The organism is Sphingobacterium sp. Lzh-3 (assembly GCF_046764375.1).
Lineage (GTDB): Bacteria > Bacteroidota > Bacteroidia > Sphingobacteriales > Sphingobacteriaceae > Sphingobacterium.
Window position 1 is genome coordinate 2,536,376 of the sequence record NZ_CP177226.1, and the last position, 57,671, is coordinate 2,594,046.

The window sequence follows — 57,671 nt, forward strand, 5'->3', positions numbered from 1 at the left end:
TGAAGCGCCGTTTCAAACGCCTTTTGATAAATTATTTGACATTTTCAAAGAACTGATTACCCATACCTCAGGTGATTTTGATGAAGCCATTGACTGGCTTAGGCAATTGGATAAAGAGTTCAAACTGACGACTCCAGCCTATACGATAGATGATTTTATTGCGGATCTGAAGGATAAAGGTTATATCCGAGAAAAAGTGGAGTTTGGTGGTGAAGGTGGAGTAGATATTACCTCAAAGCTGGAGAAAGCCTTGCGTCAGCATGCCTTGGACCAAATTTTTGGGAAAATGAGGAAAGGGAAATCAGGCAATCATAAAACCAATCACCAGGGACGGAGTGACGAAAATATGGGCGATTTCAGAAATTATCATTACGGAGATGGCCTGGAGAAAATAGTTTTGACAGAGAGCTTGAAAAACGCACAGATCAATCATGGGATAGGCGAGTTTGCCTTATCAGAAAATGATCTCGTCGTAGAAGATACACAGTTTAAATCGCAGATGAGTACAGTGTTGATGATCGATATCAGCCATAGTATGATTTTATACGGGGAGGATCGGATCACTCCTGCAAAAAAAGTAGCGATGGCTTTATCGGAACTTATTTTGACCCGATATCCGAAAGATTCACTTGACGTTATTGTCTTCGGAAACGATGCATGGCCTATTGCGATAAAAGACCTGCCTTATTTGCAAGTTGGACCATTTCATACCAATACGGTCGCAGGCTTAAAGCTAGCGATGGACTTACTAAGGCGAAAACGGCATGCGAATAAGCAAATATTTATGATAACCGATGGGAAACCGAGCTGTTTAAATATGCCGGACGGTACTTATTATAAAAATCCTATGGGCTTGGATCCTTTTATCACTAGCAAGTGCTATAGTATGGCGGCGCAAGCCCGAAAGCTGGGAATACCAATTACAACCTTTATGATTGCTTCGGATCCTTATCTACAGCAATTTGTCGACGAGTTTACAGCTTCAAATCAAGGGAAGGCTTATTACACGGGACTTGGGGATCTAGGCGAAATGATTTTTGAGGATTACGAAGAAAATCGAAAAAAAAGAATACGATAAGAATATATGGATTACACGAAGATTACAACATTTGGTGCATTAAAAACTTCGGGTTATAAACCTAAAACAATAAAAGAAGAATTGCGTCAGAATCTGATTACAAAAATAAAGGCGGGCGAAACCGTGTTCAATGGAGTACATGGTTATGAAGATACCGTTATTCCAGAACTTGAAAGAGCAATTCTCTCCAAACACAACATTAATTTCTTGGGCCTTCGCGGTCAGGCGAAAACACGTTTGGCTAGGCTCATGGTCAACTTATTGGATGAATATGTGCCTGTGGTTCAGGGCTCAGAGATTAATGATGATCCGTTTAACCCCATATCGCGTTATGCGCTAGAACTTCTGAAGGAGAAAGGCGACGATACACCGATAAGCTGGCTTGGTCGAGGTGATCGTTTTGCAGAGAAGCTGGCCACACCAGATGTGACGGTCGCTGATTTGATCGGTGATGTAGATCCCATCAAAGCCGCAAATTTAAAACTGAGCTATGCAGACGATCGTGTGATTCATTTTGGTATGATTCCAAGGGCAAACCGTTCCATATTTGTCATTAACGAGCTGCCTGATCTTCAAGCTAGAATCCAAGTAGCTCTCTTCAATATATTGCAAGAGGGCGATATTCAGATCCGTGGTTTTAAGTTACGCTTACCGTTAGATGTACAATTTATATTTACTGCGAATCCGGAGGATTATACCAATAGAGGAAGTATTGTGACGCCGCTGAAAGATCGCATTGGATCGCAGATACTCACACATTACCCTGCATCGGTTGAGATAGCAAAGGCGATTACTGCGCAGGAGGCGAACTTAGAAGCGGCCCAAAAAGAGCAGATATACGTCCCTGAGCTGGCTAGGGAATTGATTGAGCAGATAAGTTTTGAAGCACGAAATAGTGAATATGTTGATGAAAAGAGTGGCGTGAGTGCGCGTATGAGTATTACCGCATTTCAGAACTTATTAAGTACCGCTGAATTGCGCATGCTCAGAAGTGGTGCGCAAGCAACAGCAGTGCGGCTGAGTGATTTTATGGGTATTGTGCCCGCGATAACAGGTAAAGTTGAGCTCGTTTATGAAGGCGAACAGGAAGGAGCGGATATCGTCGCAGTGCAGCTGATAGAAAACGCGATTAAAAACCTTTTTCCGATTTTATTCCCAAAAATTGAGAAACTGGAAAGAGAAAACGAGCGTTATCCCTACCATGATATTGTTCGTTGGTTTTCAGAATCAGAGGGGATCGAATTATCTGATGAACTCGACGATTTAGCGTATGAGCAGGTTTTGGATCAAGTGACGCCTATTCATGCGTTAATTCAGCAATACCAACCGGAAACGAAGTCTGAAGATCTCCACTTTCTGACCGAATTCGTATTATGGGGGCTCACCCTCAATAATAAATTAAGTAAATATAAACTGGGGACCGGCCTTCAGTTTCAAGACAACTTTCAGGGATATCTGAGAAATAATCTCTAACAGGAACTAGCAGCATAATGGGTAAGTTTATCGTGTAAACTTACCCATCTGCTTTTTAACAAGGTTTAATAAGGAAGGAAATTGAGTGCATAAACTATCTTTTCATTAAAATTAAGTCAATTGATAGACCGATAATAAAGATTGCTACGGTAAATGATACATATCCTAAAATATAAATTGCGAGTGCCTTTAAATAACTCGGTATTTTGTAGGGATCGAAAAATTGCCCAATAGCCCATACGCTATATAACATAGCGACAATGCTCGCCTGTACCATAACGCTCATATGGGTTACACCCTCAATTATTGCAAAAACGGTGTAGATCAACATCGTCATTCCCAAAATAAAACACAATAGGATAACAATTTCAAAAAGATTAAAACCATATTTTTTAAAAAATAGCTTCGCCCAGAAAGCGATAAACAATCCTATGATGATATTGACATATCCATAATGGCTTTGGATCCAGAGATATATCGAACCCGTTGTTGAATGTTGGGATTCGTAATAACTTACATATTTATCTTCAACATGGAAAATATGACTTACAATAGAATATATCAATGAAGTGATGATGATAAAAATAATGGGTTTTACTAATCGGCTTCGATTTTCAGCAATATACTTTCGTACATTTTTTCCAGGAGTGGTGATCAATTCACGAATCGTGTACAATATTCCGCGCTCGAAATGAAGGACATGTTCTATTTCGTGAACGATATAATGTGCATCAATTCTTTTAAGGACCGCTGGCTGTCCACATTTTGGACAGAAATTCAATGTTATATCAGTCCCACAGTTTTTGCAATTTGTCATGTTTATACTATGCTATAGGTAATAAATTTGTTAATATTTTAGGATTCTATCTTTGTCCTGTTATGTAGATCGTTGGCTTTTGCTTTTTATTGATTAGAATTTGTCCAAAAATATTATAGATTATGTCAATCAGTGCTACACCCAGGTGTAGTTTTCTAGTAATTCCCTTTTTCTAATGGAGGAAATGGAAACAGTAGGAGAGTTTTGTATCTTTATTTTGGCGCCTTTATTAGGATATAATCATTGAATCGACTGAATATTTTGGTTCTCTATAAATTGTTTATAGGAAATTATTATATTTGCAAAATGCTTGAATAGTCAAGTATTTTGCAAATATAATAATATGGCCGCAATTAGTACGATGCTAAACATTATAAAAGTTCAATCTATCATCACCAAAAAGTTTGATGGATTGAGCTTACATGGACTGAACCTTGCAGACTTTATGATCCTACAGTACATATTTTAAGTCAGACTCCCAGTAATTGGCTATGGTGAATTGATCCAGCAGAGCCTACGGGGCTAAAGGCCTCAGGGATTACATGAATGATTTCTCCTATGAAAAAGATTGAGCTTCTTGTAAAAGGGTAATAAAGAGATGCTGGAGGTAGCGTGAGGAAATTTATAATTTTAAAACACATGAACAAAATAGACAAAAAACAATTGAAAGCAGAATTCCTGGAGAGTAAACCATTAATGGGAGTTTTAACAATTTACAATAAGGCTGAAAATAAAATATATATCGCCGATAGCATGAATTTAACGGCTCTTTCCAATAGAATCAGATTTATGTTAAATATGGGGCAATTTGACAAAAAAAGTTTACAGGCAGATTGGAACCGATTGGGTGAAGGAAATTTCCTGTTTGAAAATGCAGTTATTATTCCATTTGAAAATGACAAAATCATTGATTATAAAAAAGTCGTACTTCACGCCGCAACGGAGTTGAAGAATAAAGTGAGTGAAACAACAAGTACTTATTGATATGACAAGAAAGACATATTTGTATCCCAGTTATGAAGCCGGAAGGAACCTGGCATTGAAAAATATCCAAGGTCCCATTGTAAATCTCAATTTAATTCGGCTAAGGAAAATCGCGGACTATACTAATTTTCCGGAGATTGCACCGATCAAAGAAATCTCGGGATACGAAGCTTTTATGAATTATATACAGCTAGCAAAGCCTTATGTGGAAGAAAGCGGCGGTGAGCTACTTTTTGTTGGGCAAGGTGAACGGTTTCTGATCGGCCCCGATCAGGAACAGTGGGATATCTGTATGCTGATTAAACAGAAAAGTGTGTCCGATTTTTTTTCGTTTGAACAAAACCCAGCGTATATGAAGATTATTGGGCATCGGATTGCCGGTATCTCGGATTCAAGACTTCTACCTTTGGCAGTTGTCCCATTTTAAATTATTTATTAGTGGAAGCTTAAACAGCCTATTCTTTTCACTGATAGAGAAATGATATTTATCTGATGACGAGGATATTTGAATAATCCCTATCAATTCCTTTGTTCGAGCTAATCTCTATTGAAACAAATAGCAGATGTGATCATTTTAGTCTCAGGAATTGATGGAGGTTGTGGTGATGTAAATGTTTTTTTAACGGGGAGATAAAGAAGCCACAGTGGAAATTGGGGCAAACGTTGGGAAATAACCGGTTAGTCAAAAAAATGTGGAACGACTTGGTCGTTCCACAAAATGTTTTTCATTGTAGTATTGTAGGATTTTTTACAGTATTCTTATTGAATCAATTAGGAAGTTTAAAATGATGAGATAGGCATCTCCATTCATTTTAGCAATTACTTCTCTTGAGTCAAGTTTACTTATAGGGCAAATTTAGCCTAGAATAGCAGTAGAAAAAATATGAAAAACATACTTTTTTATGTGAAAATGGGAAATTATCCATTTTCAGGATCTTCTGGGCAATATTAGGTTGTGGTTTATTAAAATGAGTTATTGGAAATGATGCTATCGGAAAACCAGTTCACTAAGATTCCGATTCATCGTCGACAGAGGAATATAGGCCAAAATAGGTTTATATATGATACATTGTATCAATTTTATACGGATTTGTTTTACAATGTTGAATTTTCATAAATATTCTGTTGATTAGCCGTTATTTGTTATAGTCGTTATCGGATCATGTGTTTAACTTTTCCAAAAATTGCTTAGGCTATTTTAGAGAATTACCGTAATGGAAGCCGATGAGCTTCGTATTGATTCTTTGGTATTTACGTTAAAGCGTATTCTTTAAGCTATAGCAAATGAATTATGAAATATTTCTATCTAATATTAGCACATGAAAAGACAACATCGTTCCGTTTTTCTAAAGTCTATTGTTTTAAGCTGCACAGCATTTTTGTTTCTATGTGTTCTTTTTTCGTGTTCGATTAATCGAGGACTTGAGAGTAATCAGGAATTGATATATCTTCACGAGCTTAATCGTTTAAAAGAAGCTGCTAAAAATAATTTGGTGGACAATATAGAAGAATTTAATTCTTACAAGGAACGGCCAAAATCGGATGGTCCATTTAACGAATCCAACAATCAGGAATTTTTAGTCAACAACATACCCTATTTTGAGAGTTCCAACGACACTTTAAGTCGTGTGTATAATTACCGCTGGTGGATGATAAGCAAGCATCTTCGAGATTACTACGATCCACATGATTTAAAGAATTATTGGGTTATTACGGAGTTTTTTGGCTATCCGGCCTGGGGATCTTTGAGTGGGGCTATTACTTGTCCAACCGCGCATCAGTTTTATGATGTACGCTGGCTTCGCGATCCCAAATATCTTCAATCTTATGCCGAATATTTTATGCTTGGATCAGCTTCCAAATTAAATCAGCGAGAAAATGGTAATTTTTTAACCCATCTGAGCAGGCCAGAAAGTGTTCATTTTTCGAGTTGGATGGTCGATGGTATTGAGTCATTTTTAAAAATCCATCCAGATAAGACCTGGACGCAAAAGATGCTTCCGGCGATGGAGACCCATCAGCACCTTTTGGATAGTCTCTTCACTGTAAAAAATGCCAAAGCGAAGACAGACGGTATGTATAAAGTTCTGGATCTGTACGATGGCATGGAGTTTAGTCTTTCGGCGGTACTTGGCTTAATAGAAAGTAATGGGCCTTATGATATTTATACCGATAGCACATGGAGAGATCTTTACTTAGGCTGGGAAACAACAGACGAGGCCGCGAAAACGAAGGCGGCGAAAAACTTTCCATTGGCATTTACCAAAGGCTACCCCGATTTTTATTTGGTTCGCCCTTCCGTTGGAAGTTATTCGTTTGGAAATACTAACGCTTTGTATAACCTCTATCGATTGGAAGAACAACAAAATCCAACAAGTGAGAATAAGAGGAAAGAGGCCCATTATAAGGCGAGGGCACAGGAAATACAGCAAAAATTTCTCCGGACGCTTTGGAACTCAGAAGACGGTTTTTTCAATACCTTTACAGCCGGTGATAATGCTTATGGTGTTCGGGATTACGAAGCTCGGGTGGGGGAATCCGTGGGGTATACCCCCTGGTATTTCAATATGATACCGGCTGAGGACAATAAAAAGTATGAAGTAGCCTGGGCGATGTTTACTTCTGAAAAAGGTTTCAATAACCATAAAGGAATGACCACGGCAGAAAGACAACATCCCTATTATAATGAGAAGGCTTATGCCTGGAACGGCAGAGGATGGCCTTTTCAAAACTCGGTTGTCTATAAGGCATACAGTAACTATTTAAGAAATTATAAGAATCAAATCACTGCACAGGACAAAGAGACCCTCTATGAACAAATTATGAAGCTTACACGACTGCACGATTATGCGCACCCAAATATTGGTGAATGGTATATACCAAGTGAAGGTGGGCAATTTGGTGGACAGCAAGATTATTTTCATTCAACCTATCCAGACATGATCATAGCAGATCTCATTGGGTTTAAAGGGATGCACAGCAACGGCTTCCAAATTCAGCCGTTAATACCTGCGGGCAAGATGGATTATTTTTACCTCGGCAATTTAACTTATCATGGGAAAACGATCGACATTGTTTGGAAAGAAGACTGGGATGAAAACAAATTTGGAAAACAGCCTATGTTATGTATTTGGGTTGATCATGTTCTAAAGGCGACCAGTAAGGAGCTTGATGTCAAAATAGACGTAAATTTAGATTAAGCGAGACATTCTATCTTGCAAAAAGAGAAGTCATTGGGCTATTCACTATTTTTTTGGGGATCGGAAATATTATCCCAGACTAAAAGGGAAATACAGGGGATAGGTATTGTGTATTCGAAAGGACCAGGATGGGCTGCTTCGAGCCGAAATTGATGCTATCCAAAAACCTTAAACTTCTTCGTGGTCGCTTTTGAATCGGCGGGTAATGACATAATCATTTAAAAGATATGCTTAATCAAATTGTCCCATATACAAACGATAGTATTTTCCTTGTTGTTTTAGAAGTTCTGCATGTGAACCGAATTCTGCAATTGCTCCCTTTTCGATCAGACAGATGACGTCGGCGTTCCTAATGGTGGAGAGTCTGTGTGCTATGACGAAGCTGGTTTTGTTTTGCATCAATCGGTCAATTCCTTCCTGAATAGCGATTTCAGTTCGTGTATCGATCGAGCTGGTCGCTTCATCCAATATTAAAATTGGCGTATTGGCCACTGTTGCCCGGGCGATGTTAATTAGCTGTCGCTGTCCCTGACTCAGATTAGCCCCGTCATTGGTCAATTGGGTTTTATACCCTTGAGGCAATTGCATGATAAAGCTATCTGCGGCAGCAAGCTTTGCTGCCGCTATCACTTCATAATCCGTTGCGGTTAACCTGCCATAACGGATGTTTTCCATAACCGTATCGGTAAACAAATGGGTGTCCTGAAATACAATAGACAATTTTTTACGTAGTTCATTACGATCCAACTTAAAAATCGATGTCTTGTCTAAAAGAATATTCCCGGATAGCAAAGGGTAGAAGCGAGGTAGCAAATTGATAATTGTCGACTTGCCGGCACCGGTCTCACCCACGAAAGCGATCTTTTGTCCTGGTTTTACGTCAAGGTCGATATCAAATAAAACCTGTTTTTCGGGTACATATCCAAAATTTACATGCGATAGTGTTACTTGACCATGAATTGGGGCCGGCATTGGTAGCGGATCTATCGTTTCACTTTCGGGAGCAGCGTCAATAACGGCGAAAATACGTTCTGCGCCCGCAAGAGCTGCCTGTAAGCTGTTGTACTGGCTGGAAATCTCATTTACAGGCCGGCCAAATTGCCGTGCATACTGTAAAAATGCAGTTAACCCCCCTAAATCGAATCCACGTGTGATCACTAGAATACCACCTGCGATGGTAGTCAGCGCGTAGTTAATGGTGCTCATATTCGCCATCAAAGGCATCATCATTCCAGAATAAAACTGAGCCTTTGTTGCTTTTTCCCGCAGTACTTGATTAAGCTGCTCAAACTGTTCGATGGCGGCGTTTTCGTGGCCAAAAACCTTCACTACCTTTTGTCCGCTGATCATTTCCTCCACATAGCCATTCGCATTGCCAAGTGCAGCTTGGTTGGCGGCAAAAAAACGCTTGCTTTTGTTGATGATCAATTTCGCCAGATATAACATCAGCGGAATCATGATCAATGCAATAATCGATAGGATAGGGCTAATATACACCATGAGGGCAAGTGTCCCCACCAACGTAATTGAGCTGATTAAAAGCTGTGTAATACTATTATTTAGGGCGTCGCTTACTGTATCCATGTCATTGGTGAAACGACTCATCAGATCGCCATGCTGATGGGTATCGTAAAATTGCAAAGGGAGGTATTGCATGCGGTCGAACAGATCATTTCGGATGTTAGAAATCGTTTTCTGTGCAACTTTTATGGTTAGGCGGTATTGCAACATGTTGAAAATTCCTGTAGCGATATAAATTCCGATCATGACTAGAGCAATATGTCCTAGACCAACAAGATCTTTTTTGAGGACATAATTGTTGATCGCAGGCCGTAAAAGGTAGTTGCCTGCCAGTATTCCTGCAGTTCCCAATAAGAGTGAAATTAAAATTAGCAGGAGCATCAGCCGTTGTGAAGAAAGGTAGCGCATCAATCGCAATAAAGCCTTAAATCCTTGCTGGGGCTTCTCATTTTTAATGCGTCTAGAATTACCGGGGCCTGGTAAACTCACGGGGATGGATTTGTTTGAGGTACTCATTAGGCTTCTTCTTTTTGCAGGTGTTGGGATTGATAAATTTCCTGATAGCTGGTATTTGTTTGCAGAAGTACATCGTGTGATCCGGCACCGACAATGCGGCCTTCTTCCATGACCAATATTTGGTCGGCATGCATGACGCTCGAAATACGCTGTGCGATAATCAATAGTGTGGTGTTCTGCAGATAATTTTTTAAACCTTCACGTATTTTTCGATCGGTATCGATATCCACAGCACTTGTACTGTCGTCCATAATCAAGATTTTAGGTTTCTTCAATAAAGCCCTGGCAATACATATGCGTTGTTTTTGTCCTCCTGAAACATTGACGCCTCCTTGTCCCAGAAGTGTCTGATAGCCGCTGGGAAAGGAGCGTATAAAATCGTCTGCACAAGCAATCTCGGCAGCGGCATAAATATCCTCTTCTGTTGCCTGCTCATTTCCCCATTTGAGATTTTCTAAAATAGTTCCTGAAAAAAGTTGGTTCTGCTGCAACACAATAGCAATCTGGCTGCGAAGTTCCTGTAGTTGATAATTTCTGACATCGATGCCATCTACTAAAACGGCACCTTCAGACACATCATATAGTCGTGGAATTAATTGTACCAAAGTGCTCTTTCCCGAACCTGTGCCACCTATGATTGCTAAAGTAGTCGCAGGCTTTACTTCGAAACTAATATTGTCAAGGTTGGGTTTTTCACTTTGTAAGTTATAACGGAAAGTGACTTGCTTAAATGCGATCCGTCCCGCGGTGATGGCGTTTCTATTTTGGAGGCCTTCCGCAGTATCCGTTAAGGAGGGTTGTTTCTCTAAAACTTCTTCAATTCTATCGCCAGAAGCGATTGCCCTTGAAATCATCATGAATGTCAATGAAAGGAGCATCAGAGATATTAGGATCTGCGTGATATAACTTAGAAATGACATCAGTCCACCCAGCGCGAGCGTTCCAGTCATTACTTTCTGGCCACCAAACCAGGTTACGGCAACAAGCGACAAGCCCATCACCAATTGCATGACGGGCATGATAAGGACAACGATGCTGGAAGCTTTGGTGGCAACATTCATCAGATCGAAATTTACTTTGTCAAATTTCTTTTTCTCAAAATCCTGTCGTACAAAAGCTTTTACCACCCGCACATTGAGCAGATTTTCCTGCACAACACTATTGACACGATCAACCGCCTGCTGCATCTTGATAAAAAAGGGGAGCCCTTTACGTAATAAAATGAAAATACTTAAGGCCAATACAGGCAATGCAATGGCCATCACAATGGACAGATCCTTATTAATAGAAATCGCAAAAATAATGGCAAAAACCATCATCAGGGGTGCCCTTAGGAGCATACGTAGGCACATCATCATGACTTGCTGCATTATATTGGTGTCGTTGGTGAGCCGTGTTGTAAGCGACGCTGAAGTGAAGTAATCGGTATCCGCAAAAGCAAAAGATTGTATTTTTCGAAATAGGGCAGTCCGGAGATTCGTGGCAAAACCCACAGACGCATGTGCAGAGTAATAGATGTTGCACAAATTGGCAACGATAGCAACGATGGCTAATCCGATCATGGCCAATCCAATTTTCAAAATGTAGTTGATATCTTTATGCAAGATTCCGTCGTCGACTATGATAGACATCAGACGAGGTTGTACAATTTCGCAAAATACATCAATCACAACGAAAAAAGGAATAATCAAAAAAGCCTTTCTAAATGACTTGGTATAAGGTGTAAACGTGGAAAGCTTCATCTGCTTATGGGGCCATTAATTTATGTTTTAAATTAACTAAATCTGGGCTTTTATTCAAAAAATACCACCAGAAGTTTTCTTGTTTCGTTAATTTTTAACGCTCATAATTATCACTTAGTCCAGTTTGTAAGCCTGCACGCTGTTACTCCTGACGGTAGGCACATAAAGCATACCTGAAGATTTGTCGTAGCCGATATCGGCAGCGTTTATTTTTTTGTCCCGTGTGTCAAGTAATACTGAATTAGAACCGTCAGTTTTAACATGATAAATAAGTCCTTGCCAACCGGAAACTATAAATTCATTGGGTTTAATCTGCACGATGCCATCTAGACCGCCTTCCATACCTTTTGAAATTACGGTAGTTTTCTTATCTTGATCTATCTTAACAAGTGCGCCATCCGATAGCACATACAAGTCTTTTCCGACTGCCAGTAACCCGTTTGCACCTTTGAGATTTTCTGCATACAGCATAGGAGAGTCGTTTTCAATGCGATAGACTTTTCCAAGTCGCGTATCACTTACATAAACGATACCCTTTGAGTCAACGGTAATGTCGTTGAGTAGCTCAGTGCCATCAATGGTAATTCTTTTGATGATACTTGCTTTATCCGTATCGATGACGGCAATTGATTTAGAGAATGCTTCAGCCGCATAGAGCCGGTTTTTGTGGATTCCTATGCCCAAGACGGCATTGAGTCCTGTAACCCAATCTCGTTTGATAAATTTTCCGTCCATATTCAGTTTACTGATGAATGCTGTAGTGTTAGGTTCGAAAGCAATCGTATTTGAAACATAGAGTACTTTGTTTTTGGCATCTACCCAAACGGACTCTGGAGATCTTAGTGTGGTGTCCGACTGCCATTGAGGCGTTAAAGACTTCTGTCCAAATAGGACTTGTACAAACATGATCAGGGTCAATGTTAACGTAATTTTCATAGAAAATCGGATTGAGGTTTATATTAGTTTAATTTATTCGAGTTAAATCACGATCACCCAAGAGGATTTTTGGCTCTCCGTTAAAGAAGAAATAGCTGCAGTCAGAAAAAATCTACCATTGAGTTCGTTTAATATACAGAATTTAGATCATATTGTTTTCTTTTTTCGAAAGAAGACCTCATTGGATCGCTTAGATTAATTACTTCTTTATAAATAAACTGGTGTAGCATTTATTTTCAATATACGGCAAAATTGCTGTATGCCCACTAAAAATATCTATAAATAATTTTTCGTTTCATACAGATTTATTGAACTTATTAATTTCTTGTTAATAGTTCATTAATGGTACATAATAACTTTGATTTCAAGAATATCCCAATAGAATTTTAACCTTCCAGAGCATCGGGAAGGTATGGGGGCCAACATTGAAATAAACCAATATATATAAACCCATTTTCAACCATTTATAAAAAAAACACTTAATTATGAGTATTAAACAGCAAAAAAAAGTATGTATAATCTTCTTGTTGATCGCTTTGATGATGTCCTGTTCAAAGAGCGAAAAGAAGATTGAAGAATCTATCCCGAAAGAGGAGGCCAAAAAAGCGAATGGCAACAATGGACTTTCCGCGACAGGCGATGTTGTTGGACAGATTACCGTTGGATACCAGGGCTGGTTTTCCTGCGCTGGTGATAATTCTCCGATGGGAACACATTGGTGGCACTGGACTGAGGCTTGGCAGCAGACGCCGACTCAGGGTAATTTCCATATTCCTTCTTGGCCTGACAACAGCGAATACCAAAAAAAATACAACACCAATTTACCGGCTTTGGGCAATGGTTCGCCTGCGTCTTTGTTTTCTTCATTTGACGATCAGACCGTCAATGTCCAATTTAAATGGATGAAAGATTACGGGATCCACACGGCGGCATTGCAGCGATTTAATCCCACGGGGATAGAAGGTCCCATTCGTAATGCCATTACGGCTAAAGTTAAAACTGCCGCAGAGCAACATGGTGTGAAATTCTATATCATGTATGATGTGTCAGCCTGGGTTAATATGCAGACTGAGATAAAAAATGATTGGCTAAATCTGATGAAACAATATACTCAGTCTCCTGCCTATGCCAAACAGAACGGCAAGCCTGTGATCGGTATCTGGGGATTCGGTTTTAATGACAATAACCATCCCTGGTCAGCAGCCGTCTGCCTGGAGGTGATTCAGTGGTTTCGCGATCAAGGTTGTTATGTTATGGGCGGTACGCCAACACACTGGAGGTTGGCACAAACAGGAGGAGATTCGAGACAGGGCTATATCGATGTCTACAAATCATTTGATATGTTGTCACCTTGGATGGTAGGCCGCATCGGAACCATTGCAGACGTGGATCATTATGCGCAGCATATCCAAAATGCTGATCTACAGTTTTGCAATTTAAATAACATCGACTATCAGCCCTGTGTATTGCCGGGGTCACTGCAGGAGGGGCAACGAAAACATGGTGATTTTATGTGGCGACAATTCTATAATTTGACCGCGCTTGGTGTCAAGAGTATGTATGTGTCCATGTTTGATGAGTACAACGAATCCAATCAGATAGCAAAGACTGCTGCAACCCAACAGGATGTTCCTGTTGGGCTGGGGATTAAATCCATGGATGAAGATGGGATTCCTTGTTCTTCAGATTATTATCTCCGGATTACAATGGACGGTGGAAAGATGTTAAAAGGACAGATAGTGCTAAGCCCAAATAGACCAACATCCCCTCAATAAGTTAACTTTAACGTACACAATTGGTTTATATAGTTTAATAGTGCGGCCGAATCTTTGTCATGAAGATTCGGTTTTTTTATATTGTTCTATTATCCGATCAGAAAAGGATTTTTCATTTCCAATTCAGACTTTCTTTAGTAACTTTAATCAATTGTAAAGGCTGAACTCATCGTTTATAAAACTTCGCCGAATACGTTGTATAACGTTGATCGGCGAGGTTGTTATGTATCGTCCTTGGTCGCAAGTCCAAGGGTGTTCATCGACCTAAGTAAAGACGATTCTGGGATGGTTTCGTGCTTATATCGATTGTCATGTTTCAAAAAAAAATAAAAAAGATGCTCTTTATAATTTTATTCATTGTGGCGGTAGTCGCCGCAGGTGTGGCCTATTATTTATTCACCAATGGTAACGTTAAAGTAGATATGGCCTTGAAATCAGCTACCCTATATGGATTTAAAGTTAAGGGGCTGGATGGCTCGTCCATCGATTTCGCGCAATTTAAAGGTAAAAAGATACTCGTTGTAAACACCGCTTCTAAATGTGGATTTACACCTCAGTACGAGGGACTTGAACGCTTATATAAAAGATTCAGTGATAAGTTGGTTATTATAGGTTTTCCTTCGAATGATTTTTTAGACCAAGAACCTGGTAAGGATGCCGAAATAGCTGCTTTTTGTCAACGGAATTACGGCGTAACTTTTCCGATGGCAGCAAAGATTGATGTTAAAGGAAAGCGACAGGCGCCTATTTATCAGTGGTTGACCAACAAAAGCTTGAACGGTGTAGAAAGTTCTGCTGTCATGTGGAATTTTCAGAAATATCTAATCGATGAAAATGGCAGGCTTATGAAGCATTTTTCTCCAAAAACAGATCCCGAGGACCCGGCAATTGTAGCGCTGCTCGAGTAAGTAGTTAGATAGTGCTCATTCAACTTTCTTTAAACATTTGAAAGTCCGCGGTAGTGGATGGCTGCAGAATGGGAGAAATTCTTTAATAGAACCGCCAGTTAAATTACTAATGAGTTCATCGATTGATTTGCCAGCTTTTCTAAATCCTGTACCTTTAAAATCTGTTATATAGATATCCAGTTCGCCCGCTGCATCAATTTCATAGTCCCAAAAGAGATAGTAGCCATTGTCGCTGGAAGCGAAGGGAAACAATCGCTTTAAGATTGGCAGCGAACAGTCAGGACCTATTTCAAACCAGATATCATTATTTTTAACATCATCAATATAGGTACTTCTAATTTCATCGGATCTAACAGTTAATGAATCTCCATAGTTGCCCATCGGAATATAGATATGAAATTCACCTAATGCTAACCCGTATCCATAGTTTTTTACAAAGGATTTGTATGATTTAGGAAAAGCTTTTCCATTTGGGAATCTAAAATTCTCGAGAATTGACTGATCCCCAAATTCAGAAGGTGTACCTTCTATTTGTAGATTAAAGGTATTATTTAGCATAACGTTTTTATAAAAATTCGCATATTACGATTCAAAATTTCCTGCCTATTGTTGATTTTTTTGACTTATTTCTTCACCGCCATTTACTTACCTGTAGTACGTTTTCATGCAGTTGTGCCGCTAATGATTTCGCCCGTGCTTTTAAGATGAATTTTCTGCCAGTAATTGTTCGGGTAAAGATTAAATCACAATTCCCTACGTGTGCTTCCCACTGGTTGCTAAAATATTCAGCGAATTGTTTCTTGCGTGCCAACAGTTCCGGAACAGCATGATAATCTTCCTGCTTAACAAAATATGCAAATTTATTTTTCCTGACAATCACATAACGCGGATTATTGATCGGTTCAATAATCTCTAGTAGTGCATTGATAAATACAGATTTGTCGTATGTTGTGCCCCCTTCTAAATGGCAGTAAACGGAACCTGAGCGATCAACTTTCGTCTCCACACGCACTTCGTTTCGATCGGTCCGTATGATATGAGCTTTTATCAAGCTACTTAAGAGCGCGAAACTTACTTGGTTAAGATCTTTGGAAATATCTCGGTATTTCAAATAAAGTTTGAGTGATCTGACCGTATTTCTACCGAAAAGCAGCATTCCGACTGCGGCCAAGCTGGCCATGTAAATATAAAAATCTTTTAGGCTTTGCATATTTTTTAATGTTCTAAAAAATCCCTGCACATTGTCAAGTCCAAAACTAAGCCAAGCAGCGCCCACTGTCGCGAGTACGTTTCTAATTGTTTTGTTGAGATACAATGATTTTACACGTTGATAATCTTGTTCTTCCGCAAAAGGTATCTTGATCTCCTCGACGAGATTCACTCCTTTGCTAAGCGCATCATGCCACCGCTGTCTGAGGTTCTCCCGGTCGGCAGCAAATAGCAGCATTTCCGCATTTTTCCGTGAAATTTCCCCGACGTTGTGTATGTTTTCGGGTAGATCAAAACGGCCTATACCATTTTCGATTTCAGGTTCTTGTCGCAGCGAGACGCCGACAAAACTTTTGAACCGTCGTTTTAATAATTTGAGGTCATCACCACCCGTTGCGGAAGTGGAGTCTGCACATACCAAGTGCCAGATATTTGCCGTTTTGTCCTTATTGCTCTGTTGGGCTCTGATAGCCCGACCACGCATCTGATTGGAAAGTACAAAAGAGCCGACAAAGCTCGCTAAAATCAGTGCATTGATTGCCGGAGCGTCCCAGCCTTCGCCTAGCAATGACTTGGTCCCTAGTAAGACTTCAATTTCTCCAGCTTGGAATAGCTGTGTGACAATGTGAACGATATCGTGTTTAAGACGCTCTGTCTGGTTTATTAAAAGGTAATTTACATCAAAAGGAACAGGGTTCGCAGAGCTGTCATAAATGCCATACTTGGCAGCGGTGGTTTGAAATGCAGCGTAAATGCTCGCCGGAATAATGATCATAGATCCTGTAAGCACAGCGATTTTCTTATTATTCTTATTTTGCCGTCTTAATTTTTCGAAAATAGGTATAACACCTATTTTGTTCAACTCAAGCGTATTGTGGTCGGTGGTTACATAGAATTCTTTTCGGATGAAATCTGAAAGGACTACCAATCGCAGGTCTTTACCCAATTTTTCATATTCAAAATCTACAATCGCTGTAATAGCATCCATTTTACTGATACTGGATGTCAAATATTGTCGAACACGGCTATTTTGGGAAAAATTAACCTGCTTTCTTTCCATAGCACCATGTCTTTGTAATCTATTTACTAGTATGTTTCGATGTTCTGTAAATGCATTGAAATGTGCCTTTTCCTGATAGAGATAAAATTCAAGTAGAATTTCGAGCCATTCATAATCCAGACGAGGTATTTGAAAATCTTTGCCACCGATAATCTCCATATGAAGATCGGGAATTGGAATTTGGTTGGCATGGAGAAAAATTAAGCATGCCGAGTAATATTTTAAGTTATTATAGACCCAGTCGAGATCGCCCATCGGGTTTAGCCATATTGGATGATTTTGAACAGCCTGAAGGATCATTTTGTCACGGCTTATTTCCTTAAATAGCTTAAGCATGCTATCCCTATAATCGGCAATAAACTGTCTTTCCTTTTGGCTAGGATTGGTGAAATAGATATAATCCTGATGTGGACATAGATCACCCTCAATAACAAGTTCGGGGACCGAAATTTCTGCATCTATGGGTCCATTGAGATCCATATAGCGCTGCCATTCTGTTGGAGTGACATCGTAAGGTGGAGTCGCTGTTAGACCAACAACTGTCGGATCCAGCTTTTTCTTGATATAAGTTAACGTATGCCACCACTCATTTTTAAGATGGTGTGCTTCGTCGACGACAATCGTACCGATTTTTTGGGATTTCAATCCTCTTAGGATAAGGTCAAGGTTTGAGCCGAGCTCTGGTGCACCCTGATCATTGCAGGCTGCATGTAGTCCCTGATAGGTTACTACGGTCATAAATTTTGGATTTCGGATGTCTCTAGAGATCCAGTCGGGAACTATATCCATTTGAAGAAAGAGTTCACAGAATCGCTGTATCCATTGGTTACGGATTGCACGTGTCGGTGCGAGAATTAGCGTTGGTTTATTGATGCGGATAGCGACTTCAAGACCTAAAACAGTCTTACCTGAACCAGGAGGAGCCACGACATGTAAATGCCTATCTTTCAGATGCGCCTGTAATTCTTCAAGTACCCGTAGTTGGTACTTGCGCCATGTATATTTGAATTTAATTGCTTTAGGGTATTCAGTCAATAGATTCGAATAATTTAAAATTTATACCATACTTGTCCACAAGATACTAATTTTGGTTGCATTTACTATTCATAGCGAAAGGTTTCAGCTATGAAACAGCATATGCTAATCTAGCAGACTCAATTTTTTTTAGAAAAAGATAAATGTGTTAACCAATTTTTGAACTTATTTATGAATTGCTGGGATTCATTAATAAAGCGCTTTTAAAGTAAGCTCCAACAAATAATAATTCAGCTCCAGCGAATCGTAAACAGCTGAAAGAAGCTTTTTTTTAAACGCTTATTTTAGTGGAAAGAATGGATTTTAACCTTAGGAAGTTTTATGATTGAATCATCTAATCAAACAGAAATGCAGGTTTTTCTTATCGATCACCAATTGATTTTAGAGATTACTGCGATAGCTGTTCTAATGGCAGATGCGCGAAAACTGAAATTTTGTCCCATTATTTACGAACAATATAAGATGAATAGACTATTTCCATTACTGGTTCAGGTAATTTTATTTTCAAATTGTCAGACCGATTTGAAACGTACACCTAATAGGATTAGCGTATCAGAACAGCAAACGGTTTTAGATGCCATGGTCAGTAACATGAGTGCAAGTATAACCGATCTGACTGAAGCGAAACGCGTTCCGGCTAATCAATTTTTATTGACGACGTATTACCCATTAACGTCAGATGAACTCCAAGCTATGGAGACTGCGTCGAAGCGACAAGGTAGCTTCGCTACAGGCTTAGCGGACAGGATACATTGTACACTCACAAAGGCGGTATTAACGAATGAAAAAAACGAAGAAGTAGGTTTGATAGATACCGTTCAAAACCCATTATATTTACAACGTTTCGGTCTGTGGGATTATAATCATCAAACTTGTCAAAATCTAGGCATTACCCTTCAATCTAAACAGTTTTTTTCTGAATTAAAAGGTACTATACAGCTTAAGCTACAAATTGATCAAGTTAGTGAAAGGCAGATGGATATACCTGTTAAAATCAGTATAAACGATAAATAAAGTAACTTTTTTGTGAATGGAACTTTGGAGGCCGAACTTTTGAACGTATTATATGGGGAAAATAGATAGGGGTGACTAAAGAACGTAAAAATTTAGGATCTTTATGACCATATGAAAAATAATACGTCTATGGCGCTGACGGAGCTTTATGATAACTTGTTCAATCATTCCATTGGACAGATCAGTCAAGGAGATATTGAAATTGATCGTCGGATCGATGATCAAGGGGATCGACGCCGCGGTTTGACTTTATTAATAAAACCGAGTGATGAGGTTAAAGGCCAGATAAATCTATTTCAGGATGAGATGAGGAAGATTGATGCGGAGCAATATTATCACCAATGACAGACCTGCATGTAACAGCACTCTCTATCATTTCATGCTATGAGGGGTTTGACCTAAATCAGGTGCATGTTGCAGATTTTGAGTCTGTTATTGCGGATAGTATCCGGGATGTCCCTAAGACTGAATTCTTATTTAAAGGTATTACTTCATCCCGCCAGGCAGTTATGATACAGGGATTTCCGACTGGCGATGGACTTGATAGGTTGCGTGAGTGTTTACGAAAGAATTTTAGTTCTTCGGGACTGCAGCAAAGTATAGATTCTAGGTATAAATTGACTACTGCACACATGACATCTCTACGCTTTCGGAAAGAATTGCAATCCCCAGCAAAATTTGCAGAGCGATTGGAAGATTTCCGTACGGTTGAATTTGGAGCAATGCCTATAGTGTCACTTGATTTGGTCTACAACGATTGGTACCAAAACAGTAGTATCGTTCAACTATTGAATCGATTTACCCTATGAATCATTGGTTGGGCGGGCAATATTTCACTTTGTCCATAGACAATCCCTGATGAAATTTTGTTTTCTTTATGATGGAATTTTGGAGAAAGTGCACATCACTCCAAAATATGATGTGGATGTGTATAACAAACATATTGACATATAATTTAGTTTCTTTGTTGATCAAATTCAGGTTTGCGATCATAACGTATAAGTTGAATTTGTGTAGCAACGTTTAAGGGGCAATTATAATTACTATTCGTCGGGACAGATTTTATATTCGTACATGGTCTGCGAAAAATAACTTGATATCTTTGTAAGAGCCTTTGAAGTCGTTATCTCTTCGAAAGAAAAGTGGATTTTTAAAGTGATTACTGGGTGGAACTATATGGAATCAGAAATAGAATATACCAGCTTATATGAGAAAAATTATTGTCCTGACTCTAATCTTCTTCGCACATATGTGGTGTTTCGGGCAGATAAAAACAGTTAAAACAAATCCACCTTTTCTAAAAATTGAACGACCAAAAGGCCCTGCTGTGCCTTGAGCCTCTGGTAAGTATATAAAAAATTGTGAGAAAGAAAAAAGCAGCAACTCCGAAAATGATTCACTAACCTGTAAAGAAATAAGAAATGGGAAGAATTGTAATAAAGTTCTGGTTGGTTAATATACTGATAAGTGTTTTGCTATTTATCCTTTACCGACTTGTTATTTCAGAAACAAATACGGATTCCTCAGGATTCCTGGAGAGTATCATCGTTATTTTGGACATTATTGTCAATCTGGGTTTTTCAACGATCTATCTTTTCGCAATGACGTTGTGTTCCTTACTATTTTTTCTAAATCACATCGAAAAAATTAGGAGTAATAAAGTATTATCGTTTTTGACATTTTCGGGAATACCAGCGCTTTGCTTGATCTCATTGATTGTTTATATATTAGTAGGTGTCTATCAATATCATATGATTCTTGAGCCACTAAAAATACTATTCATATTTTCAGCTATTTATCTCGCTAGTACCCTTTTGGAATTTATCATATTCAGAAAAGTAATCGGAAAACGGCAAACCGATCTGGAGATTCAGAAATAATAGAGCCTATTTACTTTTCGTCTGTGTACTTATTTAATTAAAATTGAATGAGTTCAGGTAACCCGAAAATTTTAATTTTTCTAAGATGTGGTTTGCTTCAGCTTGATCCATATCAGCCGCGAACCTTATGGTTTTAAAACCATATTCAAATCGAATAGTCCCTCTGTTTTTAAACAATTTCAAATCATTCCCACGAGTCCAAAATACGAATTCAAAGGGTTCTTCTTCAACATGAAAATTCTTTACCTCCCGGAGATCGAATATCTTATTTCTAAATAATATATCATTTTTTCTGGCAATGCTGATCTGTTCACGATCTATCACGATAACTTCTTTGCCAATTAGAAACCACAATAACGTTTTAATAACAAATAGGCCTCCCGTAATCCAAAAGATCAACCATATCATTGTAAATAAACAATTAAATCCAAAACCACTATTTCTGTTGTTTAAAAAAAACTCTAGGAGAGATGAACCGGCCCAATTTAATCCAACAAACCAAGCGGCCACCCATAAAGCAAGGAACAACATAACAGATACATGTTTCTTGGCAGGGATGGTAATATGGTATCCGTTTGAGGTTTGTTCAATGCTTGCAATACCATCGTAAGGTTTTTCCATAGCAATAATTTTTACTAGTTCAAAAATAGGTTAATTTATTTAAGTTTAATGTTTTAAAAATAAGCGAATTAAAAGATGATTTTTAGGGTTATATTCATATTTTCGAGAATAAGATACTTTATTCTATGTAACAATAAGTTCGTAGCAAACTAATCGGATGATCCGCATCATTTCTATATTTATCGTTTCCACCAATAGTAAAATATGAGGGATAACTTAAAATCGTTGCGAATCCAGTACATAAAAGGTACATCGTACACGTATCGAGCCTTTGTATGATTTCATCAGTTAATTTTTGCTTAGTTTTTTTTATTGTTATTTTCGATAAAATCCAATGCTTCTTCTAACTGATTTTCATCAAAATATCGCTCTTCTAAAGCCGAGTTAAATAAATGGAGCATCTTGTTTTCAATATTGACTATTGACTTCATGAAATTCGAATTAGATACAACAGCACAACGTCCAATTTTTCCGAAATGCTTAATCCCCCATAATTCGCCTTCGAAAAATCCTTTTAATTTCATGTCTTTAATTACTGACATATTTTTCACCTTAATCAATATGTTTACATGCTCATAACCTTCATTCAATTTTTCTTCGAAAAGTTGTTCTATCAACAGAGCATCAGGTTCTGTAAATGATCCGAGTAATTCCAATGCAAGCGCATTGCCTATAAATTTTTTTATTTGATTAATCATGTTGCTTTTAGTGTTTTATATACCATATGTATAGTAAATTTAAAAAATATGGAACGTAATTGAAATTCAGTTACACACATGAATTAAAGCCCAACTGGGAGCTTACGGATGGGATGATTGGTCACTTTCTGGCATATTTACTTTCCTTTATAAAAAAACGCAGGGGTAGAGCCGCGTGCTCCTGAGCATAAGCGATACCGATTCGTGCTGCTTTTCCGATTTGTGCTGGACTGTATTTTAATCCCTGGTCTTCAATCCATATACTATCGTCGGTCAAAAAGGCACCATTAAATGAGGAGTCAATTCCCAAAGCTTTGGCCGCAGAACCCGGTCCGTTGGAAAATATGGGTTTTTCGGGCGGCACGGACCTCCGCGATGCCATCACGTCAATTCCAGTCAGCGGTTCAATAGCCCTAATTAGAACGCATTGGGGATCGTCTGCTCCAGAAGTCACAACATTCAACAGATGGTGAATACCATAACATAAGTATACATAGGCCACACCACCTTCCTGGTACATCGGCTTAGTTCTCGATGTTCTCTTTCCGTTAAATGCATGGGATGCTTTATCCATAATGCCAAAGTAAGCTTCGGTTTCGACAATTCGACCTGCTGTTACCAGACCATCTTTTTTTGTAAAGAGGACCTTACCTAATAGATCTTCTGCCAGGAATATTGTATTTGTATTTTTATAATAAGATTTAGGTAGTTTATACATCGTTTATACCTCTTAAGTGAATCGTTTATTCTTAATACAATCCTGATATGTACAAGCGAAGCCATTCCATAACTGGCCATGCTGATAGTCTTATCCCTCATTACAGAGCCAAATTGTTTGTTATAATATCCTTGTTTACGGAGATTAAATATAGGGAAAATCATCATTTGATAAATTACAAATATTAAACCAAATAAGAACCAGTCTTACCTCATAAGTGGGGCAACTTTTATCTTGTAAGACATGGGGTACACCAAATTGACCAGGCATTAAAGTTGTTTCCAGTTTCATCCAGAGTGACGAGCTCAAGCTTATCGACATCTTCGATGTCTATAGTAAAAAGATGCTTTTCATTGGGCTTGATATAATGAGAAGAAAGGGTTTTTCCGTTACCCCGGATAATAAATTGAATACCTTCTGGCTTCTGCGCGCCGTCGCGTAATGCTCCTATAATCTTCAATTTCCGCCATTTTTTTTCAAGCTTATATGTATATCGAGAAGGAGCATGCGCATACAATCCTTTGTCATATATCTTACCCATGTTTTCCAGAAAAAACAATTTGTTCGATTCGGCAGTATAATAATTTCGTGCTGGGTTTTCCCAGCCTACAGAAGCTTCTTCCCATGCTGCATCGGAAAGACATATGCTGTCAGTCGTAACGGTTTTAAGGTCGATAGGTTCGCAGTCCAGCGATAATTGATTTAATACGTCTAACTTAGCTTGTTTTTGATTGTCCAGGCTATCGTTTTCTATCACTCTAATCAAATCATTTACAGTTGCCTGACCAAAATTGTTAACGGTTAAAAAATGTCCTTCTTCACTTTGGCTAACCATTTTTCGGTACTCTTTAACTGATCCATTGTCGAATAAAAACAGCATTCTTATTTCATGGGGTATATTGGTTTCCAATGATGCGATATCAATTTCTGCAGAATTTCTTTGATTGACTACAGACGTAAAGCTGTTGCTTAAATACTCCGAGACATGATAAGGGCGGATTGACGCTACAACACCATAGGGTACTTTGTCTGTGCGATAGTGAAGGCTTAGTTTCGTTGTGTTTTCAACCTGTGATAACTTAAAGGATTGTAATAGAAATTCATTTTTACTAAGTAAAGGTTTTGGTCTCTGCGTAAATAGTGGATGACTACTTAATTGAAAAACTGAGGCTCGGGAAAATTTAGATGATTGTAAACCACCCCATTTTTCCTCCTTGTAGTGTCGACTACCATGTTCCCCCATTAAGGATATTGTTTTTGGATTGAACTCATTTGGAAAACCATTATCATGTGGTAATCCGAATAGATGCCCCATTTCATGGGCTATTCCTCCCAAATACCAACTATTGAACTCACCAACAGTACATTCTTTATTTGTTGCAAACATTTCCGTAAACGTCATTTTGTTAGTTGCATCCGTTAGCAACGCTGGGTCTAATAGCTCACAGTCCGCAACCATACAGAGGCCGGACGAAGCGGATCCCCTACCATAATATGGTGAATGAAATATGTAGGTTCCATTTTCATTTTTATGGCTTAATGAAGTAATTACGAGAACATGTTCTGTGTTTGGGTTGATAACTGATGCCAATTTCTCAAAAATTTCTTTTTCTATTTCACTTCCGGAATTTATTGTGTAATCATTTGAGGGTTTTGACCCTTGAACGAGGTGGTAGCGAAACCCTGTATTGTCTGTCTCAAACGGGATGCCATCACTGTTGAAACCAAAACTTTTAAGCTCATTTTTATAATAGCTGGATATATCTTTCAATACTCGAGCGAGACGATTTTTCCAAGTTGAAGACAACTTTGAATCAGCGGGATAAAAATAAACAATCTTAACTGTTTGAAAAGGTGTACTGTTACTTCCTGGGATTGCTCCATGGGCTAATTGATTAAATGTTAACAGTAAAATAATCAACATCTGCTGAAGGAAAATTGGCGCACCATTTTTTTTGATTTTTACAATAGAAGTTTCCATTTAAACGAGTCTTTTAATAGTCCGATTGATCATAGTCGAATAAAAACAGTTTGCTATACATCTTGTTGACTTTATTTAGGTTTAATCCCGGTTGTATACGAGATACACTCTAAGTTAAATAAAATCAATATGATTTTCGTTAATAATATACAGCCAAAAGATTAAATATTCATAAAGAAATAGACATTTTAAATAGATAAAAATTCTCTTTAACGGAACACCATTTTCCATAGCTAGGAGCAGTTTCATTATTACGAATGCAAAGGATTTGAGATTATCTCATTATATTCCCATTGTTTATTTTAAGAAGCCACTCAGGAAATCTAAAAGAATATTTGTCTGGTTCATGAGGCTCACATGGCTCTGTCCTGGAATAATTGCTAACTGAGATTTGGGCATTTTTCCGAAGTCGCCAACTACTACACCTCCCAACAACTGATACGTTTTTATCAGTTCGATCTTATCCAGACCGTCATTGTCTCCGGCAATTATTAACACGGGTGAGGATATTTTGGCAATATTGGCATCACCCAAATCAAATGGATATTGCGCCAAAGAGATCATCTGCTCTAGAAATTTCGTCCACTTTGTTCTGTCTGGTGCAACCGCATCATAGGCTTGCTGCATCGGACTATTTTCAAACAGTGCTGGTTTCATGTTCTTGAAGGCGTTGTTAATTTGGGGCATCCAACCATTGCTTTTATAGGCTGCTGAAATAATGACCAATTCATTTAAGCGCTCTGGGTACTGAATGGCAAATTGATAGGCCACAGTACCTCCAAAACTATATCCAAGTACAGCGGAATTTTCAATTTTTAGATGATCTAATACTCCGACAACATCATCTGCCAGTATTGCATGATTAAATTTTCGGTCCGAATAAGGAGAATGGCCATGCCCCTGCAATTCGATAGCGATCACTTTTCTGGTTTTAGCTAGTTCAGGTATTAGCTGACTCCAATTTGAGCCGATCGTCATAAATGCGCCATGTAACAGTACAATTGGCTTTCCTGTGCCATAAACTTCGTAATATACCTGGGTATTTTTAAGAGATACCAAGCCTTGGGCTGTGGGTTTGATCTGTTGGCTATGTGATTGCATAACGGTAGTCATGATAATGAGGCAGAGTAATGATTTAAAAAAATATTGGTTTTCATAAGCGAGTTCATAATAGATTGATATAAAATTTACCTAACAAATATCAGAACGATTCGGTAAGAAGACACTGTGGAAATACGACAAATAAAGGGGCGATTGCGTCAAAATGGAAGTGAAAGATAGGAGTGCGTTAATATTTGGAGGCGGGTTTTCGTATCGTTTGGGCAGTTAAGGTATTATTAAAAAAATACGGGGACGAATATTTAAATATAAGTCCCTGTCTTTGGCTATTATTTCAACTTATCTTTTACACTTTTAGCGTGGTTTAAGTGATTTCTGAGTGTCGGTAAAGTTTTATCTACAAACGCTTTCAGCTCAGCATCTTTGAGGTTTTTACTAGCGTCTTCAAAGAGTTTAATATCCTTTTCGTGATCTTTAACCATATCTTCGATATAAGATTTATCGAAGTCTCCAGGCGACTTTTTGGACAATTCATCCCTCAGATTTAACGCATCGGTACCCAAGCTGGCTGGTAGTGTGATATTTTTTGCCTGTGCAAGCGTCGCAAGTTCATCATTTGCTTTAGAATGATCATTAACCATCATTTCGCCGAACGCTTTAACATCCACATGCTGGCCTTTTTCCTTCGCCAGTTTCCCAAGTTCTACTTCAGCCATGCCCCTGCTTGCTGCTTCAGTAACGAATTTTGCATCGTCTTCACCGACAGCAACCGGCGTTGTTGCAGTATTATTATCGTCTAGGTTTTCTGGCGCCTTTGTTTCGTTGATACTGTCCGCAGTTTTTTTACTGTCGGTATTTGCATTGCCACAACTTTGGACAGCAAAAATAGAAAATGCAATTGCTAAGGTCAAAAATATTCTTTTCATGATCTTCTGTGTTTTGATTTCTAAATGAACACTAGTCGAATCAGTATCGTTCAAAAAAAATGACCGAAGCTACATTGAAGTCTCTTTTAGCTTTAAAAATTTAATGATGATACCCAGCTGACCGAGGTGGTAAAAATCGTGATGGATAAGGCCTGTCAAGAGATATTTGATGTTATGTGGAAAATCAGTATTCGCATATTTATAAGGCTGGTCCAAGAAGGAATCGTCTTTGTCTTTGAGGAAGTGAATAACTTGTTGCTGACTATCCCAGAAATCTTCCAATAGCTTTTTCCAGCCTATTGTCTCCAGTTCGTCATTCGTCCGCCAATTCCTAGCTTCGTTCATTTCGAGCCCCCGTGGATTTCCTTTCAAACGGCTCAGAACCTCCTTTCGCCATTCAATAAGATGTGACATTAGCTCTGCTACACTATGCATTTCTGGGATAGGACGCTTATAAACAGTAGACTGGGTCACTGTAGCTAATTTTTTTTCAAAATTTTCATCGATCCACAGGTCGGTACGCTCCACATCCTTTAATTGCTGAACGATTTCTTTCATTAAAATAGTCTCCATAATAATTTAGTTTTAGAGTCTAAAAATTAAACCTCACTGTATAGGGATTAGTTTTAATTAATTGTATATCAGTTTAAAGTTATAACATTATAATGAAGAATTTCAACTTAGTTCCGCTTGAATTGTTACGATGTTTTTAGCGAACCGGCTAATCGATAGTCTCCCAAGAAAGTGAAAAAGTTTTAGTGAAGACGTTATAGATAGATAAAACTTATTATTTGGTTATAGAAAAAGAAGAATAGCGCTAATATGATCGCTATTCTTCTTTTATAGATCCCTTAGTATCCTGGATTTTGGATCAGGTTGGGTTCGACTTGAAAGCTACTTTCATGGAAAGGCCAGAGGTATTGATGTTTCAAAAATTTTCTGTCTTCAATTTTAAGTACCTCAGATTTTCCGTCTGCACCTTGTCTTATATGACCCAATGCAGGTTGATTGAGGACTGCTTCCGCTGTTTTCCATCTAAGGATATCACTATAGCGCAGGCCTTCACCGGCAAATTCGACCCTTCGCTCATTGCGAACTAAGTCGATCCATTCCTGTTGAGATTTCACGGTTAGATTGACATCTGCTACACTCATGTCAAGTCCCGCACGTTGTCGAATCTGATTGATACAGCTTTTTGCTAATTCATCTACGTTGTTCAACATAATTTTGGCTTCGGCATAGGTCAATAATACTTCGGCATAACGAGCCAAAGGAAAGTGCATATTGCCCCCCGTACGAAAAGCATCAGCTTCGTCTACAAATTTTTTAAACCAATAACCAGATCGGCTGCTTCGTAAGTTTTGATAATAGAACAGACTCTTTGAATCATAAATATCTATTTTCTCTTTGTTGAATAGGTCGCCCTGTCCAAAAATACTAGCGGCATAACGTGGATCGCGATTTAATTTGGGGTTGAGCTCATATTCTTGCTTACTATGTAAGGGGCATTTATCAATGGGCCGCCCCTGTAGTGTCCAATAACTATCAACCAAAGACTTCAAAGGAACAACATAAGATTGTCCATTTCCAGTCTTATATTGTGGCGCAAGATGCTGAAAGGAATTTGTAGCAGAATTATTGTGGCTTTCCATGTCAAATTTGATGATAAATTCCTTATTGGTCTTATCTGCCTGATAATTGAATAAGCTAGCATATTGGGGGTGGAGTTGGTATTTGCCGCTATCCATTATTTCCTTCGCAAGGGTTGCTGCAAGATCATAACGACCATTATAAAGAGCGTATCGCATGACCAATGTTTTGAAGGAGTATTTGTTAAACATATAGGCGTTTGTGGTGCCTTCATTTTCAGGGAGCCTATTTGCAACATCTTGGCTCATTTCAAATAGCTTGGTCAGTATCTCAGCTTTAGGCGTTACTGGAGGTATCGCCTCTTCAAGTGTAACTGGGACTAGGACAAAAGGCACATCGCCCCAAACTTCAGTGATCCTGAAATAATGCCAAATACGTAGTGCCTCTAAGATCGCTTTATATTTTTGTCGTATCGATTCATTTTCTACATAGGGAATGTCAATATTAGCAAGATAAGTATTGATCCGTCCCACATGTTTATTATATAATGTCCAGTAATACTCAGCCAAACGAGCGTTGCTAGTCATATTACCATTGGCAATGATCATATGGTGATCTGTCTCTATTCTAGCATAGGCGTTATCGGTGCGACCATCTAACATATAGAAGAGCAGGCGGCGTTCACCAGGTCCCATGAAAACATCCAAATAACTACTGTAGACTACCCGACGTAAATCTTCTTCAGTATTGAAGAACTCGTCGAAAGATGTTGCGGTAGGATCTCGTTTGTCAAGAAATTTTTCGCAGCTACTCAGCGTTGCTAGCGCAATTATCAAGGTTAAAATTTTCTTTTTCATTAGTATAGTTTTAAAAAATACTTGCACTAAGTCCAACACTGTAGGTTGCCATACGTGGATAATTTCCGTTCCCATCATTTGTTCCAGGACTATCTACATCAATACGTTCGGGATCCAGACCTTCCCATTTCGTGAACGTGAATACATCCTGTGCATTAACATATATTCTAAAATTTTTGATGCTTTTGCCGATTTTAGGAAATGTATAGCCAAGTTGAAGAGACTTGATGCGAAAAAAAGCTGCGTTGCTGAGCCAAACATCACTGAGTAGCGTATTAGGGCTTGGGCCCGTCCATAGACGTGGAAAACGGCTATTTGGATTGCCGGGACTCCAATGGTTTGCTACATATTCAACACGTGGTGCTCCGAGGTCGTTACTGTTTCCATCAACATACACCGGATAGGCTTCTTGTCCGATCAAGCGGCCCGTGCGCTTCCCGATTCCCTGACCCAATGCCGAGAAATCCCAACCTTTATATCGAAAGTCTAGATTTATTGCATAATTATAATGGGGGAGGGGATCTGCCAGGTAGCTTCGGTCCTCATCGTTGATTATACCATCCTGATTTTTATCCACATAGCGGATATCCCCCGGTTTTGAATTTGGCATTTTAGCGGGAGTTGCATCAACTTCCTCTTGGGTTTGGAAATAGCCATCAGACTGGAAGCCATAATAATTGTTGATTGGAACACCTTTGTACCAAATTCGGTTATTATCGCCTTTAAAGATCAATCTGTCATCTTCATCGTAGCCTGCTTTGAGCATTCGATTGCGGTTATCAAAAAGCATTCCACCGAGGGTATACGAAAAATCATCCTTTTTGTCTGACCAGCTTGCTGAAAGCTCCCAACCATTATTTTCCACGGCGCCGATGTTGACAGCAGATTCCAGACTATTTGATCCCGTGAGCGGAGGAACGGCAAATTGATCATAAATAAGGTCGTATGAATTTTTATGATAAAGTTCAGCAGTAAAGGATAGTCTATTTTTAAATGCATTGACATCTAGCCCCAGGTTCCATTGCTTCTGTTTTTCCCAGGAAAACTTTGGATTCGGAACACGTATTGTCCAACCCCAGGTGTTTACAGATTCCTGCCAGAGGTATGGCGCTACATTTTCGTTTCCGATAAGTCCATAGGATGCTCGTATCTTAAGGTTATTGACCGTACCAGACTCGAGAATAGGTTTGAAAAAATGTTCGTTATGCAAGTTCCAGGCAAAAGCTCCCGAAGGAAAAAATCCCCAGCGATGACCAGGAGCAAACTTGCTACTTCCGTCTGAACGTCCGGTTAACTCCAAAATATAGCGGTTGTTAAAAGAATAGTTTAGTTTACCGAAAAAGGAAGCTTTGCTGATTTCTCTAAAATCGGTGAAGGTATAATTCATCACTTCTGACCCTGCCGTTAGATAAATCTTGTCTTTGTGCTGGCGGAGCTCCTTGTTGAAGTTAATCAGCATCCGTGCGGTGAGCTGGCTTTCACTAACACCTTGTGAGGCATTGACATCATTCCCCCAAATTGCTGCCGGAGCGCCATTTTCATCGAAAAACTTGTAGGTCAGTCTTTTTTGTTTATTGGCCGACTTGTTAATCATGTAGGAGACATTTCCCTCGATATTTAGATTGCTGTTGATGTTATATTTTGGACGTAAATTGATGGTACTACGATCATACATATTGTTTTTTGTACCCCCATGTTTTATAGACGCGATTGGATTGATATTGTTATGTAGAATATAGTGTTCGGGAAGTTCAGAATCATAAAAAATTTGTTGCGTTGGGTTCAAGCGCCAAGCCTGTTTATAGAGGCCGTGTCCGTCATCGTTTGCTAGTAAGCGATCTACCTGTAAACGGTGTGCGTAGAAGTCAGCCATTAATACAAATTTATCGGCAATGTTGATATTTGTATTGAAGCGGGCTGAAAACTTCTGAGTACCTTCAATTTTATTGAGGCCATTTTCTTTTATATGGCCGAGCATTAAATTAAAAGTACCGACACCGCCACCACCGGATATACTCGCGTTATTATTAATCGCTGTCGAAGTTCGTTCCATGACTTGATCGAGCCAATTGACCTCCTTTAATTCTCCAGAGGCATATTGGTTGATTGTCTCTTCGGGGTAGATCGCAGCCTGTCCCTGTTGGATTAAGGTCTCGTTCCGTAATTTCATAAAATCGACAGCCCCGACAAATTTTGGAAGATCAATGGGTTTGTTGACAGCAAACCAGTTGTTGGTAACGACTTTAAACTGTCCCGTCTGTCCACGTTCTGTTTCGATGATGATAACGCCATTTGCACCACGGGAGCCATACATGGAGGCTGAAGCGGCATCTTTTAAGACGGTAATGCTTTTAACCTGATTCGGGTCAATGTCATGGATGCTCTGTTCCATTCCGTCGACGATGACTAGGGGGTCTGCATTTTGTAAGGTACTGATTCCGCGAATGGAAATGGTGCCGGGAACACTTCCCGGCATACTGTTTCCGCGCATCATTGTGACTCCTGGGATCGTTCCTGAAAAAGCATCTTGCATTTTAAAAATCGGGCGATTTTTTATTTTCTCCATATCCATTTGTGATACGGAAGATGCAATGTGCTTTTTGTCTACTTCGGAAAAGCCAACGACCACAACTTCATCAAGTCCCACTTCATCAGCGTCCATGATAACATTCAGCTCCGATTTATTGTTAATTGGGATTTCAAGCTGTTTGAATCCAACTGCACTAAAAATCAGGGTTCCTTTTTTGCCATCGGGGAGTGTCAGTTGAAACTCTCCTTTCATATTCGATGAAGTTCCTGTATTGGAGCCTTTTAGCAAGATGCTGACTGCACTCAATAGATTCCCCTTGTTATCATGTACTTTCCCTTTTACGACTTGTTGTTGCAGTTTGGATATGCCGGATGTACTTTGTTCTGGCAGAGAAATATCTTCATTTTTACGTTTGATGACAACAGTGCCACGATGTAACATGTAATAGAAAGTGCTGCTTTTGAAAATTTGATCCAAGGCCTTATCGAGTGATACATTTGTGATTTCAACCGTTGCTTTTTCGTTTTTTAGTAATCCTTCTTTAAAGATAAAATGTATACCAGTCTGTTTGGTAATGCTTTCCAGCACCGTTTCAATCCTGGTATTCTGGGCGTGTAAAGTAATCTGAGCGGAGCTTGAAGCGTAGGCGCCCATCATGGATGTCGCCAATAAGATTCCTGTCAGTTTCATTTTTAATAAATGGTTCAGAGTTTTCCCTTTGTCAACGGGACATAAGATCCCTTTTGAATAAAATAAATTATTCATAAATTGGTATAGAATTAATGGTTTATGATCAGTGTTAATTCAATTTTGATGCAGGAGTATTTGCCGTACTTCTGCATTTTTTATCATATTAATTTAGGTTTTTTTCCTTTTTACATACGAAGTCCTCCTTAAGTAAGTTTATCTGTTCACAATCAGTTTATCATTCTCAATGGTCAGCTTATAACCTGTCAAATCCTTGAGGACATTACAAAGTTCTGCTAGCGTTACATCTCTTTTTATACTACCCTCGTATCGTTCACTATTTAGAGGGATCTTGCAATCGATCTGAATTCCATACCAGCGGCTTAATTCATCAAGTATCTGTTGCATATCCTTATTTTTAAAATAAAAATAACCGTCTTTGAACGCTGTGGCTTCGGCTTTACTGACTAATGGGAAAGTCTTTAGTTTTTTATCCACGATCTCCGTTTCGCTACCGGCGTTCATATAGATTTCGTGCTCTTCGTTGCTCACTTTAAGCTTTCCTTCTGTCAATGATACTTTCGTATTTGCATGATAGGAATTTACATTAAAAGCTGTTCCGATTGCCTGTATATTGATATGATTTGTTTCAACGATAAAGGGCCTATGTGCATCTTTCGCAACTTCAAAATAGGCTTCACCTTTTAGTGTCACTCTTCTCTCTTTTTTATTAAAATTTGTTTTATAGCTGAGCTCAGAGGCAGCATTTACCCATACTTTAGTCCCATCGCTAAGGGTTAATATCATGGTAGATCGTTTGGGAACTATTAAAGTGTTTTTTAGGTTTTCTGTTAAGTTAGATGGGTATATAAGTCGCCCTTCTTTTAATTCGATACCTTGCGCAAAATATTGGTTAGCTTTTTTTTCGGTTAATCGTATTTCTTCTTTCCCCTCAATTTTTAAAATTGCACCTGCTCCTCCGGGAAGAACATCATTTTTATGTCCGTATATCTTGTCAGGAATTAAATAGCTTACAGGTTTTTCGTGCTGTTGTTTTTTCCATAACAGCGTTAGGGCAAGCAGTACAGTAGCTGCAATTCCAATAGCTTTGTACCATGATTTATTTAAGTAGAGGTATTTCTTTCTTGGTTGTAAAATCGTTTCCTTCGCCGTGAATTTACTTTGTGTGATCAGCCATTCTTGGCTTACATCAATCTTGTGAAGATCACATGGAACATAAATATCAGTTTGCGATAGCCGACGACGAATGATATCCTTCGCACCAGGATATTTTTGTAAGAGATTTTTTAATTGATTCCCTTTGTCGGATGCTAACTCACCATCTTTCAAAAGAAGAGCAATCAATTCTGCTAATATTATTTTGTCGGTTTCTATCATAATTCAGAAGCTAAATAACTTGAAGTGTTGAAATGGGTGATTCGTTTATGGAAAAAAGTTAAGGGTTAGTTGTAAGTCGTTGTGTGTTAGAGTGTAAAAGATGTAAAAAGTAGGCTTAAAAATTTTCTTTTTAGCAGGTTTATCGCACGCATACGTTGTGTTTTAACCGTATTTACGGAAACATTGAGTTCCTGTGCGACCTCCTCATACTTCATTCCGTCTAGATAGATTAAACGGCAGATTCGTTGACAACCTTCGGGCAGTTCATTAAGTTCCCGATGAAGAGCTCCAATCAATTCTGCATTTATTAAATTATCCAGGATATCATTGTCATCCGGTTGGTCAGTGTTAAATTGGTTCCGTACACGATCAAATACCACATTTCTCCGCTTGATATTCATTGCTAGATTTTTTACAGAGCTATAAAGGAAGCTTTTAATGACGGGCTCTCCCTTTTGTAGTAAGTCCTGTCTACCCATTAGAACGATAAATGCGTCCTGCACGATGTCTTTTGCAATTTCCTCTGAACCAACCCATGGAAATGCAAATACACTGAGTTGCAGAAAATATTTGTTAAAATAATATTCTGTGGATAACATTTCGTTTGCTTTTTTTCTTAAAATATAGATTTTAAAAGTGAAATAAAGAAAAATATTAGAGATTTTATGTAGGTAAAACTTCTTAAAATTTTGAAGCTTTATAGAGGTGCTATTAAATGCTGTTTTTATTTATAGTTCACTGTAATTTAATATAAATATGATATAACACGAGGTTTGCTGTGTGAACATCTTGGTTTTTCGGAATCTTTCATGTATTGTTTCTATAGATTTTTTTTCAAGGGTAGGTTACTTTACATTGAGGCTTTGTACGCTTTTATTTCCAAGCGATTCGCTCCATAATTCGAGTTATTCAATGATGTGCCCATTGCGAATAGTAACGGATCAGCTACGAATTCTAAGTGACCATTTACAGATATTTAATCATCATTTAAATAATTAAATGTGTCTTTATTTTTACTGCCATATACAAAGGTATGCCATCAAATCATACCATGGTTTAACAAGTAAATTTAAAGACAATGAAAAGATTAATGATGAGTTTGGTAGCAGTGGTTATGCTATCATCAGTTGCTTCGGCTAAGACAGCGGCAACAACAACCAACGGAAATGCACGTGTGAAAACAACTTCCCAGCGCCTGGCCAACAATACGGTTCGGGTTACCGAGGAAACTACGGAAACGAATCCAGCATTCGTACGCTGTAATTTTAAAGTAAGTATATACAGCTGCGACGGCGTTTTGTTAGGTAGCGCAGTCTTCACGGATTATGCATCGTCAGCCAGTGGTTGTGCTAGTTTCTTTGCCGCGATGCATGATTGGGTTGCAAACAACTAATTTTTTATCCATTATCAAAAAAACAAAAGCGGGGCCTTTGCCCCGTCTTTCTAAACTAAATTATCATGCGTAAATATTATATATTCTTTTTATTTCTTTTCCTATCCAGATTATCTTCTGGACAGCGGCTTCATGCGGTATATGAATACATTCCATCAGCCATGAGTACTTTTAAAGAAGATGTCTATTATGATGGAAAGGTGAAGACTGCTGTTCGTGATTCGATGCCGATCCGCAAGCAAGAGCTCAACAAAGATGTCGATGATGAAGTTGCGCCCTCATTTTCGATAACAATCGGTTCAGGCAAACGATATAACAGGGTTGTGATCCATCAAAATAAGGCTGATCAACAGTTGGAAACCCGTTCCATTCAAGGTGTTAACTATTTGGTGACGGACAAGTTTCCGCCATTGGTCTGGAATACCGATTACGCCGATGTAGATACGTTGGGCAAACATGTATGCCATAAAGCAACTGCTTCTTATCGTGGGACTACGCTGGTGGCTTATTATACCAATGATATTCCTGTACCTGTGGGACCATCGAAATTTGGTGGCTTGCCAGGCCTTATCGTGATGCTCTATAACGAAAGTGCAAATCCGAACTACTGGTACTTGAAGGAGGTAAATTATCCCTATACTGGCGATATTCCCTTAAATAATAAATATATCCAGTCGTTGCCCAAGTTGAGTCTGGAAGAGTTTATTAAAAAAGACGACCAATTCAATGAAGAACAAATGCGTATTATGTACAGTAAAATGCCAATGATGGAGGGCGTGAGCGTTGAGAAGCAAAAAGTTAGGGGCAGTGTAGAGCAAGTGTATGAATGGGAACATTAATAAACGGATAGCGGCCTTACTCAGCTTTTGTCTGTTATGTATTGCCGTACGTGGACAGTTTGCTATCCATGGAAGCGTCAGTACTGAGGGAAAACCGTTAGGAGGGGTACGTATTGATCTACGGCGTGATGATGATAACAAAATGCTAGCTTATACGTTTAGCGACGGCCAGGGTAAATATCATGTGCAAACAGCTCAAAGTGGATCATTTACGTTGGTATTCAAGGCGCTGAGCTTTAAACCTGTTTCCCTTTTTATTACACCGACGCAGGCCGATACGCTGATTGATGTACAGTTATCAGCTGGAGGAGTGGAACAATTGCAGGAAGTGATTGTCCACTCCAAAGGGCCTTATCGTCGGGGCAGAGATACCATTGAGCTTGCTGTGAAATCCTTTTTGCAGGGCGACGAGCGTACGGTAGAGGATCTGCTTCGAAAGATTCCCGGCATTCAGGTGGGCACCGATGGTAGCATCAAAATAGGCAATAAAGAAGTGGAAAAAGTGATGGTTGAAGGGGACGATTTTTTTGAAAAGGGCTATCGCCTGCTGACACAAAGCATGTCCGTTCGTCCCTTGGAAAAAATTCAAATATTGCAACGGTATTCTAATAATAAACAGCTGAAAGGTATCGAGAATTCGGACAAAATTGCACTAAATCTGCAGCTTAAGGAGGAAAGTCGGGCACAGTGGCTGGGCTCAGTGGATGCACAGGTAGTTCCTATAGGTCCAAAATATTATCAGGCTAATGCTAACCTGATGAATTTCGGAAAAATGAACAAATATTACTTATTAGGCGCTGCTAACAATAATGGAGTGGATGCCGTAAGCAGTATCAACCACCTGATCCAGTCTGGTTCTCCTGATGAACCAGGTCAGATTGGTGTGGGAATAACAACACCGACTTTGATAGATAATACGCCGAATCTGCCCGGTTTTGATTATAAAAGAACGAATTTCAATAATGATAAGTTGTTGTCCTTGAATACCATTTTAAATCCGACCACACAGTTAAAGATCAAATGGCTGGGTTTTGCAAATCCTACTAAAAAATCATTTTACCGAAATACCGTGCAGAGCTATCATTTGGAGGATATTCAATTTACCAACACCGAAGATTATCAGTTTACCAGAAACATCGATAACTACTTCACGAAACTAGAGCTGCAGTTTGAGCCCAATAAGCGTACGCTGTTGAGCTATTCAGGTACATTAGGTTCTCTACGAAAAAATGATTTGGGCACATTATTGTTTAATGGTGTCCAAAGTGAGGAACTGACCGCAAGTAAAGGATATTTGACCAACCACAATCTGAGTCATAGCTACAAATTTTCGGAGCGGGATGTGCTGGTGAGCTCACTACGTTTGATAAAGCAGCAGTCGCCATTGGACTATAGTATAAATCAATATTATTATGAAAACTTGTTTGGAGGTAAAGATATCCATGCGGTAAGACAACATATCGAAAATAATCTACAGTATCTGGGTGCTACTACACACTATGTAAGCCGAAAGAAAAATGGTGATTTTTTTGAGTTGGCCTTCAATATGGCCTGCCAGCAACAAGAGCTTAACACGGAATTGAAGTTGTTATCAACTCCAGACGAGTTAGACGGGACAGCAGTCTCTCCCTCTGGATTTTCCAATGCTATGGACTTAAAGGTGCTTCAGACGAACCTTATTTCCAAGTATACCTTTAAACAAAATAAATGGGAATTGACACCCCGCTTGCAGGCAGGTCTTGTACAGAACAGGTTGATTGATTTTGGTAAACCCAAATATAAAAATAACCTGTTACTTTCTCCGGGATTATCAGGGAAATGGGCTATCCACCCAAAAGGCCGACTCGAAACAGACCTCTATTTTCAGCAACAGAATACCTCACTCACCGAGCTAGTTCCTCATTATTATACGACAGGGATTCGAAACTTTATTCGAGGAATGGATAATCTAGCGACCTTAAGTAGTTCTGGCGGCACGCTGATGTACACCTATGGCGGTATGACAGATCGTTTTTTTGCGAACCTTTCGGGCGGACATCAGATTCTGTTTGATTATGTGGGTACATCGAGCAGTTTAGATCCCAATTTCAGCCTTGTGCAGCAAGTGTTGCTTAAAAACAAAAAGAGTAGTTACTATAAGGTAGATCTTAACTATTACGTGAAGGCTTTGGGAGGGAATCTTCGATTGGACTTAGGGGCAAATACAGCAGATTACCAAACGGTAGTGGTGGGCGTGGGTAATCGTCAGATCCATACAGACACTTATGATTATGGGCTAACATTTCGAAGTGCATGGAAATCAAGGTTGAATATTTATACAGGTTATGCCTTACAGTCGGTTACCTATCGCTCAGACAGCAAAACTACGCTCAGCAATAGCCGCGGATTTCTGAATGTATTTTTGACTATGGGAAAAAACATTCAGTGTAATCTGAAAAATGAATCTTATCGCTTTGGTAGTTTCCTTGGCCAGGATTCTAAGACCTATTATTTTTCGGACTTCTCCTTAGCTTATGAATTGCGACAGCATAGGGCAAGATTTACTATGACTGCAAAAAATATTTTCAATACTCGCTTTTTCAGAAATGCTGAATTGACAGACCTTTATAATACCAGCACCGAATATAAACTTTTGCCGGGTTATATCAGTTTTGGAGTAGACTATAGCTTCTGACGTTTTTATTACGAAACCAGAGAAATATAAGCGTACCCTCGCGGATAAAAAGCTACTGGGATAGCCAACGCAAACACTGCTATTTGATTAGGAGTTAATTTCATCTGAAATTAGATGGTCAATATCGTTATACAGCTTTCAAGAAACTGACCAAAAACTTGAGCTGAAGAAAATCATAGACTTCGCTAAAAACAATGTGAGTTTTAGCTAGCTAAAAACTCATTGATCAATTCAGCGGTTTCATTAGGTTTTTCAGCGAGAATAAAATGGCCACAGTTTTCAATTTTTTTAAGTGTTAAATCGCTTGTGATCGCCGGCAAAGAATGATGGAGCAAGTCATAACCACTTGCACCAATTGCTAAGACGGGGATCTCTAATTTATTATAGCTGTCATAATCTTTAATATCCTGTGGAAAAGCCTGATACCATGAATTTGAACAGCGAATGGCATCCTTATTGTCATAAGCCGCGCTATAAACAGATTTATCAAATTGGCTTATACTATCTTTATTAATCAGCAGGTTATCGAACAACCAAGCGATGACGATTGACATGCGTCCCTCAAGTAACTTTTCTGGCAGTTCTTTTACCTGATTGAAAGCGAGCCACCATGGATACAAATAACTGGCTTCCAAAATAGGTAACATAGGAAGCTTATACATGCTAGGGTCTGGATGTGGTGTATCCAGCAATATTAATTTACTTGTTGCCAGCGGATAATTACAGGCAAAACTAAATGCTACATGTGCACCGATATCATGACCCGCAATAGAAACTTTATCGAAGCCCAAATGCTTGACTAATTCGTAGATATCCTTGGCGATGTTCTTCTTCTCGTAGCCATTTTCCGGCTTATCTGAGCTACCCATTCCTCTAATTTCAACTACAATTATTTGGTGGTTCTCCGCTAATATCGGCATGACATGATGGTATGCCCACCATGTTTCTGGATAACCTGGAATCAGAATTATGGGATCTCCTTTGCCTCCCTGAACATAATGGATCGATAGATCATTTAATACAATATAATTATTTGTGAAGCCGGGGACTAGTTTAATAAGCTCTTTGTCGGAATATGCTGTTTCCATGATAAAAAAATAATTGATAACTACTATTGATTTTCTATTGACAAATTTAACCTGTATTTTTACAACCTACAAGTATGAAGTATACTATATACTTGCGTTATTTATATTAAGTAATTGATTATCAGGTGAAATTAATTAGTCAGCTAGCTAAGGAAGCAAACATGCCTATTGGAACCATACGCTTTTATGAAAAGAGCGGACTTATTTCCGGCATGACAAAAAAGGATGTAATATCCAATAATTACGTTTACTACGATGATGAAGTCGCCGAAAAACTGAGGTTTATAAAGATGGCGAAAGCTGTAGGCTTTACCTTAGCTGAAATTAAACAGGTTATTGATGCATGGTATCAAAAGGAGCTAACTCAGGCACGTAAAATGGAAGTCCTCGATCTTAAACTCGAACAGATAGACATGAAGATACGGGAACTTAAGGTAATGAAAAAGCAGATAGAACAATGTAAAAGCAATATCCAAAATGGTCTAAGCCGATAATCTATAAAAATGTATGAACATATCTAATCTAGGATAAGGACACTCTTTTATAATTGTCTGATCAGTTTGTTCTCGGAAATTTCTAAGTTATAGCGGATGATAAAGATAGCTTAGCGAATTATAAACGTATTCTTAGATATCGAAAATGCGGTTGTATTTTTGTTTAAATTATGAAATTGTATGGAAATTTTACTATTGAGAAATAAATAGCTATGAGATGCAAAATAGTTATGATTGGATTGTCATTCGTATTGTGTCTGGTTGCCTTTTTAATTAGAGATCGGTTTTTAATGTTTTTTACAACCGAAATTATAGGTGAAAGTCCCTTGTTTAAGGATAGCTGGCGTCTACCTGGCCAGGTTTTGCCAATACTTATTTTTATTTCCTGTTTTGGAATTATACCTTTTCTGTACCTATCCGTTACCACTTACTGTAAAATATTCTCCGTAAAAAATCAGCTGCTTTCGTTACTTATTATCAGCTCTTCAGGGCTTATATGTGGTGCCATGCGCGTTATATATCTAAAATATAAAGTTACTCAGATACGTGATCTGTTAAAGAGAGCCGAGTTTACTTCCGAAGCTGATATACCGAGCGTTCATTTTCAGGATATGCATCTAGAGTCTTATCTATTTGCGGGGTTACTTGTTGGCTGGCTGCTTTGTATGATCATTTTTAGAAAATTCGCAAATCGTAAAAATGGAAAACCAAAGGTCGAAAATCAATGTTAAATCCTCATTTTTATTTATCTTTCAAAATAAGTAATCGCAGAATAGCTAGCTAGTAATATATATCTGAAAAATGCAAGATAGACAAAGATGAGAAATCTAAAAACGAACACATAATATGAAGCGGATTAATGTATTTGACAAGACGGTGTATGGAGTTACAATTGGACTATTGCCCCTTCTATTCGTGTTATTTTATAGCTCCTGCATATCCATATCTCCTAAATATTTAGCGAAAAATGCCAATGATCATAGCGTCTCTCAGATAGGTTTGAAGGAGGTCTATGTCTTCGATAATTTTCCTCAGAAGGTACCCGGCCGAAATGATGGTAGCCAGGAAAAGAGTTCCAAATACAATAAAGTGTGCCTATGGAACTTTATTGAGCCAGATTATTATAAAACCGACAGTCTACAATACCTTTACAAAACGTCATTGGAACTAACAAGAAAAAATAAAATGCTGTTCAAGCTGATCGATACCTTGGGAAATGTTGTGCGTGAGAAAACCAGAAAAGTTAAGTCTGAGCCGAGCAATTTTTTTTCCATTAGGAATACAGATATTGACATCTATGTTTTGTTGAACAGATTCTCTACGACAAGCATTTGTCTTGCAGTGGATAAAAATGGTGATTTAATAGTGCCAAGCGAGTGGGCAGGAGGAGGTTTTTTTATTTTGTTTCCGTTAGCGGGCAATCATGAATACGCCTATTATAGCTATAGACGTATTGTCACCGTTATACACGAACCTAATAGTTTAGATACAAAAATTAGTGTAGACAGTAAAGCAGAATTTTCCGAAGTCTATAATTGTGTTCCTTTACGATGCTTTGAATAGCACATTATTTATTGCTGATAGTTTGAAAAATACAATGATTTGTTCAAATCTTAACGATTCGGAATTATATGTCAACACTAAGCGGTTAGCATTCGTTCAGTGCTGGAAATTAGGCGTTTAATTTGTTTCTAAAACACTACATAATGTTATGAACTGCATGAAAGGGTAGAACATCCTGCTGTGTCATTATAGCTGGAAGGACGCCTTACAGAAAATTCTGGAAACAATACCTGATAAGGATTTTCTAAAGCTTGCGTTAGTTTCATCAACATCTCTGTTTTTCCATTGCTGATTTCCTCAATACATTGGTAAAGTAGATAGTTTCTCAGTATAAATTTCGGATTTGTTTTCCCCATTAATTCCCGAGACGCTGCTTTTGAAATTGAATTTGCTTGCAGGCGGGCTCGGTACTGTTCCAAGAAGACCTCAAGTTTTGTGATTTTTTCTTCATTTAAAGCCGTATAAGCCACCGAGGCGAAATGCTCATTTAAATCTACGTCAGATGATACTTTTTCCAGTTGATTGAAAAATAAGGTGTAATCCAATTCCAGATTCTGCATTAATCCCTGCCAGTTGGCAAAAAATGCTGCATCCTCTTTTTTGAGCTTATCAAACCCGAATTTTTTGCAAAGCATTTTGTCATGAGTCTCCCAAAAATAAACGCCAAAATTATTTAGCGTGTTTTCAAGGAATTTTTCATCGTTGATGATGGGTTGTAGGGCATTTGCAAGTTTCCATAGATTCCAGTGTGCAATCTGTGCCTGCTTTCCAAATGCATATCTTCTTCCTGGCAAATCCGTAGTGTTTGGAGTGAAATTTAAATTATATTCATCCATCATTGAATAAGGACCATAATCGATGGTTAAGCCTAAGATAGACATATTGTCTGTGTTCATTACGCCATGTACAAAACCGACTCTGAACCATTCCACCATTAAGTTTGCGGTACGGATACATACTTTTTCAAAGAAGTCTCTATATTTCTGATGATCAGACGTTACAATTTCGGGAAAGTAATTTTCAATAGTAAAATCTAGCAGATCCTGTAATAATTTGTGTTCGCCTTGCGCAAACATCAGTTCAAAATGTCCGAAGCGGAGGAAGCTTTCGGCCGTTCTTATCACTACGGCTCCTTTTTCGTATTGTGGATTGCCATTATACATGATATCTCGGATGACATCTTCTCCAGTAAAGGCAAGGCTTAAAGCCCTAGTGGTTGGAATGCCCAAGTGATACATGGCTTCACTCATCAGGTATTCACGTACAGAAGATCTCAATACGGCTCTTCCGTCGGCACGTCTCGAATAGGGGGTTGAACCGGCTCCTTTCCATTGAACTTCTGCCTTCTTACCTTCGGAATTGGTAATTTCGCCAGCAAGGATAGCTCTGCCGTCACCAAGCTGTCCCGCCCAATTACCAAATTGATGCCCCGCATATGCTGTAGCGTATGCCCGAATATTGGCGGGTAGGTGAGATCCTACTAGAAAACTAAGATCTTTTTCTTCAAATTTTCCCAGCCCTATTTCCTCCGCAAGAGTCTCATTAAAAGCAATCAGTTGAGGCTGTTCGAACCCAACTGGTTCAATCGTAGCAAATAGCACTTTTGGCGTGCTTCTTTGTGTAGGGGTATTGGAAAAATCTCCTGGAAACCTCTTAAGGAAAGGCTGTTTGATCTGTTCAATATTCATACGGCAAAGATATTAATTATAAAAGATAAGACCTCCCATATTATTGAAAGGTATTGTATATTGTCAACATCTGTTCCGAATGACTATTTTTTTACATAAAATACGCCAAATGCATGACAAAGAAGCTAGCTGCTATTAGGCCCTCGAAGTAATTAAATTTCGAAGTAAGAGAATGTGTGATAAGATGATGAACGGTACAATCAGGTTAGGGAGTAAGGCATATGGGAACTGTAGAACAGCGATATTGGGCTGATTATATCCCATCATTTGCATTGGAAGAGGTGATGATAATATGCCTAAAGTAATTACAATCGAAAGTGAGCAAATACCAAATATATTCCACAGGATAAATAATTGTGAATTGAAAATTTTTCGGTTGAACGAACTTCTTATCAAAAATATCAAAGCGGTAATTCCAAAGATTAGATCGAAATTCCAGCCTATAAAGGTCATTTCTCTCGGAAGTATCTTCGCTTGAAATAATGCGAAGAGAATAAATTCTACAGGTATGCGTACAACATGAATGGCCAACAGCAGATATACATTTACCATTGAATCAGCTAATAATTTTGTACAATAGAATACTGTGAATACTGTACCCAATAATGTCAAACCGAATGAGGATGGAAATTGTATGAAGAATCCTGAAAATGCTGCAGCTGATATGATGAGCGACCATACTATATAAACGATTACCGCAAGTTTACGCTGTACAGCAAACCAAAATAGGGCAATACAACTAAATGTGATAGCTAAAAACAGATATTTCATAATTAAACTGTGCTTGTTTTTTTATAAAACTACGATTTAAACGTCCTTGACTTCTTGCCCTAAGGCAAGTATTTAATCTGATTAGTGCATTTATCTTTATTCAATGCTCGATTATAAAAGTAATAGGAGATTATTTATTGAAATAGTGCCGGAAGATCATGAGACATAAGATCGGATTATCTCACACAGCTTATATTATATCGTAATAGGCATTTAAACGAAGTTGAGTCCGTTGCATACGTTCTCTTGTGTAAGAGAATGTGGCCGATTAATAAAAACAATTGCATTATTATATACATAAATTTCTATTCTTTTAAAACAGGAATTAATAATATGTTTCGAAATTTTGTTGTCAGCAATAATTACCGAGAAGAGATTAAAGGATATGCCTTGAAAATTGTTTAAATTTGAGCTACGGCTGCAACCTAATCAATGGAATAACAGCAATAATAACAACAAATGAAGAGTTTTCTAAAAATATTTTTGATTATTTGTGGGATTGGATTTGCAATTTTTGTAGATATTATCTTGATGATTGCGACGGCTATTGGCAGTTTTGACAAGAATTATTCAGTAACGGAGCTGAAAGAAAACTTTGAAGAAAAAAGAACCGAGATTTATGAAGGCAAAGATTATGTAAATAAAATAATTCCGCCAAACAAATGTCGTTCATAAGAAATAGTCGTTGAGCTTATACCCATTGTTACTTTTAAGTGGCGTACCAACTTAAAAGTAACCATGTATTTAGCAACCTATGGAGATTCTGATTTGAGCTTAATGATTAGACAAAGTTAAATTTAGCTAAATGTATAAAAAAGCGTAATCGATTGAATTAATTTATGTCTCTAACGCATTGTATTTTTTGTTAATTTGTATTTTAGGTATTAGTTGCTTTTGAAGGTTGGAGCGGTCTTTAATCGCTTTTGGCCTACTATGTTGTTGGTATTCTAAGATATATTCTTATCGACAAAGACTTTAATATTTTTAATTTTGATGTTTAAGCTAATTTTTCAAAGATAATTGAATATTATTTTGATACTGTAGGACAGTAGTGAAATTAATTTTACCAATTATGATCAATTAGCCCCTTAATTACATACACAAACTTAAAATGATCACCATGCAGAAGAAAAGATGCCCCATAAAGAACATTGTCCTTTTTTTTTCTGGGCTCTTCTTTGGTCTTATAGCTCTTCCAATTATAATACAAGCCGATTGGAGCTAATATTAATATAATTAAAAATGGCAATGTTATGAGCATTTCATAAAGTATAGAAATAGAAAAATTCTCAAAGCCAGCTATGGATAGCCAACGAAAAATGCGACCATCTTCGTGAGCGTGGGGTATACTAGTATCTTAAATGTAATCTTGAAACATGATTCCTATTTTAATATGGTGGAATAGAAGGAAATTCTATATAGCGAATTATAATTCATTTCCAGCGAATTATAATTAGTTCAATTTATTGGTGTTATTACCACTAAATTTAGGTTCAAAATGATCCTGCAGAATCATTGAAAAGTTAAACTGATGAAAAAAATAAGAAAGTTCATATTAGTGCTTATCGTCCTAAGCCTAATAGCACTGGTTTTGGTTTTGTTAACTAGTCGCAATGTAACGACCAAAACAGAAAAGACGATTTTCACCGAACTTAAAGATGTGCCCAAAGCTAAGGTAGCTGTTATTTTTGGCGCGGGAATAAATGGCGATCAGCCCAGTCGGTATTTAAAAGATAGGCTGGATGCTGGGATTTCGCTATATAAAAACAACAAAGTAGATAAAATACTACTGTCGGGAGATAACGGAAGAGATGAGTACGATGAGCTTACCGTAATGAAATTATACTGCCAGAAAAATGGTGTTGATACCACAGCAATATACATCGATTACGCGGGCTTTGATAGCTATTCGACCATGTATCGTGCAAAACATATCTTTCATATTGACACAGCAATCTTGGTATCCCAAAAATATCACTTAAACAGATGTCTTTATCTAGGCGACAAAATGGGCATAAAGTCATTTGGCTATAGTGCGGACCGAGGTGCTTATCCCGGTTATAAATACTACACACTGAGAGAAAAATTATCGGTTACCAAAGCCGTATTGGACGTAATAAGAAACCGAAAACCAAAGTATCTAGGTGGATCAGTTGATATAAATGGGAAATCAAATTACACGAAAGAATAGCTTATATACTGCGTATTGATTAGAAAAAAGCCCCTTCAAATTATTGAAGGGGCTTGTATATCCAACTTTTCGTTGTTATCACTCTAAATCGATTGAATTTGTCTTATCATTTGGTTGGTAAATCCCCATTCATTATCATACCATGCCATCACTTTTACTAGATCACCATCGACAACTCTGGTCATTTCCAAATCGACTGTCGAAGCAAATGGGCTTTTGATGATATCGGTAGATACTAAAGGCTCGTTTGTTACTGTTAGTACCTTTTTATATCGATCGGTTTTTGATTCTTCGATCAAAATTTGGTTGATCTCTTCGATCGTAGTAGGCCTTTCCGCGATAAAAGTAATATCTGATATAGAACCTACTGGGACTGGCACCCTGACAGCGATTCCGTCAAATTTTCCCGCGTATTGCGGAAGTGCTTTGGTTGTCGCTATTGCAGCACCTGTGGCAGCAGGAGCAAGGTTTATTCCTGCCGCTCTTCCCATACGCGGTTCTTTTTTTGAAGGAGCATCTACAAGAGCCTGTGAAGCCGTATATCCGTGTGTGGTATTTAAGATTGCCTTTTTTATCCCGAGCCTTCTGCCTAATATTTCGATTATTGGACTTATATTGTTGGTAGTACAGCTTGCGCATGAAAAAACAGAAACTCTTCCGTCTTCCGTATTTACCCCGTGAACCACTGTAGGCGTATCTTTGGTCGGACCCGAGATGACTACAAATTTTGCTCCAGAGGTCAGATGTTTTTCTGCATCTGCTTTGTTTGTGAAAATTCCCGTACTTTCGATAATGATATCAGCTTGGATATCATTCCAAGGTAATTTTTCAATTTCCCTTATGCTTGTATATTTAACAGCTTTTCCATTGACCACAAGTGTATCTCCCTCGATGCGGACATCTTTTTCATATCTCCCATAGTTACTGTCGTATTTAAGCAGATAGGCAGCATTTTCAATACTCATCAGATCATTGATTCCAACAACTTCAAGGTCAGTAGTTTCTGTTATTATTTTTAAAGCGGCACGTCCGATGCGGCCAAATCCATTAATAGCTATTTTTTTCATAATGTGCCTTTTAATTCTGTTTATTATTGTTTCTTTTGTTTTATATAAACTAAGTTCTTTTTTTTTTCGAAAAAAAAGATTGACATGGGTCAATAATTTCTCTATCATAGACTTCCGACAATCACGCACTGATAAAACCGGAGAAAAATTGACTTTTATTGGGTATCTTTTCTGTTCTCTGGGAATCTAACATAACTCTATTAAAATGATACAATTGATACTTAGAGGTCAATATTTCTATAATTTGGAATAGATTGAAGCACCTTGCATTTTTCTTTCATTTTTGGAGAAAAATCCTAACTGTGTTGCAGTCAGAAAGGGAAAGAGGAGAACGTTTGTGGAAATCAAGTTGAATAAGTATTTTCGTATAAATTCCCATTTGGTATGAAACTCCTGATAACCTTTATTTTGGGCTTTTTGTTTTCTCTATCGTTATTTTCTCAAGTTGGGAAAATAATTGAGCCGAAAGATCAATTTGCAGCAATTGATTCAATACTTGACCGCGTTTTAAAAGATCATCATGTAGCAGGCTTCGCCGTCGCTGTTGTAAAAGGTGATAACGTAATTTATAGTAAGGGATTTGGCTATCGCGATTTCGCTCAGAAAAAACCGGTCACACCGAATACTCTTTTTGCCATAGGTTCAAGCTCCAAAGCTTTTACCGCTTCATTATTAGGTTTGTTGAGAAAGGATGGCAAACTGACATTTGAGGACAGAGCAGTAGCTTTATTGCCAGCATTAAAGTTTTACAATGATGAAATGGACAATCAAATTGTTCTTAAGGACTTGATGGCGCATAGGACTGGGTTGTCCCGCTATGATTTATCTTGGTTTCTGTTCAATAGCAAAAATAGAGATAGTCTGATTACGAGGGTCAGATTTATGAAACCGAGTTCAGGCCTGCGAATGAAATGGTTCTATAACAACTTTATGTACCTTGCGCAAGGAATGATTGTAGAGCGAATAAGCGGTAAAACATGGGAACAGAATATTCAAGAAAAGTTTTTTACGCCCCTACAAATGACGCGTTCCAATACCGATATTCTAGCATTTCAGCGGGATAGTGATGTTTCTTTGCCCTATTCACTTTCTAAAGACAATACGATAAAACAGATTGATTATTATAATATTAATGGTATGGGGCCTGCAGGAAGCATCAACAGCAGTGTGAGCGACATGTCTAATTGGCTCAAGGTTTGGCTCAACCAAGGTTATTTTAATGGGAAGGAAATACTTCCGACAGATTATATAAAGGAGGCTGCAAGTTCTCAGATGGTGATGGATGCTGGTTTACCTGACAAGCATAAAGATGTTTTCCTCTCTAACTATGGCTTAGGTTGGATGATTGGGTCCTATAGAGGGCATTATCAAGTAGAACATGGTGGCAATATAAACGGATTTTCTGCAAACGTATCATTTTTTCCAACAGATACACTCGGAATTGTCGTATTAACCAATCAAAACGTATCTAGGCTTCCCACGGTAGTCAGAAATTCTATCTCGGATATACTTTTGGGCTTGGATCCAATTGATTGGAATGGAGAGAAAAAGGCAGAAATCGACTCGTTGCGTCAGGTAAAAAAAGAAGTAGAAAAGTTACCTGTTCCATCGACGAAAGCTTCCCATCCCTTAAAACAATACATTGGTTCTTTTGAAAATCCCGCTTATGGAATTATTGAGATAAAGCTCAAAGATAGTCACTTGTACAGTGAGCTGGGGTATGAGAAAGTTATCCTTCTACATCGACATTATGACGTTTTTGACCCACATTTAGTAGATAAAAATGGCGTAGTGGATACAGAACCAAGTAATCTTTTATTTAACTTTTTTAGCGATGTGGACGGTCAGATTCAAGGTATAGGAATTCTATTGGACGGTAGCGAAAAACCGGTTATGTTTGATCGTAAGGCTGACAAAAACCATTCAGAGCAACGATAAATAATCTTGAGAAAAAAAGATTTTATTATAAACCGAAGGACTTCCATATAAAAATTCTTATTAATTGGAATATTCTTGCCACTGGAGCGCCTGGTATAATCAATATAAAAACCAAGAAAAATTAGACAAAAGGATAAAATGGAAGCATTTCCACAGCTTTTGCCTATGGAATCAGTCCCAAACAATTGGAAAACCTTGCCTTTAACTATCGAGTTAACAAGATTAATGTTTTTGGAACATATAATCATACATTGGGGTATTACAATGATCGCCAGCTAAAAAATGGAAAGTTCTATGACAGCTATATGATCGATGTGGACAAACTTCAGAAAATGGCTGCCCAGACTGGTGTGGACTATTTTATTGACGAAAAGAATACAGTTGGTTTTTTTGTAAATGGCAATTTTATCTTTGGTGGAGGTCTAACCAATACCGCTACAGCTATTGCAACAATCCCCCACACCACCATTGAGGAAAGCCTTGATGCTGTCAACGACTATTACGGACAGAATACCAAACGCTATAATTTCAATCTGAATTACAAATATACCTTTAAGATTAAATCATAGAAAAAGTATTGCTTCGTGACCTATTAAAAAAAACTTGTATATTTGCAATATATTTGAATAGTCAAATATATTGCAAATATTTTGGTCATGGAAATAAATACGATTCTCAACATTATAAAAGTTCAATCTGTCCTTGTCAAGAAATTTGACGGTTTGAGCCTGCATGGAATAAGTCTTACAGACTTTATGATACTGCATATTTTAAGCAAAGCCCCTGGCAACCGTTTAAAGCGGATAGACTTGGCCGAAAATACCGGTTTAACTGCATCAGGGATTACGCGCATTATCTCACCTATGGAAAAAATAGGACTTGTTGAAAAGGACAGTAATGAAAGGGATGCTCGCGTAAGCTACGTCAAGCTCAGTACTGTCGGAGATAAGGTTTATAAGGAGGCGAGCGTTACAGCCGAATACATCTCCAAAAAGCTGTTAGATGGGATAGGGACAAAAGATCTAAAAAATTTTTCGAACCAGCTAAAGGTCTTAGGCGGTGATCTCTAAACATTAATTTGCCTATAGACAAAAAATAAAGAAAAACTGAGTTTTTAGACAGAACATTGTTTAGTCCTATCTAGGACTCAAGACTTTTGTCTTTGGAAATTGCAATCATTGTAAATTATATATGGAATATATTGAGCTGAAAAATACTGTCATCTATTATGAAATACTTGGCGAAAAAAATAAAGAAACTATTGTCTTGGTCAGTGGGTTAAATACCCAAATGACCCGTTGGGAACTCTGATTTTGTAATAAGCTTGCAGAAGAAGGATTTCGTGTGCTCCGCTTCGATAATAGAGACTGCGGAAAAAAGTACTCTTATTTCCGATAGTGGCAACGACCGCCATAGTTCTTCCCTAGACGATTTTTTGCAGCAGCCCGGAAAACACGCTGCTCCTTATTCTTTAATAGATATGGCCGACGACATAAGAGATCTGCTGCATGCATTCGGCATCCAACGCGCACATATTGTCGGACGGTCGATGGGTGGTATCATTGCACAGTTATTTGCATATAAATATCCCGAACTGACCAATACATTGATTTTATTGATGTCCTCATCTTTTAATCCTACTCTCCCAAAAGTTGATGACGCAATGATAAGAAAACTAACAAACTCAACCACAAGTTTTCAAGGTGATAGGCAAATCTTCATAAAAGAAAAAGTCGACTTTATGAAAGCGATTTATGACAACCGATATCGGTTCAATGAGGAAAAGGAGTGTGAGCTAATTATCAAAGACGAATACCGAAAGTCATCTCTGATAAAAGCTTTTCGTCAGATCATTGCACTTGCAAGTTATACGTACAACCCACATGTACTCCATTGTCTTGATGTACCAACATTGATGATACACGGCGATCAAGATCCTTTATTTGGTGCTGCGCATGCGGCGGATTTAAAAAGTAATATACATAATTGCGATCTGATTCTAAAGAATGGCACGGGACACGCTCTACCAGAGGAGCTGTTTCCTTCTCTGATAGAGAATATTTCAGATTTTATCGCTAAATAATTCAATGCGAGATTACAAATTAAGGACCAGGGGTGAATTATAAGGCTTTGGAATCCATTGATATTGGTCATGGACGCGATTGATATAGCCTATTCCAGGCCAGGGAAGATGGGAAGCGCAAACTAGACTGTTTTGATTATAGCATTGTTCAAGTATATCTTTTCTACTGATGTTACCTAATGAAAAATTAACATCCCATTGGGTGCCCCACATTGGATTTGCAATCAATAAAGGGCTATGAACCAGATCTACCAGATGCGTAATAGACAATTGATCGGAGAAAACAGTAAATATAATGTGCCCAGGGGTATGCCCCGGAGCAGCCAGAGTTTTAATGCATGAGAACAGTTCATCCCCAGCATCAAATAGCTCCAAACGAGACATAATAGTGCCGAGTATCCGCCGTACCATGGATATGGACGAGTTGCCAAATTCGGGTCTTAAGCTAGCTGAAAAATCTGGATGGCTTCCGAACCAAAATTCTATTTCAGCTCGCGAAATGTAAAATCTCGCATTTGGGAATGCTAAACTTCCGTCTTCGGTTAAAATACCACCAATATGGTCTCGATGACTATGGGTGATCAATACATCAGAAATATCTGTAGTACGAAACCCTGCGCTTTCCAGGCTATAAACTAATTTTCCCGCGTTTTGTTTATCGTAAAATCCTTCACCGGTATCCACTAAAATCAGTTGATCGTTCTTTTTGATGAGCATCACGTTTATAGGGGCTTCGTAAATGCTCATTGGTAAACGAAGACGGTTTAATTCTTTTTGAAGATCCGTAATTGAAATATCCGGTGCAATGATAGGCTGATAGGGGCCAATATCAAAAAATCCATCGGAAAGAATATAGAGCTCCAATGTGTCAAAGGGAATTTTGAGGTGACTGTAGTTTATACGTGAACTCATTCTTATCGTACGTTTAATTAGCGTCTTGTCTTTTTTAGATAAGGGGATATTTGCTTTGTTAGGCCAAACAATACATGTCCCATCTGTGGAATTGTGATTGCTGTAAAGTCACTAAGTATATTTTCCAATCTTACAGTAATATCCTGTGTCGAGCGGATTACATCCTGATCCCCACCAATAAATAAAACCGGCATCGTTAAATTGTCCAGTTCAGCGTCTGAAAAAATATACTCTTTTTCTATCCTCGCATTGAAATTGCTTTGTATTAAATCCATAAATGCAACAATCTTACTGTCCACAGATTGGCTTCCTAATACCAATCTATTGATCAAGATACGGCCCTTTTTTCCCAATAGACTATAGAAAAGGGCTTTTATAATGAATGTTTTTTTTGTCGGAATTATTCCGGCTGGTGTCAGCAAAATAAGTCGGTCGACTAATATCGGATAGCTTATTGCAAATCGTAATGCTAGCCAACCTCCTTGTGATAAGCCAATTATAGTTGCCTTGCTCAGATTGAGTTTGTCGAAAATCTCTTTTAACCAATCTGCAAAGTCTGTAGTTTTATAAGATGGCCTGTTTTCAGCGCTCTTTCCTGCTTCGCCGAGAATATCTATAGCGATTACCCGATATTGTTTTGAATACTCGGCTATATCCGACAACCATGAGGTTGCATTTGAAGATGCACCATGTAATAAGATTAGGATTTCTTGATGCTGACTGCCTGACTCCAAAAAATAGGTGTCGCCAAAAGTTGTTTGAACCATATAGGTTTTCAATGGCAATGATGCACTATTGATTGTATCATCGTACGCACGGATAATCTTATTTTTTCCTTCTTGAGTTTTAAAAACTGTTTTATTCATGAATATTATTCTAATTTAATGTTATGGGAATAAATAAACTAACGTCCCTTCGCTTTTTCACCTTTTAAGGTCATCACTGTACTGATTTTCATGGCTGCTTTTTTTCCGTCACTGCAAAAAATCTCACATTGATAATGACTCAAATTTTTTCCATTTTGTAGGGCTGAGGCTTTGGCTATAAGTATACCTTCAAAAACCGGCCTATAAAAATTGATTTTCAGTTCCACACTGGTAAAGGATTCGCCTGTCTTGATAAAGTTGAATGAGCCGTTCCTATTGCTGCATCTGCCAATTCGCATATCAATCCACCATGGATAGTTCCTTGCTGATTGCTATGTTGTTCTTTTTTCGTGTCTATTTCCACTGTCGCTGTACCCAATCCTATTTCCTTGACCTTCATACCTGGGGTGTTTGATATTGCAGTTGGATATTGCATGTGCGTGTACATATCTCTGATAAGCTCTTTTTTGATCATCTTATTAAGATAATCAAGTATTGATAACTTTTTCATATGTAATGTTTTGCCAGGTTTTTAGTTAAATAGATATACAGTAAGACGGGCAGTATATTATTTCAAATAAATAGCCAATCTTTTTGTTGTTAAAAATTAATTGTTTTCTGTGTTAGCTATAATGAATAGCATGGACCGCATATGATTTGTATCATGTTCGGACACAAAATGCATTAGCTCTAAGATTGACATTGGTCGATTTAACCTCGGATGTATACTAGTCTTCAGAAAATCTTCTTCATTCATATTTTGTAATAGTGCAATGGTCTGATCTCGTTCATGTACCAGACTTTTAGTGAGATTGTTGAGCGGATATTTATTGAAAGAAGCCTGATCAGTAGCGAAATTGTTTAAGTCAGCGGATGACATATTTTGATTTCCTCCTTTTATATCCTGAAACCTACTGCTCCAGAGTTTTTCTAAAAGGATCAAATGTCCTATATTTTCGTGAATAGACCATTTACCTACAACCTTCACTGTTGCAATTGATTTACGACAGTTTTCCAGTAATTGTTTTAAAATTACCGGAAAATATGCGAGGCGCGTTAGGCTATCTTCGTAACGATAATTGTCTATATCTAAATCGAAATTTCGATGACCAATGCTTGTGATTTCACGGTTCCCATTTTTTAATCATAACTTGTTATTTATTCAATTATTGGTAGGTATTATCCATTCATCCAATGCAAAAAAATCATGCTTCAAACAGTTGCCTACGATGTGCATATTATTCTAATGAGATTCATTAATCTCTACCCATTTTTGATAGCTGAGTACCCCAAGTTCCGGCTTACTTTCACCTTTCAAAATATGGATGAATTCAAGCTGATTGCCATCCGGATCGTCAAAGTATAGCGCAAGTGCGGGCATCCATGCAAAAACCATCGGTTCGTTGGTACCGTCTTTAAGGAAATTATAGGCCTGTAACTCTCTTTTTTGTAAAAAAGTATTGGCAGATTCCAGTAGAAAATCTTTCGAACAGCTGAAAGCAAAATGTCGCTTCTGTAAATTCTCCGGCTGCTCCCAGAGTCCAAGCATTGCTTTCTTATTTTCGCCGATCCAAAGAAATGCGATCGGCCTGGTTGCATCGTAATGTGCAAGTTGCAACCCCATTACTTCCGTGTAGAACTTAACCGCAGTTTCCAGGCTACTCACCTGAATGTGTGTTTCATATAATCCCTCAATCATGTTTTTATATTTTTTATTAATATTTAAGCAACCTCGTTTAAAAACAACTCAACGATATTCTAACTCTTAACTATATCGATATAGACATGTGTTTTATTCAATAATGCTTCTCGTTGAATTTTTTCATTCTGTTTTTCCAATACAATCTTTTTTAAAAAAAACCAATCGGTCTTTTCTTTAGTGTAAAAAATAATTATACACGCAGATTCCTAATTAATTTTTCAAGGAAAGACATTGCTATTTTGAGCTCGGTCATATGGTTGTTGACCTTTGCCTGCATAAACGCTCCTTCGATCATTGAAATCATGATCACGGCAAATTCAGTTGGGTCTGTTTTTTCTTTTATCTCCTGTCTTACAATACCACGTTTTATTTGGTTTTCGATCGATGTCTTCCAAAATCCAAGCGCCCTTTGTGCCCGTTCTTTTAGCTTTGGATGTGTATCATCCGCCTCAGTAGCGGTATTTAGAATCGGACAACCAGCTTGTAAGTAGGAGTACCTAAAATAGTTTTTATAGGTTTGTGGATAAACCAGCAATCGTTCTATAGAGCTGTCGGTGGCCAGAATGCGCTCTTTCATATGCTGGGTGACCTTAGCGAAGTTATGATCAAAAACTTGCAAAGCAATCTCATCTTTATTTTCGAAATTACCATAGATGCAACCTTTTGAAAGTCCTGTTGCAGTCATCAGGTCGTTTATCGATGTGCCTGCGTAGCCTTTGGTGTTAAACACAGATGCAGTTTTCTCGATAATGAGCCGTTTGGTATTTTCAGATTTTGTTATTTTCATCTAACAGCGAATGTTAATCCTTTACAAAAGTATAAATAAAATAAAACAATCGGTCTTTTTTTTATCGAAAAATAACTGTCTACTGTTATCAAATTCTTTCATGATGTAATCCTATAAAGTGGAAATTTACCTCTTAAGGAGGTTGTCGTCACTTTTGAAAAGCGGAACACGATAATTCAGATATTAATGATCAGCATTGGCGATGATAATCTTTTTGTTCTTGTTTCCTTTCAGAAAAAAGAGAAGAATGGGCGTGACTGACAAAAATAGGAGGCCTACCAATATATAGGCATCTGTATAGCTATTGAATAAAGATTGTTTTACAACGACTTTTTCCAGTAGCCCCATGGCTTTCTTTTCTGCTTCTGTATTTGTTAGTCCCTGCGTCAAAAAGAGTGTTTTATATTTTTCGATTCGTTGTGTCAGGTGCATATTATCTGCCGTAATATGTGAAATCAGATCGATGCGATGCTGAGCAGTTTTTCTTATGATATATGTGTTGATCAAGGCTATTCCGAACGACCCCCCAAGTTGTCGCATCATATTATTAATGGCTGTTCCCTGAGCCATATTCTGGGGATCAAGCTGGGAAATAGCAAGTGTAGACAGTGGTACAGTGAGCAAAGCCATGCCGAGGGCGCGAATAATCAAATGGTGAGCTATTGTTTCTGCAGAAACGTCGAGATTAATTTGGGACATCGCCCAATTAAAGTAAATGAAGCAGATAAAGCCTATCAATACAATTAAAGAAGGGGCTACTCCGCGCTGCAAAGCCCTTCCGGTAATGATCAGTGCAAATACAGCAAGAATGGATCCGGGCAAAAGTACCAGTCCGGCCTGAGTGGGGGAGAAGCCGAGAAACCGCTGTACCAGCACCGGTGTAAGGAAGATTGAGGTAAACATGCCTAAACCTGTAACAAAAGTTAAAATAGCCGAAATACTCAAAGAAGGATAGCTGAGAATTCGCAATTTGACCACAGGTGCGGATGTCGTAAGTTCCTGGAAAATAAATAAGGCGAGCGCAATAGCAGCCGTTATGGAAAGAATGATAATCATTTTTGATTCAAACCAATCTTCCGTTTCACCACGTTCCAACACTGTCTGCAGGGAGCCGATACCTAGGATAAGCAAAAATATTCCCGCCCAGTCAACCTGTTTTATCTTTTCCCTGACCGGAGACTCAGGCAGTAATCGAAGGCATATTAGTGCTGTGACTATACCAATCGGTACGTTGATATAAAATATCCACGGCCACGAAAAATTATCCGTGATGTAGCCTCCTAGCGTAGGACCTATTGTAGGTCCGATAAATACACCTATCCCAAATAATGCACTGGCTATATTTTGTTTTTCTCTCGGAAAACATTCATATACAACAACAGCTGAAACGGAAAGGAGAGCC

51 protein-coding genes (2 of these 51 running past the window's edge) are annotated in these 57,671 nt (G+C 38.3%); 22 read left to right on the forward strand and 29 right to left on the reverse strand.

What is annotated here, in order from left to right; genetic code table 11:
• Both ACLCDV_RS10365 and ACLCDV_RS10370 read left to right on the forward strand, forming a co-directional pair.
• Positions 1–1,078, forward strand: partial view of a vWA domain-containing protein gene (locus tag ACLCDV_RS10365; RefSeq protein WP_411973618.1) — the 3' portion only. The gene continues 44 nt to the left of window position 1, outside the view; 1,078 of the gene's 1,122 nt are visible here — the last part of the coding sequence; the start codon falls outside the window, past its left edge; it ends in the stop codon at positions 1,076–1,078.
• Positions 1,079–1,084: 6 nt separating this feature from the next.
• Complete coding sequence (locus ACLCDV_RS10370) at positions 1,085–2,551, forward strand: sigma 54-interacting transcriptional regulator (protein ID WP_411973619.1); 1,467 nt, start codon at positions 1,085–1,087, stop codon at positions 2,549–2,551.
• Between the two features lie 94 nt (positions 2,552–2,645).
• Here ACLCDV_RS10370 and ACLCDV_RS10375 read toward each other — a convergent pair whose 3' ends face one another.
• Entirely contained in the window at positions 2,646–3,368 is a 723-nt protein-coding gene (locus ACLCDV_RS10375) for a DUF3667 domain-containing protein (RefSeq protein ID WP_317667176.1), read from the reverse strand.
• A 639-nt stretch (positions 3,369–4,007) separates the two neighbouring features.
• Here ACLCDV_RS10375 and ACLCDV_RS10380 point away from each other — a divergent pair.
• The 3 genes from ACLCDV_RS10380 (at position 4,008) to ACLCDV_RS10390 (ending at position 7,552) form a co-directional block, all read left to right on the forward strand.
• Entirely contained in the window at positions 4,008–4,352 is a 345-nt protein-coding gene (locus tag ACLCDV_RS10380; RefSeq protein WP_333577465.1) for a GIY-YIG nuclease family protein, read from the forward strand.
• Position 4,353: 1 nt separating this feature from the next.
• Positions 4,354–4,779, forward strand: coding sequence for a hypothetical protein (locus ACLCDV_RS10385; protein WP_333577466.1), 426 nt, complete (start codon positions 4,354–4,356; stop codon positions 4,777–4,779).
• A gap of 892 nt (positions 4,780–5,671) precedes the next feature.
• A complete protein-coding gene (locus ACLCDV_RS10390; RefSeq protein ID WP_411973620.1) occupies positions 5,672–7,552 on the forward strand; it encodes an MGH1-like glycoside hydrolase domain-containing protein in 1,881 nt (626 codons plus the stop codon).
• A gap of 231 nt (positions 7,553–7,783) precedes the next feature.
• Here ACLCDV_RS10390 and ACLCDV_RS10395 read toward each other — a convergent pair whose 3' ends face one another.
• From ACLCDV_RS10395 to ACLCDV_RS10405, 3 genes are all read right to left on the reverse strand, one after another.
• Positions 7,784–9,589: an ABC transporter ATP-binding protein gene (locus tag ACLCDV_RS10395; protein WP_411973621.1), complete on the reverse strand. Its 1,806-nt coding sequence runs from the start codon at positions 9,587–9,589 to the stop codon at positions 7,784–7,786.
• Entirely contained in the window at positions 9,589–11,331 is a 1,743-nt protein-coding gene (locus tag ACLCDV_RS10400; RefSeq protein ID WP_317667171.1) for an ABC transporter ATP-binding protein, read from the reverse strand. Before ACLCDV_RS10400 ends, ACLCDV_RS10395 begins: the two co-directional genes overlap by 1 nt.
• Positions 11,332–11,445: 114 nt before the next feature.
• Entirely contained in the window at positions 11,446–12,267 is an 822-nt protein-coding gene (locus ACLCDV_RS10405) for an ATP-binding protein (RefSeq protein WP_317667170.1), read from the reverse strand.
• Positions 12,268–12,752: 485 nt separating this feature from the next.
• Here ACLCDV_RS10405 and ACLCDV_RS10410 point away from each other — a divergent pair, with 485 nt between their 5' ends.
• Together ACLCDV_RS10410 and ACLCDV_RS10415 are read left to right on the forward strand one after the other, a co-directional pair.
• On the forward strand, positions 12,753–14,042 hold the full coding sequence (locus ACLCDV_RS10410) for a glycoside hydrolase family 71/99-like protein (protein ID WP_317667169.1): 1,290 nt from the start codon (positions 12,753–12,755) through the stop codon (positions 14,040–14,042).
• Positions 14,043–14,377: 335 nt separating this feature from the next.
• Complete coding sequence (locus ACLCDV_RS10415) at positions 14,378–14,950, forward strand: glutathione peroxidase (RefSeq protein ID WP_317667167.1); 573 nt, start codon at positions 14,378–14,380, stop codon at positions 14,948–14,950.
• Between the two features lie 15 nt (positions 14,951–14,965).
• Here the strand turns inward: ACLCDV_RS10415 and ACLCDV_RS10420 are convergent, their stop codons facing one another.
• Together ACLCDV_RS10420 and ACLCDV_RS10425 are read right to left on the reverse strand one after the other, a co-directional pair.
• Positions 14,966–15,508 (reverse strand): SMI1/KNR4 family protein, encoded by a 543-nt coding sequence (locus ACLCDV_RS10420; protein WP_333577472.1) that lies wholly within the window; start codon positions 15,506–15,508, stop codon positions 14,966–14,968.
• A gap of 73 nt (positions 15,509–15,581) precedes the next feature.
• A complete protein-coding gene (locus ACLCDV_RS10425) occupies positions 15,582–18,254 on the reverse strand; it encodes a DEAD/DEAH box helicase family protein (RefSeq protein WP_411973622.1) in 2,673 nt (890 codons plus the stop codon).
• Between the two features lie 321 nt (positions 18,255–18,575).
• Here ACLCDV_RS10425 and ACLCDV_RS10430 point away from each other — a divergent pair, with 321 nt between their 5' ends.
• The 4 genes from ACLCDV_RS10430 to ACLCDV_RS10445 all read left to right on the forward strand — a co-directional run bounded on the left by ACLCDV_RS10430 (position 18,576) and on the right by ACLCDV_RS10445 (position 21,148).
• Entirely contained in the window at positions 18,576–19,268 is a 693-nt protein-coding gene (locus tag ACLCDV_RS10430; RefSeq protein ID WP_317667164.1) for a hypothetical protein, read from the forward strand.
• A 111-nt stretch (positions 19,269–19,379) separates the two neighbouring features.
• Complete coding sequence (locus ACLCDV_RS10435) at positions 19,380–19,613, forward strand: hypothetical protein (protein ID WP_411973623.1); 234 nt, start codon at positions 19,380–19,382, stop codon at positions 19,611–19,613.
• Entirely contained in the window at positions 19,610–20,077 is a 468-nt protein-coding gene (locus ACLCDV_RS10440) for a hypothetical protein (RefSeq protein ID WP_411973624.1), read from the forward strand. Before ACLCDV_RS10435 ends, ACLCDV_RS10440 begins: the two co-directional genes overlap by 4 nt.
• Before the next feature lie 612 nt (positions 20,078–20,689).
• On the forward strand, positions 20,690–21,148 hold the full coding sequence (locus ACLCDV_RS10445; protein ID WP_333577475.1) for a hypothetical protein: 459 nt from the start codon (positions 20,690–20,692) through the stop codon (positions 21,146–21,148).
• Between the two features lie 33 nt (positions 21,149–21,181).
• On the opposite strand, the gene ACLCDV_RS10450 is transcribed toward ACLCDV_RS10445, so the two are convergent.
• The 11 genes from ACLCDV_RS10450 to ACLCDV_RS10500 form a co-directional block, all read right to left on the reverse strand.
• Complete coding sequence (locus tag ACLCDV_RS10450) at positions 21,182–21,769, reverse strand: hypothetical protein (RefSeq protein ID WP_333577476.1); 588 nt, start codon at positions 21,767–21,769, stop codon at positions 21,182–21,184.
• 299 nt (positions 21,770–22,068) lie between these two features.
• Positions 22,069–22,467 carry an STAS/SEC14 domain-containing protein gene (locus ACLCDV_RS10455; protein ID WP_333577477.1) on the reverse strand — a complete coding sequence of 133 codons (399 nt, stop codon included), beginning with the start codon at positions 22,465–22,467 and terminating at the stop codon, positions 22,069–22,071.
• A gap of 121 nt (positions 22,468–22,588) precedes the next feature.
• Positions 22,589–23,185, reverse strand: coding sequence for a DNA-3-methyladenine glycosylase (locus ACLCDV_RS10460; protein WP_333577478.1), 597 nt, complete (start codon positions 23,183–23,185; stop codon positions 22,589–22,591).
• Positions 23,186–23,414: 229 nt separating this feature from the next.
• On the reverse strand, positions 23,415–25,166 hold the full coding sequence (locus ACLCDV_RS10465) for an NPCBM/NEW2 domain-containing protein (protein WP_411973625.1): 1,752 nt from the start codon (positions 25,164–25,166) through the stop codon (positions 23,415–23,417).
• 297 nt (positions 25,167–25,463) lie between these two features.
• Positions 25,464–26,267: an alpha/beta hydrolase gene (locus tag ACLCDV_RS10470; RefSeq protein ID WP_333577480.1), complete on the reverse strand. Its 804-nt coding sequence runs from the start codon at positions 26,265–26,267 to the stop codon at positions 25,464–25,466.
• Between the two features lie 287 nt (positions 26,268–26,554).
• Complete coding sequence (locus tag ACLCDV_RS10475) at positions 26,555–27,151, reverse strand: DUF4142 domain-containing protein (protein ID WP_333577481.1); 597 nt, start codon at positions 27,149–27,151, stop codon at positions 26,555–26,557.
• A gap of 69 nt (positions 27,152–27,220) precedes the next feature.
• Positions 27,221–27,724, reverse strand: a complete 504-nt coding sequence (locus ACLCDV_RS10480) for a DinB family protein (protein WP_333577482.1) — start codon at positions 27,722–27,724, stop codon at positions 27,221–27,223.
• A 278-nt stretch (positions 27,725–28,002) separates the two neighbouring features.
• A complete protein-coding gene (locus ACLCDV_RS10485) occupies positions 28,003–29,598 on the reverse strand; it encodes a RagB/SusD family nutrient uptake outer membrane protein (RefSeq protein ID WP_317667151.1) in 1,596 nt (531 codons plus the stop codon).
• 10 nt (positions 29,599–29,608) lie between these two features.
• A complete protein-coding gene (locus ACLCDV_RS10490) occupies positions 29,609–32,818 on the reverse strand; it encodes a SusC/RagA family TonB-linked outer membrane protein (protein WP_317667150.1) in 3,210 nt (1,069 codons plus the stop codon).
• 213 nt (positions 32,819–33,031) lie between these two features.
• A complete protein-coding gene (locus ACLCDV_RS10495; RefSeq protein ID WP_317667149.1) occupies positions 33,032–34,213 on the reverse strand; it encodes a FecR family protein in 1,182 nt (393 codons plus the stop codon).
• A gap of 86 nt (positions 34,214–34,299) precedes the next feature.
• A complete protein-coding gene (locus ACLCDV_RS10500) occupies positions 34,300–34,812 on the reverse strand; it encodes a sigma-70 family RNA polymerase sigma factor (protein WP_411973626.1) in 513 nt (170 codons plus the stop codon).
• 479 nt (positions 34,813–35,291) lie between these two features.
• Here ACLCDV_RS10500 and ACLCDV_RS10505 point away from each other — a divergent pair, with 479 nt between their 5' ends.
• From ACLCDV_RS10505 to ACLCDV_RS10515, 3 genes are all read left to right on the forward strand, one after another.
• Positions 35,292–35,606, forward strand: a complete 315-nt coding sequence (locus ACLCDV_RS10505) for a hypothetical protein (protein ID WP_317667147.1) — start codon at positions 35,292–35,294, stop codon at positions 35,604–35,606.
• 65 nt (positions 35,607–35,671) lie between these two features.
• Positions 35,672–36,445, forward strand: a complete 774-nt coding sequence (locus tag ACLCDV_RS10510) for a GLPGLI family protein (protein WP_317667146.1) — start codon at positions 35,672–35,674, stop codon at positions 36,443–36,445.
• Positions 36,429–39,119 (forward strand): hypothetical protein, encoded by a 2,691-nt coding sequence (locus ACLCDV_RS10515; protein WP_411973627.1) that lies wholly within the window; start codon positions 36,429–36,431, stop codon positions 39,117–39,119. Before ACLCDV_RS10510 ends, ACLCDV_RS10515 begins: the two co-directional genes overlap by 17 nt.
• Positions 39,120–39,322: 203 nt before the next feature.
• Here the strand turns inward: ACLCDV_RS10515 and ACLCDV_RS10520 are convergent, their stop codons facing one another.
• Positions 39,323–40,207 (reverse strand): alpha/beta hydrolase, encoded by an 885-nt coding sequence (locus ACLCDV_RS10520; protein WP_333577487.1) that lies wholly within the window; start codon positions 40,205–40,207, stop codon positions 39,323–39,325.
• Between the two features lie 125 nt (positions 40,208–40,332).
• Between ACLCDV_RS10520 and ACLCDV_RS10525 the strand changes: the two genes are divergently transcribed.
• Both ACLCDV_RS10525 and ACLCDV_RS10530 read left to right on the forward strand, forming a co-directional pair.
• Positions 40,333–40,701 carry a MerR family DNA-binding protein gene (locus tag ACLCDV_RS10525; RefSeq protein WP_317667143.1) on the forward strand — a complete coding sequence of 123 codons (369 nt, stop codon included), beginning with the start codon at positions 40,333–40,335 and terminating at the stop codon, positions 40,699–40,701.
• Between the two features lie 846 nt (positions 40,702–41,547).
• Positions 41,548–42,264 carry a hypothetical protein gene (locus ACLCDV_RS10530; RefSeq protein ID WP_411973628.1) on the forward strand — a complete coding sequence of 239 codons (717 nt, stop codon included), beginning with the start codon at positions 41,548–41,550 and terminating at the stop codon, positions 42,262–42,264.
• A 146-nt stretch (positions 42,265–42,410) separates the two neighbouring features.
• Here the strand turns inward: ACLCDV_RS10530 and ACLCDV_RS10535 are convergent, their stop codons facing one another.
• On the reverse strand, positions 42,411–43,952 hold the full coding sequence (locus ACLCDV_RS10535) for a protein adenylyltransferase SelO (protein ID WP_317667139.1): 1,542 nt from the start codon (positions 43,950–43,952) through the stop codon (positions 42,411–42,413).
• A gap of 135 nt (positions 43,953–44,087) precedes the next feature.
• Entirely contained in the window at positions 44,088–44,723 is a 636-nt protein-coding gene (locus ACLCDV_RS10540) for a hypothetical protein (protein WP_411973629.1), read from the reverse strand.
• 459 nt (positions 44,724–45,182) lie between these two features.
• Between ACLCDV_RS10540 and ACLCDV_RS10545 the strand changes: the two genes are divergently transcribed.
• Positions 45,183–45,398 (forward strand): hypothetical protein, encoded by a 216-nt coding sequence (locus ACLCDV_RS10545; protein ID WP_411973630.1) that lies wholly within the window; start codon positions 45,183–45,185, stop codon positions 45,396–45,398.
• A gap of 856 nt (positions 45,399–46,254) precedes the next feature.
• On the forward strand, positions 46,255–46,914 hold the full coding sequence (locus tag ACLCDV_RS10550) for a vancomycin high temperature exclusion protein (RefSeq protein ID WP_317667135.1): 660 nt from the start codon (positions 46,255–46,257) through the stop codon (positions 46,912–46,914).
• 83 nt (positions 46,915–46,997) lie between these two features.
• Here the strand turns inward: ACLCDV_RS10550 and ACLCDV_RS10555 are convergent, their stop codons facing one another.
• Entirely contained in the window at positions 46,998–47,981 is a 984-nt protein-coding gene (locus tag ACLCDV_RS10555) for a type I glyceraldehyde-3-phosphate dehydrogenase (RefSeq protein ID WP_317667134.1), read from the reverse strand.
• Positions 47,982–48,365: 384 nt separating this feature from the next.
• Between ACLCDV_RS10555 and ACLCDV_RS10560 the strand changes: the two genes are divergently transcribed.
• The 4 genes from ACLCDV_RS10560 to ACLCDV_RS10575 all read left to right on the forward strand — a co-directional run bounded on the left by ACLCDV_RS10560 (position 48,366) and on the right by ACLCDV_RS10575 (position 52,002).
• Complete coding sequence (locus ACLCDV_RS10560) at positions 48,366–49,919, forward strand: serine hydrolase (RefSeq protein WP_411973631.1); 1,554 nt, start codon at positions 48,366–48,368, stop codon at positions 49,917–49,919.
• A gap of 185 nt (positions 49,920–50,104) precedes the next feature.
• The gene (locus tag ACLCDV_RS10565) at positions 50,105–50,488 is read left to right on the forward strand and encodes a hypothetical protein (RefSeq protein WP_317667131.1); all 384 of its coding nucleotides are present in this window, start codon (positions 50,105–50,107) and stop codon (positions 50,486–50,488) included.
• Between the two features lie 87 nt (positions 50,489–50,575).
• Positions 50,576–50,989 (forward strand): MarR family winged helix-turn-helix transcriptional regulator, encoded by a 414-nt coding sequence (locus ACLCDV_RS10570; protein ID WP_317667130.1) that lies wholly within the window; start codon positions 50,576–50,578, stop codon positions 50,987–50,989.
• A gap of 272 nt (positions 50,990–51,261) precedes the next feature.
• The gene (locus tag ACLCDV_RS10575; RefSeq protein WP_411973937.1) at positions 51,262–52,002 is read left to right on the forward strand and encodes an alpha/beta fold hydrolase; all 741 of its coding nucleotides are present in this window, start codon (positions 51,262–51,264) and stop codon (positions 52,000–52,002) included.
• Positions 52,003–52,014: 12 nt separating this feature from the next.
• Here the strand turns inward: ACLCDV_RS10575 and ACLCDV_RS10580 are convergent, their stop codons facing one another.
• The 8 genes from ACLCDV_RS10580 to ACLCDV_RS10615 form a co-directional block, all read right to left on the reverse strand.
• The gene (locus ACLCDV_RS10580) at positions 52,015–52,914 is read right to left on the reverse strand and encodes an MBL fold metallo-hydrolase (protein ID WP_317667129.1); all 900 of its coding nucleotides are present in this window, start codon (positions 52,912–52,914) and stop codon (positions 52,015–52,017) included.
• 17 nt (positions 52,915–52,931) lie between these two features.
• Positions 52,932–53,780 (reverse strand): alpha/beta hydrolase, encoded by an 849-nt coding sequence (locus ACLCDV_RS10585; protein WP_333577491.1) that lies wholly within the window; start codon positions 53,778–53,780, stop codon positions 52,932–52,934.
• A gap of 38 nt (positions 53,781–53,818) precedes the next feature.
• Positions 53,819–54,079 (reverse strand): PaaI family thioesterase, encoded by a 261-nt coding sequence (locus ACLCDV_RS10590; protein ID WP_411567681.1) that lies wholly within the window; start codon positions 54,077–54,079, stop codon positions 53,819–53,821.
• Complete coding sequence (locus ACLCDV_RS10595; RefSeq protein WP_411973959.1) at positions 53,998–54,291, reverse strand: PaaI family thioesterase; 294 nt, start codon at positions 54,289–54,291, stop codon at positions 53,998–54,000. Before ACLCDV_RS10595 ends, ACLCDV_RS10590 begins: the two co-directional genes overlap by 82 nt.
• Positions 54,292–54,387: 96 nt before the next feature.
• On the reverse strand, positions 54,388–54,903 hold the full coding sequence (locus ACLCDV_RS10600; protein ID WP_411973938.1) for a DinB family protein: 516 nt from the start codon (positions 54,901–54,903) through the stop codon (positions 54,388–54,390).
• 120 nt (positions 54,904–55,023) lie between these two features.
• Positions 55,024–55,479 carry a VOC family protein gene (locus ACLCDV_RS10605; RefSeq protein WP_411973632.1) on the reverse strand — a complete coding sequence of 152 codons (456 nt, stop codon included), beginning with the start codon at positions 55,477–55,479 and terminating at the stop codon, positions 55,024–55,026.
• Positions 55,480–55,672: 193 nt separating this feature from the next.
• On the reverse strand, positions 55,673–56,269 hold the full coding sequence (locus ACLCDV_RS10610; RefSeq protein ID WP_411973633.1) for a TetR/AcrR family transcriptional regulator: 597 nt from the start codon (positions 56,267–56,269) through the stop codon (positions 55,673–55,675).
• 183 nt (positions 56,270–56,452) lie between these two features.
• Positions 56,453–57,671, reverse strand: the 3' portion of a protein-coding gene (locus tag ACLCDV_RS10615) for a DHA2 family efflux MFS transporter permease subunit (RefSeq protein ID WP_317667121.1). The gene runs 323 nt beyond the window's last position; only the last 1,219 of its 1,542 coding nucleotides appear in the window; its start codon lies beyond the right edge, outside the window — the gene reads right to left on this strand; the stop codon is at positions 56,453–56,455.

Excerpts from the sequence above, each read along its gene's own strand:
- ACLCDV_RS10370 (WP_411973619.1), top strand. The coding sequence starts at position 1,085 with ATGGATTACACGAAGATTACAACATTTGGTGCATTAAAAACTTCGGGT.
- ACLCDV_RS10375 (WP_317667176.1), bottom strand. The coding sequence starts at position 3,368 with ATGACAAATTGCAAAAACTGTGGGACTGATATAACATTGAATTTCTGT.
- ACLCDV_RS10380 (WP_333577465.1), top strand. The coding sequence starts at position 4,008 with ATGAACAAAATAGACAAAAAACAATTGAAAGCAGAATTCCTGGAGAGT.
- ACLCDV_RS10385 (WP_333577466.1), top strand. The coding sequence starts at position 4,354 with ATGACAAGAAAGACATATTTGTATCCCAGTTATGAAGCCGGAAGGAAC.
- ACLCDV_RS10390 (WP_411973620.1), top strand. The coding sequence starts at position 5,672 with ATGAAAAGACAACATCGTTCCGTTTTTCTAAAGTCTATTGTTTTAAGC.
- ACLCDV_RS10395 (WP_411973621.1), bottom strand. The coding sequence starts at position 9,589 with ATGAGTACCTCAAACAAATCCATCCCCGTGAGTTTACCAGGCCCCGGT.
- ACLCDV_RS10400 (WP_317667171.1), bottom strand. The coding sequence starts at position 11,331 with ATGAAGCTTTCCACGTTTACACCTTATACCAAGTCATTTAGAAAGGCT.
- ACLCDV_RS10405 (WP_317667170.1), bottom strand. The coding sequence starts at position 12,267 with ATGAAAATTACGTTAACATTGACCCTGATCATGTTTGTACAAGTCCTA.
- ACLCDV_RS10410 (WP_317667169.1), top strand. The coding sequence starts at position 12,753 with ATGAGTATTAAACAGCAAAAAAAAGTATGTATAATCTTCTTGTTGATC.
- ACLCDV_RS10415 (WP_317667167.1), top strand. The coding sequence starts at position 14,378 with ATGCTCTTTATAATTTTATTCATTGTGGCGGTAGTCGCCGCAGGTGTG.
- ACLCDV_RS10420 (WP_333577472.1), bottom strand. The coding sequence starts at position 15,508 with ATGCTAAATAATACCTTTAATCTACAAATAGAAGGTACACCTTCTGAA.
- ACLCDV_RS10430 (WP_317667164.1), top strand. The coding sequence starts at position 18,576 with ATGATTGAATCATCTAATCAAACAGAAATGCAGGTTTTTCTTATCGAT.
- ACLCDV_RS10435 (WP_411973623.1), top strand. The coding sequence starts at position 19,380 with ATGAAAAATAATACGTCTATGGCGCTGACGGAGCTTTATGATAACTTG.
- ACLCDV_RS10440 (WP_411973624.1), top strand. The coding sequence starts at position 19,610 with ATGACAGACCTGCATGTAACAGCACTCTCTATCATTTCATGCTATGAG.
- ACLCDV_RS10445 (WP_333577475.1), top strand. The coding sequence starts at position 20,690 with ATGGGAAGAATTGTAATAAAGTTCTGGTTGGTTAATATACTGATAAGT.
- ACLCDV_RS10450 (WP_333577476.1), bottom strand. The coding sequence starts at position 21,769 with ATGGAAAAACCTTACGATGGTATTGCAAGCATTGAACAAACCTCAAAC.
- ACLCDV_RS10455 (WP_333577477.1), bottom strand. The coding sequence starts at position 22,467 with ATGATTAATCAAATAAAAAAATTTATAGGCAATGCGCTTGCATTGGAA.
- ACLCDV_RS10460 (WP_333577478.1), bottom strand. The coding sequence starts at position 23,185 with ATGTATAAACTACCTAAATCTTATTATAAAAATACAAATACAATATTC.
- ACLCDV_RS10465 (WP_411973625.1), bottom strand. The coding sequence starts at position 25,166 with ATGGAAACTTCTATTGTAAAAATCAAAAAAAATGGTGCGCCAATTTTC.
- ACLCDV_RS10470 (WP_333577480.1), bottom strand. The coding sequence starts at position 26,267 with ATGCAATCACATAGCCAACAGATCAAACCCACAGCCCAAGGCTTGGTA.
- ACLCDV_RS10475 (WP_333577481.1), bottom strand. The coding sequence starts at position 27,151 with ATGAAAAGAATATTTTTGACCTTAGCAATTGCATTTTCTATTTTTGCT.
- ACLCDV_RS10480 (WP_333577482.1), bottom strand. The coding sequence starts at position 27,724 with ATGGAGACTATTTTAATGAAAGAAATCGTTCAGCAATTAAAGGATGTG.
- ACLCDV_RS10485 (WP_317667151.1), bottom strand. The coding sequence starts at position 29,598 with ATGAAAAAGAAAATTTTAACCTTGATAATTGCGCTAGCAACGCTGAGT.
- ACLCDV_RS10490 (WP_317667150.1), bottom strand. The coding sequence starts at position 32,818 with ATGAAACTGACAGGAATCTTATTGGCGACATCCATGATGGGCGCCTAC.
- ACLCDV_RS10495 (WP_317667149.1), bottom strand. The coding sequence starts at position 34,213 with ATGATAGAAACCGACAAAATAATATTAGCAGAATTGATTGCTCTTCTT.
- ACLCDV_RS10500 (WP_411973626.1), bottom strand. The coding sequence starts at position 34,812 with ATGTTATCCACAGAATATTATTTTAACAAATATTTTCTGCAACTCAGT.
- ACLCDV_RS10505 (WP_317667147.1), top strand. The coding sequence starts at position 35,292 with ATGAAAAGATTAATGATGAGTTTGGTAGCAGTGGTTATGCTATCATCA.
- ACLCDV_RS10510 (WP_317667146.1), top strand. The coding sequence starts at position 35,672 with ATGCGTAAATATTATATATTCTTTTTATTTCTTTTCCTATCCAGATTA.
- ACLCDV_RS10515 (WP_411973627.1), top strand. The coding sequence starts at position 36,429 with ATGAATGGGAACATTAATAAACGGATAGCGGCCTTACTCAGCTTTTGT.
- ACLCDV_RS10520 (WP_333577487.1), bottom strand. The coding sequence starts at position 40,207 with ATGGAAACAGCATATTCCGACAAAGAGCTTATTAAACTAGTCCCCGGC.
- ACLCDV_RS10530 (WP_411973628.1), top strand. The coding sequence starts at position 41,548 with ATGAAGCGGATTAATGTATTTGACAAGACGGTGTATGGAGTTACAATT.
- ACLCDV_RS10535 (WP_317667139.1), bottom strand. The coding sequence starts at position 43,952 with ATGAATATTGAACAGATCAAACAGCCTTTCCTTAAGAGGTTTCCAGGA.
- ACLCDV_RS10540 (WP_411973629.1), bottom strand. The coding sequence starts at position 44,723 with ATGAAATATCTGTTTTTAGCTATCACATTTAGTTGTATTGCCCTATTT.
- ACLCDV_RS10545 (WP_411973630.1), top strand. The coding sequence starts at position 45,183 with ATGAAGAGTTTTCTAAAAATATTTTTGATTATTTGTGGGATTGGATTT.
- ACLCDV_RS10550 (WP_317667135.1), top strand. The coding sequence starts at position 46,255 with ATGAAAAAAATAAGAAAGTTCATATTAGTGCTTATCGTCCTAAGCCTA.
- ACLCDV_RS10555 (WP_317667134.1), bottom strand. The coding sequence starts at position 47,981 with ATGAAAAAAATAGCTATTAATGGATTTGGCCGCATCGGACGTGCCGCT.
- ACLCDV_RS10560 (WP_411973631.1), top strand. The coding sequence starts at position 48,366 with ATGAAACTCCTGATAACCTTTATTTTGGGCTTTTTGTTTTCTCTATCG.
- ACLCDV_RS10570 (WP_317667130.1), top strand. The coding sequence starts at position 50,576 with ATGGAAATAAATACGATTCTCAACATTATAAAAGTTCAATCTGTCCTT.
- ACLCDV_RS10580 (WP_317667129.1), bottom strand. The coding sequence starts at position 52,914 with ATGAGTTCACGTATAAACTACAGTCACCTCAAAATTCCCTTTGACACA.
- ACLCDV_RS10585 (WP_333577491.1), bottom strand. The coding sequence starts at position 53,780 with ATGAATAAAACAGTTTTTAAAACTCAAGAAGGAAAAAATAAGATTATC.
- ACLCDV_RS10590 (WP_411567681.1), bottom strand. The coding sequence starts at position 54,079 with ATGCGAATTGGCAGATGCAGCAATAGGAACGGCTCATTCAACTTTATC.
- ACLCDV_RS10595 (WP_411973959.1), bottom strand. The coding sequence starts at position 54,291 with ATGAAAAAGTTATCAATACTTGATTATCTTAATAAGATGATCAAAAAA.
- ACLCDV_RS10605 (WP_411973632.1), bottom strand. The coding sequence starts at position 55,479 with ATGATTGAGGGATTATATGAAACACACATTCAGGTGAGTAGCCTGGAA.
- ACLCDV_RS10610 (WP_411973633.1), bottom strand. The coding sequence starts at position 56,269 with ATGAAAATAACAAAATCTGAAAATACCAAACGGCTCATTATCGAGAAA.